A 55,332-nucleotide genomic window follows, 5' to 3' on the forward strand; every position below is an offset into this window, starting at 1 on the left:
GCACGGGCCGACGGGTTTTGTAGGCCGGGTAAGCGCAGCGCCACCCGGCATCGTTTAAAGCTGGGTTGCGCTGAAATAGTGCTCCGGCTTCGCGATACGATCCTGTGCCGCGACCACCTGCAGTTCATATTCCTGCATCTCTTTCGTCGCAATCATAATTTCGTACACCGCTGCCGTAACGTGCTCCAGCGCGTCCCTCACCGTTGCACCCTGAAGCAGTTTCACCAGCAGCAGCCCGCTGGTCACATCGCCCACGCCCACCGGCTGACGCGGGCCAAAATCCACCAGCGGACGGCTGATATGCCAGGCATCCTCTTTCGTCACCAGCAGCATCTCAAAGCGATCCTGGCTTAGCCCTGCGCGCGCGAGGTGTTTTACCAGCACAACCTCAGGCCCCTGCGCGATCAGCTCGCGTGACGCGCTTACGGCCTCTTCTACGCTGTTAACCGGATGCTCGCAGAGAATTTCCAGTTCGACCAGGTTTGGCGCAATGATATCGCTGGCGGGCAGCGCATGGCGAACGTGGAATTCTGCCACACCTGGCGCCACGATACAGCCTTTCTCCGGATGGCCCATAACGGGGTCGCAGAAGTATTTTGCCGACGGGTTGGCAGCCTTTACCTGACGCACGATGCCGAGGATATGTTCCCCCTGCTCCGCTGAACCAAGATAACCGCTCAATACGGCGTCACAGCGCTTGAGCTGGTCGATATCGGCAATGCCCTGCACAACCTCGGTGAGGTGCGAAGGCGGCATCACGCAGCCGGTCCATTTGCCATACTGCGTGTGGTTAGAGAACTGAACGGTATTGAGGGGCCAGACGTTGACGCCGAGGCGGCGCATCGGGAATTCCGCAGCGCTGTTGCCAGCATGTCCAAAAACAACGTGGGACTGAATGGCGAGGATGTTCTTCATTTTATGCTTACCAAACCCTGAAAAAACAAAAGGGGCGTGGTTTCCCACGCCCCTCGAGACTGTTAATTATTTCCAGCAGACAAGGCAGTAGTTTTTCTTACCGCGACGCAGCAGGGTGTAGCGGCCATACAGACGGTCGCCATCAACAAAGGTGTATTCCGGGTCAGCCTGCTTTTCACCGTTGATGGTGATCGCGTTTGAGGCGATGGTTTTACGCGCCTGACCGCGGGAAGGCTGCAGCTCAGAATCCACCAGCGCCTGCATCAGGTCAGCCCCTTTCTCCATCTCAACCATTGGCACGCCGTCCTGCGCCAGCTGTTCGAAGTCCGCTTCGCTCAGATCGCTCAGGGTACCGTTGAACAGGCTTGCAGTAATGCGTTTTGCCGCGGCCAGACCTTCTTCACCGTGAACCAGTTTGGTCACTTCATCTGCCAGCACGTACTGCGCGCGTGGCGCTTTACCGCTGTTCTTGTCTTCTTCTTCCAGCGCATTGATGTCTTCAATATCCATAAAGGTGAAGAACTTCAGGAAGCGATAAACATCGGCATCCGCCGTGTTGATCCAGAACTGGTAGAATTTGTACGGGCTGGTTTTCTTCGGATCGAGCCATACCGCGCCGCCTTCGGTTTTACCAAATTTGGTACCGTCAGCTTTGGTAATCAGCGGAACGGTCAGACCAAAGACCTGATTCTGGTGCAGGCGACGGGTCAGGTCGATACCGGAGGTGATATTACCCCACTGGTCAGAACCGCCAATCTGCAGGGAAACACCGTGCAGTTTGTTCAGGCAGGCAAAGTCATACCCCTGCAGCAGGTTGTAGGAGAACTCGGTAAAGGAGATACCCTGGTCGTCACGGTTCAGACGCTGCTTCACGGCCTCTTTGTTAATCATCTGGTTAACAGAGAAGTGCTTGCCGATGTCGCGCAGGAAGGTCAGCACGTTCATGCTGCCAAACCAGTCGTAGTTGTTCGCGGCAATCGCGGCGTTATCGCCACAGTTGAAGTCGAGGAACGGTGCAACCTGTTTGCGGATCTTATCGACCCACTCCTGCACGGTATCTTCGGTGTTCAGTTTACGCTCAGCGGCTTTAAAGCTTGGGTCACCAATCAGACCGGTCGCGCCGCCCACCAGGGCAACAGGCTTATGGCCCGCCATCTGGAAGCGTTTCAGGCATAACAATGGAACAAGATGCCCCAAATGCAAGCTGTCAGCGGTGGGATCGAAGCCGCAATAGAGCGCGATCGGGCCTTGCGCCAGTCGCTCTGCTAACGCTTCCTCGTCCGTCACCTGGGCCACGAGGCCCCGCTCTTGCAATTGTTTAATCAAGTTACTGCTTGCCATCAAATTCTCCATGTATAAACGACTGCACCTTTGCCGGTACACGACTTTTCGCCTGATGCGAAAGGACCATAGAATAAAGCGCAAGCGCGGTGTGCGCTAGCGCTTAAATCAACAAATTTCGGGGATTACGGCGCCAGTCTGTCGATTTTCCAGCCGCCATTCTCGCGCTGGTATAAAAAGCGGTCGTGCAGGCGATGTTCGCCCCCCTGCCAGAACTCGATTTGCTCAATCGGGATGCGGAAACCACCCCAGAAGCTCGGCAGCGGGATTTCACCCTGCTGGAACTTCTGCTTCAGCTCGAGGAATTTACTTTCCAGCACGCCGCGGGCGGAAATGCGGCTGGACTGTTTTGATACCCAGGCGCCAATCTGGCTGTCACGCGGACGACTGTGGAAATACTTCACCACTTCCAGCGTCGAGAGACGTTCCGCTTTGCCGGTCACCATGACCTGACGTTCCAGCATGTGCCACGGGAACAGCAGGCTGATACGCGGATTGTTTTCCAGATGGTGCGCTTTGCGGCTGCCAAGGTTGGTATAGAACACCAGCCCTTTCTCGTCATAATGCTTGAGCAATACGATACGCTGATACGGTTGACCGTTTTCATCTACCGTTGCGACAACCATCGCCGTTGGGTCGGCAAGTTTCGCTTCGCAGGCCTGTTTCAGCCAGCGTTCAAAAAGCACGAGGGGTTCAGCGGGAAGATCCTGGCGACGCAGGCCGCCTTTGGTGTATTCACGGCGCAGATGCGCAATTTGCTGCAGTTCGTCGTTATCTGACATGGCGTTAGCTGACATTGAGAGTGGGTGGCGCTATTGTGCGCCGCCCCTGTAAAAATCTCAACGCTTCGGATTTTCGAGCTGGCAATTGTTCAGCACAATACGGTCGCGTTTGTAGACCGTGGCGCTGTCGCCTTTCGACCAGAAGACATAGATACCGTCGGTGTAGCGTGCGCCCGAGGCCGAAATGCCCTGCTTCAGCGTCAACAATTTATTGTCGTAAACAAAACTGGCTTCCTGGCGCGGATTGTTCAGCTTCACGGTCAACGGTTTTTCGTCGCAGCGATACTCCAGGGTATCGGTCTGCATGCGCTCAACGAGCTGGTTGTAGACGCTGCATCCTGACAGCAGCAAAGGGGCGGCAATAAGAAGAAGTTTTTTCATGGGCATATTCCGAAGACTATCCTGGTCCTGGAGGGCATGGCTGCCCCCCTGTTTCGTTCCATTCTAACGACGACGCGCCGCGCTGAATTTCAGTTAACTCTGATTATGACGCGGATTTGCCGGGAAAATCGCCCCTAGCACGCTCGCCTCGCGCGCGCCGGTTACCGACGGTAAATTGCCCGGCAGCCCGGCAACGGTGCGCCAGGCAAGCCAGGCAAAGGCCAGCGCCTCCATATCATCCCCGCTGATGCCGGCCTCATCGGTCGTCGACACTTCGGTACCCGGCAGCAGCCCGGCAAGACGCGCCATCACCAGCGGGTTACGGCTTCCCCCGCCGCACACCAGCAGGCGTTCACATCCGCCGCTAAGCAGCACCTGTTCAGAAATCGACACGGCCGTAAGCTCGGCAAGCGTCGCCTGAACATCCTGCGGCGCGAGCGCCGGGAATGACGCCAGCTGGCGCTCAAGCCAGCCAAAGTTGAAGTATTCACGCCCCGTGCTTTTCGGTGCCGGTAAGGCAAAATAAGGATCGCTCAGCATGGACTGCAGCAGCGGGAGAATCACCTTACCCTCACTCGCCCACTCCGCATTTTTATCATACGGTTGCCCGCACTGACGCCAGATCCAGGCATCCATTAACATATTGCCCGGGCCGGTATCGTAGCCGCGGACCGGCTGCCCCGGAATAAGCATCGACAGATTGGCGATCCCACCAATGTTGAGCACCATACGCCGTTCTGAAGGGTGCGCCAGCAGCGCCTGATGAAACGCGGGCACCAGCGGTGCGCCCTGTCCGCCAAGAGCAATATCGCGACGACGGAAATCGCCGACCACCGTGACGCCCGTCTTCGCCACAATCTGGTTGTTATCGCCGATTTGCAGGGTGTGCGGGGCATCGCCGATGGGTTCATGCCAGACCGTTTGTCCGTGACACCCGATGGCCACCACATCCTGCGGACGAAGATGTTCTTTTTGCATCAAAGCCTGCACCGCATCCGCAAACAGCGCCCCCAGGCGGACATCCAGCTGTCCAAGCTGCGAAAGGGTCAGCTGCTGCCCCTGACAGATACTGAGAATATCCTCTTTCAGTGAAATGGGGATTGGCCAGGTCAGGCTCGCCTGCTGCGCCACCATGTTCTCATCAATGGCAGCCAGAACGACATCTACCCCATCCAGACTGGTGCCTGACATCACACCAATGTAGCGACCCGATTTCATGCGCTTTCCTTACGTTGCGTGGGCTAAGGATATCCACTCAACCATAAACGGCGTCGCTTTGCCATCCGGCAATAATATTTTTTAACAATGTCAGACGGGTAGCGTGGGCGGATCCTGTTTATGTCTCGTTAAGTCAAATTCAAGTACAATTTTCCTATTGTTAGTGCAAAGATATGAACGATGGCCCCTTATGCCATATAATTTAGCCATAACGGATGCCCCCCATCGGGCGTTTTTGGTGAACAGGAGATTCAAATGATTTTACGTGTACTGGGCGTTTCGCTGATTGGTTTAACTCTGGCTGGCTGTGTGAATGACAGTTCACTTTCTGGCGACGTGTATAGCGCTTCTGAAGCGAAACAGGTTCAGAACGTGACTTACGGTACCGTTGTTAACGCACGCCCTGTACAGATTCAGGGTGGTGATGAAAACAACGTGATGGGCGCCATCGGCGGTGCCGTTCTGGGTGGTTTCCTGGGTAATACCGTCGGCGGCGGTACGGGCCGTTCTCTGGCAACAGCCGCAGGCGCAGTGGCCGGTGGTGTAGCAGGCCAGGGTGTTCAGGGTGCGATGAACAAAACCCAGGGCGTCGAGTTGGAAATTCGTAAAGACGACGGCAGCACCATTATGGTTGTTCAGAAACAAGGCAGCACCCGCTTCTCCGCAGGTCAGCGCGTTGTGCTGGCAAGCAACGGAAGCCAGGTGACCGTTTCTCCACGTTAATTAAAAATGGATGTGGCCATTGGGCCACATCCATTTACAATATACATCACTTATACGAATATTTTTACAAAATATATTCACCCCACAAATATTTAATCTCATCGTATATTGTCTCCGCGCAAAGTATTTATTGCATTACTTGCTTAGACTCTTCGCAATTACCTCTTCATGATGTATTTCTCATTTTGTAAAAACTTATATGCTTGCGAATAGTCGTTGTCTAAAAGGTCGTTATATCTCGTTCTGTTTCGGTTGCCTTGTCGTCATCGGAATATTACAAGCTCTCTTTTCAAAAGTGGTTGAATGGGTTCCCTCCTTCTCGCCTCTTTTGTTCCCTACGCTCACCATTTTTTTGCTCGTGTTTCACCTGTTTATTGCCTGCTTTATGGCAATGAAATACTGGTGTGATAAGCGGCGGCTCTATCTGATTGCGATCGCCTTTGCCTTTGCCGGTTCGGCATTGTTGATGGTCGGAACGCTGTCCAGCTTTCCAGCATGGCTGAACCTCTATCAGTTCAACGTCGTGAACTACAACGATGCGATGATCTACTTTATGTTCCGCCACTTTTTAATGGCGGTGTTGTTCATCGTTGCGGCAGTACTCTATCCTACGCGCGATTACCCTTTTTCACGGTTGGCGCATATCTCAATTGTGAGCGGGGCGTTTCTCTTTACCGCCTGTGTTGTGGGACTGGCCTGGATATATTCCAGTCACTCGCCCTTGTTATCCATTGACCTGGTTGATAACGAAACCCGTCAGTTTATGGTGCTCTGGAGCCAATGCATAAATATTTCTTTAATTGTCTTCTGGGTGGTTTCATTAGTAACGCTGATGTTTGTCACGCGCGTGCGCAATTTATTCTGGGTAGGCGGAAATTTCCTGTGCGTTTGCTATATCGTCACGCTCGCCATGCTGTTAGTAGGCGGACATGCTGAAGATATATCGTGGTATCGCGCCCGGCTATTTGAAACCGTCGCTACGCTGATGATTATTTTTGTACTGCTCTACGACGTCTTCATGCTGTACCGTGATTCCCATTTAAAATATCAGCAGTCATATCAAAATTCGATTCGCGATCCGCTTACGCGCCTGTATAACCGCAGCTATTTTTATGAATCGTTAAACCAGGCGCTGGACATGGCGAAACCCAGCCGCCCAGTTTCGGTTATCGTCAGCGATCTCGACCGCTTCAAGCGTATCAACGATAACTATGGCCACCTTCAGGGAGACAAAGTCTTACAGTTTGTCGCCAATCTGCTGATGGATTCCGTACGCCCGCAGGACATCGCGGCTCGAATCGGCGGTGAGGAGTTTGTGCTGATGCTGGCCAACACCTCTTCAGATGCAGCCCACCAGGTGGCGGAACGTATTCGGTTGAAGCTAAGCAGCTTTGATAAAACCAGCAGCGGAGGGCAGCTACCTGAGCCGATTACCATCAGCATGGGAGTATTTACGGCGACGTCATCGACCGTGACCGCAGAAGCGTGCGTGGAGAGTGCCGACAAGGCGATGTATGAAGCGAAGGAGACAGGCCGTAATCGAGTGGTGGTCTTTAAGTAATAAAAGGCCTTGCTGCTGCAAGGCCTTGGTGTTGATCAGTCGCGAGACTGTAGCTCATGGATGTTTTGCTCAAGGCGAGCAATGAGGCTAATGAGCATTTCCAGCTCCGCCGGTGAAACGCCTGAAAGGATTTCACCGCGCGTTTTGGTAATCACAGCTTCCATTTCAGTAATGATAGGCGCCGCTTTCTCAGTGAGTTTTATCCGCTTGGCGCGACGATCGCTGGCGCAGGTTTGTCGGGAGATCAGCCCCTTCTCTTCCAGCTGGTCAAGCGTGCGCACCAGTGACGGTTGCTCAATGCCTATCGCTTTTGCCAGTTGAATTTGCGACTGGTCGGGCGGCAGCTGATGAATGTTGTGCAGCGTGACCCAATGCGTCTGCGTCAATTCCAGAGGTTTCAGGCGATGGTCAATCAGAGCACGCCAGACGCGTACCAACCTTGCCAGATCAGAACCTAATGGCGATTCCAATTTCATCTCCTTATAATTAGCTTGCTAAGTTATTATACTGATTTTAGAATAGTGTGCAGCATTTGTAATGGCAAAACAAATGCAATACTGCATTCATCTAACTCAAAAGTATGACTTACACTGAATTGTGATGCTTCTTCATACTCAGACAAGCCAACACGGCATTCTGTTCACTGCAAAGGATCTCTGCTCGTGACCTTTTTTCATCGCTCAGAGGGTTTACCCCTCCAGGACCTGATCTTCGGTGCGTCAGTCTACTTTCCCCCTCTGTTTAAGGCCGTGCTGGTGGGCTTTATTCTCTGGCTCATCGCGCATCGCCTGCTTCGCGACTGGATGTATTCCGGCGAAATCTGGCATCCCATGCTGATGGATCTTTCCCTGTTTGCCCTCTGTGTATGCCTGGGCCTTGCTGTTCTGATCGTGTGGTGACTATGCCCCTGAAAACGCTGAAGTACTTTTCCACCCTGTTTGTTCTGGTCCTTGCGCTGGTCGCCGGATGGTGGCTCTGGAATTATTACATGCAGTCGCCCTGGACGCGTGACGGTAAGATTCGCGCTGAGCAGGTCAGCATTACCCCGCAGGTATCGGGAAGCATTACGTCGCTGCTGGTTAAGGATAACCAGTACGTTAAAAAGGGAGAGGTTTTATTCCGAATCGACGACACGCCGTACCATATCGCGATTCTGAATGCCCAGGCGCAGCTGGCAAAAGCCCAGTCTGATCTGGCAAAGGCCAACAACGAGGCCAACCGCCGCCGTCACCTGTCGCAAAACTACATCTCCGCGGAAGATTTAGACACCGCCAACCTCAACGTTAAGGCGATGCAGGCGAGCGTCAACGTGGCTGAGGCGACGCTGAAGCAGGCGCAGTGGGAGCTGACCCAAACCGTGATTACCGCCCCTGTCGATGGATGGGTGACCAACCTTTCCGCCCGCGTGGGTAACTATGCCACCACGGGACAGCCCGTTTTCGCCCTGGTCGACAGCCACTCCTTCTACGTAGTGGGCTACTTCGAAGAGACCAAGCTTCGACATATTCGCGAGGGATCGCCAGCAGCGATTACGCTGTACAGCGGCTCGCAAAGGTTACAGGGTCACGTCTCCAGCATTGGTCGCGCCATTTACGATCAAAGCGTTGAAACAGATTCCGGCCTGGTGCCGGATATCAAGCCGAACGTCCCCTGGGTGCGTCTCGCTCAACGCGTGCCTGTTCGCGTGGAGTTTGACCATTTACCGCAGGGCATCACGCTGGTATCCGGCACCACCTGCACTGTCTCCATCGGAACCCCTTAATGAAGCTGCAGGCGCTCTCCTGGCAAAACTCGCCGTGGATGAAAGCGACGCGTCCTCAGTGGCGCTACGCGCTGCGTAACGGCATTGCCATGTGTCTGGCGCTGACCGTCGCCTATTACCTGAACCTGGATGAGCCGTACTGGGCGATGACCTCTGCCGCAGTGGTGAGTTTTCCCACCGTTGGTGGGGTGATCAGTAAAAGCCTTGGGCGTATCGCCGGCAGCCTGCTGGGTGCCACGGCGGCGTTAATTATCGCCGGCCACACGCTGAACGACCCATGGCTGTTCCTCCTGAGCATGGCGGCATGGCTGGGATGCTGTACCTGGGCCTGCGCCCATTTCACCAACAACGTGGCCTACGCTTTCCAGCTGGCGGGCTATACCGCCGCCATTATTGCCTTCCCGGTGGTGAATGTGCTCGATACCACCGAGCTGTGGGATATTGCACAGGCGCGCGTCTGCGAAGTGATTGTCGGGATCCTCTGCGGCGGATTTATGATGATGATCCTCCCCAGCACTTCCGACGGCACCGCACTCATCACCGCCCTTAAAACCATGCACACCCGGCTGCTTGAGCACGCGAGCCTGCTGTGGCAACCGGATACCAGCGATGAGATCCGTCTCGCCCATGAAAAGGTGATAGGACAGATCCTGACAATGAATCTGCTGCGTATTCAGGCGTTCTGGAGCCACTACCGCTTTCGCCGTCAGAACACCCTGCTTAACTATTTGCTGCACCAGCAGCTGCGCATGACCAGCGCCATCTCCAGCCTGCGCCGGATGCTGCTCAACTGGCCAACGCCGCCGGAAAACACGCGCGCGGTGATTGAAACGCTGCTCGCAACCCTTGCGCGCCCGGATGCAGACATCTACACGGTCGCGCGAATAATCGCCCCGCTCGCCCCGGTGGATGAATATGATTATCGCCATCGCGCCTTCTGGCAGCGTCTGAATTACTTTTGCCGACTCTACCTGCGCAGCAGCCGCTGGATTAACGCGGTAGAGAACGCCACGCCGGTCACGGAGTTCAACGTTCCCGGGAGCCCGGCTCTCGCCCGCCATACCGACTACCTGGAAGCGCTGTGGAGCGGTTTTCGCACCTTTTGCGCGCTGATGCTGGTGGGCGCGTGGAGTATCACCACGCAGTGGGAGTCCGGTACGGCGGCCCTGACGCTCGCCGCCATCAGCTGCGTGCTTTACTCCGTCGCGGCCTCGCCGTTTAACTCGCTGACGCTCCTGCTGCGCACCCTGGTGCTGCTGTCGCTGTTCAGTTTCGTGGTGAAGTTTGGCCTGATGGTGCAGATAAGCGATCTCTGGCAGTTCCTGCTGTTCCTCTTTCCGCTGTTGACCACCATGCAGCTACTCAAGCTGCAGATGCCGAAGCTGGCGGGCCTTTGGGGACAGCTGATTGTCTTTATGGGCTCGTTTATCTCCGTGACGAATCCACCGGTGTACGATTACGCCGATTTTCTCAATGACAACCTGGCAAAGATCCTCGGCGTGGGGCTGGCGTGGCTGGCCTTCGCGGTGCTGCGTCCCGGCTCCGATGCCCGCAAAAGCCGCAGGCATATCCGGGAGTTACGCCGGGGGTTTGTCGACCAGCTCAGCCGCAAACCGCATCTTCGTGAGAGTGAATATGAATCGCTGGTTTATCATCACGTCAGCCAGCTCAATAACAGCCAGGACGCGCTTTCCCGGCGCTGGCTGCTGCGCTGGGGCGTGGTGCTGCTGAACTGCTCGCACGTGGTCTGGCAGCTTCGCGGGTGGGAAACGCGTTCCGACCCGCTGTCGCAGGTGCGTGACGTTTGCATCTCCCTGCTGCGTGATGTCATGAGCGAACGCGGGGTCCAGCAGCGGCCGCTGGAAGCCACGCTGAATGAACTGCAGCGGATCTGCGATACGCTTGCACGACATCATCTCCCCGCCGCCCGCGATTTGGCCTCGATAATCTGGCGGCTGCACTGCTCGCTGTCGCAGCTGGAACAGGCACCACCGCCGGGTACGATTGGGGATCAGATCACGCCGCAGGCATAACGCGCCCCGCCGCCGCCAAGCGGTTTAGGCTGATCGGACATATTGTCGCCGCCGACGTGGATCATCAGCGCTTTGCCTTTCACCTCATCCAGCTTTTTCAGCCGCGGCGCGACAACGGGATCGGTGGCTTTACCGTCGTTATTGACCACCAGCACGGGCAGATCGCCCAGATGTCCCATGCCTTCGGGGCCCTCATGCTTGCCGGAGTGCTGCGGGTCAAGGTGACCGCCTGCCGCTTCCGCAGCCGACGGTTTCCCCTCTTTTAACGCGGGCTGACAGCTTCCTTTGGCGTGAACATGAAAACCATGCTCACCGGGCGGGAGTGCTTTGAGGTTGGGAGCGAACTCCAGTCCTTTATCGGTTTCCGTGATTTTCACTGTTCCGATGGACTGACCTACCCCCTGAGAGGTGACGAGATTCATTTCCACTTCGTCGCTGGCTGCCTGCGCCCCTGCGCAAACAACCAGCGCGACCATTGCCAGAGCAAAACGCTTCATATGACCTCCGCTGGTTATTTTTTGCCCCTTAAGTGTATACCAGGGGCAAAGATTTCACCGGAAAGTCATCTTCTGGCGGTTTATGGCACGTCGTAACCCAGCGCAGCCTTGCGGATGCGGAACCACTGCTGGCGGGTCATCTGCAGCTCTTCAGCCGCCAGTGCAGAACGCACGCGTTCAATTTTGCCAGAACCAATAATCGGCAGCGGTTTTGACGGCAGACGCAGGATCCAGGCGTAAACCACCTGTTCGATGCTCTCCGCGTTCAGCTCGCGGGCGATGGTGTCCAGCTCGTTACGCAGCGGCTGGAATTCATCATCATTGAACAGGCGTCCGCCTCCCAGGCATGACCAGGCCATCGGGCGAATGCGCAGCTGCTGCAGCTGGTCAAGCGTACCGTCCAGCAGCAGCGGCTGGTGTACCGGGGAGATCTCCACCTGGTTGGTGGCCAGGGTAAACGGCAGACGAGACTGAAGCAGCGCAAACTGCGCAGGGGTAAAGTTGGAAACGCCAAAGTGACGCACTTTGCCGCTCTGATGCAGGTTCAGGAAGGCTTCTGCCACCTCATCGGCATCCATGAGCGGATCCGGACGATGGATTAACAGCAGGTCGATACGGTCGGTCGCCAGGTTGACCAGCGACTGCTCAGCGCTCTTGATGATATGCGCGCTGTCGGTGATGTAATGCCCAAGGGCGTGTTCCGGTTTTGCCGTGGTGGCAATCCCGCACTTCGTGACGATCTCCATGCGGTCGCGGAGTGCGGGAATCAGCTTGAGCGCCTCGCCGAATGCGGCTTCACACTGATAGCCACCGTAAATATCCGCATGGTCGACCGTGGTAACGCCCAGATCGATATGCTCTTCAATAAAGCTCGCCAGCTGGAGGGGGGACATATTCCAGTCCATCAGGCGCCAGTAGCCCATCACAAAACGGGAGAATTCTGGCCCCTGGGGGGCAAGGGTAATTCGCTGAACCATAACATTTTCCTCAAGGACGTGATGTCATGAGTATACGCAATTACCGTGTTAAAAAAGTGAAGGTTGCTGGGGTTCTTCGGTCTCACCGGCTTTGTTTGCGCGTATTTTGCGCAGAAGACGCTGACGGCAGAGGCGTAACACCTCCTGCTTTTGCGTGTCGCTAAAGTTCTGCCAGTTAAATCGCTCGTCGCGGGTACGCATGCACCCGCGGCAATATCCGCGTTCATCCACCTGACAAATCCCCCGGCACGGGCTCTGGATGGGGAAAAACTCCAGCTGCTCTGCCACACTCACCTCCGGATAACCACTCTCACCTACAGTGAAGACGCTAAACGCGCCTCGTGCAAGGCCTATACCACAGATTTGTGGCATTAAGGTTTCACTAATCTTCCTTCTTTATACTCGGCCCATCATGACAATGACAGGTTTACCGATCGATGTGGTTAATCAAAAAGTTACAATGTAACGACATTAAATTTACTCTGGGCTGTGCACTCTTTTTTACGTTGATTAATGGGCTGTTTATCCAGCGCAGCTGGGCCATTATTGCCCCTGCGCACCTGCACGACATCCTCTTTGCCGCGTCCGTACCGCTGGTGCTGTTTTGCGGCTGGGTGATTGTCTTTAGCCTGCTGAATATCCCCTATATCCGTAAGCCGCTGCTGATCGTCTTAACGGTCGGATGCGCCGCGGCCACCTACTTTATGTACACCTACGGCGCGGTGATCGATCAGAACATGATTGTGAACGTGTTCGAAACCAACTCTCAGGAAGCGACAGCCCTGGTGACCCCGCAGATGATTCTGTGGATTGTTATCGCAGGCCTCGTTCCCTCCGTGGTGCTGGCGTTGACCCGCATTCGTACCGGGAAATGGTGGTATGCCCTGCTGACGCGCGTCGCCGCGGTGCTCGGTGCCCTGCTGGTGATTATCCTGATTGCGGCGCTGTTTTATAAAGATTACGCGTCGCTGTTTCGCAACAACAAAAGCATCGTCAAAATGGTGACCCCGGCCAACTATGTCAGCGCCGTGGTGAAGTACAGCAAAATGCGCTGGTTTGCCGGCGATCAAACGCTGGTGCGGATTGGCGAAGATGCCCATAAAGGACCGTTGATTTCCGGCCAGCAAAAGAAAACCGTTCTGGTGCTGGTCGTTGGGGAAGCCTCTCGCGCGGCGAACTACTCCCTGAATGGTTACGATCGTGAAACGAACCCGGAGCTGAAAAAGCAGGATGTGATTAACTTCCCGCAGGCCTCCTCTTGCGGCACCGAAACCGCCGTTTCCGTTCCGTGCATGTTCTCGGGCATGACGCGCAGCAAATACGATGCCGACCTGGCTCACCATCAGGAAGGCCTGCTCGATGTGCTCAAGCATGCGGGGATCAACCTGCTCTGGCGCGACAACGACGGCGGCTGTAAAGGCGCCTGCGATCGCGTGCCGCATACCGATATGACGCAGTGGAATCTGGATCAGTTCTGCAAAGACAAATCCTGTATTGATGATGTGAATTTCTACCGTCTGGACAACGTGCTGGATGGTCTGAAGCAGGACACGGTGCTGGTTATCCACCTGATGGGGAGCCACGGTCCGGCATACTATCGCCGTTACCCGGACAATTTCCGTAAATTTACCCCAACCTGCGACACCAATGAAATTCAGGATTGCGACCATCAGGCGCTGATGAATACCTATGACAACACCATCCTGTATACCGACAGCATGGTCAGCAAAACCATTGATGCGCTGAAAGCGCGCCAGGCAAGCATGAACACCGCCCTGATTTATCTCTCGGATCACGGCGAGTCACTGGGTGAAAGCGGCATTTATCTGCACGGTACGCCGTACATGCTGGCGCCGGAGCAGCAAACGCACATTCCGTTTATGTTCTGGCTGTCACCCGACTACGCGAAAAACTTTGGCATCAATGAACAGTGTTTACGCGACCACGCTGCAAAAAATGCGGTTTCCCAGGACAATTTGTTCTCGACCGTACTGGGTATGATGGACGTGAAATCAAACGTTTATCAACAGCAGCTGGATATTCTGAACGCATGTCGGCAATAAACTCGCTTGCATTAGACCGAACGGTCTATTAGAGTGCGGCCATGAGCAGAAATACTGAACACGATACCCGCGAACATCTCCTGGCAACCGGCGAGCGTCTTTGCATGCATCGCGGGTTTACCGGTATGGGGTTGAGCGAGTTATTAAAAACCGCTGAGGTACCGAAGGGGTCGTTTTATCACTACTTCCGGTCCAAAGAAGCCTTTGGCGTGGCAATGCTGGAGCGTCATTACGCGGGCTACCACCAGCGTCTGGCGACCCACTTTGCGTCGGGTGAAGGAAACTATCGGGATCGTGTTCTGAACTACTATCAGGAAACGCTGAACCAGTTCTGTCAGCAGGGCATTATCAGCGGATGCCTGACGGTCAAGCTGTCTGCCGAGGTGTGCGATCTTTCCGAAGATATGCGCTCGGCGATGGATAAGGGTGCCCGCGGCGTGATCGCCCTGCTGGCCCAGGCGCTGGAAAAAGGCCGCGACGAAAAAACGCTGGCCTTTACCGGCGACCCCTTAATGCAGTCTCAGGTGCTCTATTCCCTGTGGTTAGGGGCCAATCTGCAGGCAAAAATTTCGCGCAGTGCCTTGCCGCTGGAAAGCGCGCTGGCACATGTGCAAAACAGCATTACTGCGCCTGGCGTATAACGGGCGCTTTTTATTTACTTTATTACTAGTCGACTGGTCTACTCAGGAGTCTTTATGTCAGCTGAAAAACTGTTTACCCCATTGAAAGTGGGTGCCGTCACGGCGCCAAACCGCGTGTTCATGGCTCCGCTGACCCGTCTGCGCAGCATTGAGCCGGGTGACATCCCAACCCCGCTGATGGGCGAATACTACCGTCAACGCGCAAGCTCTGGCCTGATCATTACGGAAGCCACGCAGATCTCTGCTCAGGCGAAGGGTTACGCCGGTGCGCCGGGCCTCCATAGCCCGGAGCAGATCGCGGCATGGCAGAAAATCACCGCGGGCGTTCACGCTGAAGAGGGCCGCATTGCGGTTCAGCTGTGGCACACCGGTCGTATCTCTCACAGCAGCATCCAGCCTGGCGGTCAGGCACCGGTCTCCGCGTCGGCCCTGAGCGCCAATACCCGTACGTCCCTGCGCGATGAAAACGGTAACGCGATCCGCGTGGATACCTCTATGCCGCGCGCGCTGGAGCTGGACGAAATCCCGGGGATTGTTAACGACTTCCGTCAGGCCGTGGCCAACGCCCGTGAAGCCGGCTTTGACCTGATTGAGCTGCACTCCGCGCATGGCTATCTGCTGCACCAGTTCCTGTCACCGTCGTCAAACCATCGCACCGATCAGTACGGCGGCAGCGTCGAAAACCGCGCCCGCCTGGTGCTGGAAGTGGTGGATGCGGTATGCAAGGAGTGGAGCCCGGACCGTATCGGGATCCGCGTCTCCCCAATCGGGTCTTTCCAGAACGTCGACAACGGCCCGAACGAGGAAGCGGATGCGCTCTATCTGATTGAAGAGCTGGCCAAACGCGGTATTGCCTATCTGCACATGTCCGAGCCTGACTGGGCCGGCGGTAAGCCTTACACTGAAGCCTTCCGCCAGAAAGTGCGCGAGCGCTTCCACGGCGTGATCATCGGTGCAGGTGCTTATACGCCTGAGAAAGCCGAAGATCTGATCAATAAAGGGCTGATCGATGCCGTCGCGTTTGGCCGCGACTACATCGCCAACCCGGATCTGGTTGCTCGTCTGCAGAAAAAAGCGGCACTCAACCCGCAGCGTCCGGAAAGCTTCTACGGCGGCGGCGCGGAAGGCTACACCGACTACCCTTCTCTGTAATCTCGCCATTGTTCATTGATAGCGGCGACACTTCGCCGCTATACTAAAACATCGTTTCTGTTCAAAAAGCTTTTTTATTCCATTGGTTAATGAGGAAATTATGCGCCTACTTCACACCATGCTGCGCGTTGGCGACCTGCAACGTTCAATCGATTTCTACACTAACGTCCTGGGCATGAAGCTGCTGCGCACCAGCGAAAACCCGGAATACAAATACTCGCTGGCATTCGTGGGTTACGGCCCGGAAACGGATGAAGCGGTGATCGAGCTGACCTACAACTGGGGCGTTGACAGCTATGAGCTGGGCACGGCCTACGGCCATATCGCGCTGGAAGTGGATAACGCGGCCGACGCGTGCGAACGCATTCGCAAAAATGGCGGTAACGTCACGCGCGAAGCGGGCCCGGTAAAAGGCGGCACCACCGTGATTGCGTTTGTGGAAGATCCGGACGGTTACAAAATCGAGCTGATTGAAGCCAAAGACGCCGGTCGCGGTCTGGGCAACTGATCCCTCAGGGCGCAACGTGCGCCCGTAGTTTTACTGCATCACCCCGCAAAATTTGCCATAATGCGCTCTGCTTTTTCCCCATGTAAGAGACCCTGATGTCCGATAACGCTCAATTTAGCGGTCTGTGCGACCGTTTTCGTGGTTTTTATCCCGTTGTCATTGATGTAGAAACAGCCGGATTTAACGCTAAAACCGATGCGCTGCTCGAAATTGCCGCCATCACGCTGAAGATGGATGAACAGGGCTGGCTTACACCGGACACCACGCTGCATTTCCACGTTGAACCTTTCGAAGGGGCAAACTTACAGCCGGAAGCGCTGGCGTTTAACGGTATCGATCCGCATAACCCGTTGCGCGGTGCCGTCAGTGAATATGATGCGCTGCACGCCATTTTTAAAATGGTGCGCAAAGGCATGAAGGAGAGCAACTGCAGCCGCGCCATTATGGTGGCTCATAACGCCACCTTCGATCACAGCTTTACCATGGCCGCCGCCGAGCGGGCCGCGCTCAAGCGCAACCCCTTCCACCCGTTTGTGACCTTCGATACCGCCGCGCTGAGCGGCCTGGCGCTGGGACAAACGGTGTTATCAAAGGCCTGTATTACGGCTGGCATTCCGTTCGATGGCACGCAGGCGCACTCCGCGCTGTATGACACGGAGCGTACCGCAGAGCTGTTCTGTGAGATCGTCAACCGCTGGAAGCGTCTGGGCGGCTGGCCGCTGCCGATGGATGATGAGGCCGAGCGCCAATCGTAGGTCGGGTAAGCGCAGCGCCACCCGACAAAAAAAAAGCGACCCCATAGCAGGTCGCTTTTTTATTTCCGCAGAAAGTTACTCTGCGTCCGGCTCTTCCGTTTTGTACTTCGCCGCGGTTTCTTTGATCAGCTGCTGCAGTTCGCCGCGCTGATACATTTCAATCAGGATATCGCAGCCGCCAACCAGTTCACCGTCTACCCACAGCTGTGGGAAGGTCGGCCAGTTCGCGTACTTAGGCAGCTCAGCGCGGATGTCCGGGTTCTGCAGGATATCAACGTAAGCAAAACGCTCACCACAGGCAGACAGCGCCTGAACCGCTTGCGCGGAGAAGCCGCAGCTTGGCAGCTTTGGAGAACCTTTCATATACAGCAGAATCGGGTTTTCAGCGATCTGGCGCTGGATTTTTTCAATAGTGGTGCTCATGTCTTGCTTCCTTTAACTTCTGTTACGGCATTCGTCTGACATTGTAGCGGTTCAGACTGGCATCGGAAAATAACATTTTTGTCACGTATAGACATTCTACTCCGAGTGATGAAAAGTTGCATTGCAAATGGTGTTTACCCCTGCGTCAGTCAGGGTTTTGCTTAGGGAATGGGCAAATGTACGACAGAACGATGAATTTTTTTGCACTTGCTAACGAAACAGGATCGTAGATTGAAAAATGCTATTAACTTTCTGGCTTTTTATGGATTAGAATCGACGGGCTTTGTAAATCACACGCGGGTATTATTGATGACCTGCATTTATCAGGGGACTGCCCAGTGGCGCGGATAACTAAAATCTCGATCACGCTCTGTGCTTTACTGTTTACTTCACTCACCTTCACGCCAGTGGCAAACGCCTCTCAGCAGGCGCGGCATTCTGCTGTACAAAAAAACCATCTGGTGAAAGCCACAGAACGTAAGAAAAAAACCACCGCTAAGAACGACAAGAAAAAGACAACCACACAGACTAAAAAAACCGCTTCCAGCAAGACGAAAACCACCTCTTCCCGCACAGCCCACACCGCCAAAAGTAAAGCTTCGCAAACCGCCGCTAACCTCGTGACTGAAAAATGCATCGCGCGTAAAGGCCATAAGGCGAAATGCACCAAGGTCACCAAAATAGCGGAAGTGCATAAAGTGCGCGTCCAGAAAGCGCAAAAAACTGCAATGAACAAGCTGATGGGGCAGATTGGCAAACCTTATCACTGGGGCGGGACTTCGCCACGTACCGGTTTTGACTGCAGCGGCCTCGTCTATTACGCCTATAAAGATCTGGTCAAGTTCCGCATTCCGCGCACCGCCAACGAGATGTACCACCTGCGCGATGCTTCCCCGGTCAACCGTGGAGAGTTGGAGAACGGCGATCTGGTCTTCTTCCGCACGCAGGGCCGCGGGACGGCTGACCACGTTGGCGTCTATGTCGGCAACGGAAAATTCATCCAGTCACCGCGTAGCGGCCAGGATATTCAGATCACCTCGCTCAGTGAAGACTACTGGGTACGCCATTACGTCGGCGCGCGTCGCGTGATGACGCCGAAAACCATTCGCTAACCCCTACCCTGCCACACCCGTGGCAGGGTAAGTTCCTCTTTTGCATACCCTTTCAATTTGCTATCCTGTCCTTGTTGTCTGTGTGGTTATTGGCAACACAAAATACAATAAGGAGAGAAGCAATGTCGTTCGAATTACCTGCACTACCGTATGCAAAAGACGCCCTGGCCCCGCACATTTCTGCGGAAACCCTGGAATATCACTACGGCAAGCATCACCAGACGTACGTCACCAACCTCAACAACCTTATCAAGGGCACCGATTTTGAAGGCAAAACGCTGGAAGAAATCGTGCGCAGTTCTGAGGGTGGCGTATTCAACAACGCCGCTCAGGTGTGGAACCACACCTTCTACTGGCACTGCCTGGCGCCAAACGCCGGTGGCGAACCTGTCGGTGAACTGGCTACCGCCATCAACGCCGCCTTTGGCAGCTTCGCGGAATTCAAAGCGAAATTCACCGATGCCGCCATCAAGAACTTCGGTTCAGGCTGGACGTGGCTGGTCAAAGAGGCGGATGGCAAACTGGCTATCGTGTCTACCTCTAACGCAGGCACCCCGCTGACCACCAGCGCGAAGCCGCTGATGACCGTGGACGTATGGGAACACGCTTACTACATCGATTACCGTAACGCGCGCCCTAACTACCTGGAGCACTTCTGGGCACTGGTTAACTGGGACTTTGTGGCGAAGAACTTCACCGCGTAAGAGACACGCAGAAGGGTTCGCCCTTCTGCGTTTTTGGTTTATTCCGCAGCGCAGGCTGCTTCTGGCTGTTTACGACCCGACATCATCACCAGCAGCAGACCGAGCGCGGCAACAATCGCCCCCATCACCGGCACAAAACTGTACCCCAGCCCACCGGAAATCACGGCCCCACCGGCCGCCGCACCGAGCGCATTGCCCAGGTTGAAAGCACCAATATTGACCGAGGATGAGAGGCCCGGCGCTTCATGCGCGACGCGCATCACGCGCATCTGCAGCGGTGGCACCACCGCGAACGTTGCAGCCCCCCAGACGACCATTGCGATCGCGGCACCAAACTCGTTGCGCGCCAGCCACGGAATGGCGATCATGATAACAATCAGCAGGGTTAAGAAGCCCTTCAGCGTTCCGCTCACGGAACGGTCGGCAAATTTCCCGCCGAGATAGTTGCCAATCGAGAAGCCCACGCCAATCAGCACCAGCATCGCGGTAACGAAGAGTGGCGTTGCGTGGGTGATGTCATGCAGCACCGGTGAAATATAGGTATAGAGGGTAAACATCGCCCCTGCCCCCAGCACGGTGGTCAGCAGCGCGGAGAGCACCTGCGGGCGCATCAGCACCGCCAGCTCCTTACGCACTTCCGGACGTTCTCCGGCGCTGCCCTTTGGCAGGGAGAAGAACAAGGCCACCATCGCGACCACGCCCAGTCCAGCCGTCGCCAGGAAGGACATCCGCCAGCCAATGACCTCGCCCAGCCAGGTTGCCGCAGGAACGCCGCCGATGTTAGCGATGGTCAGGCCCATAAACATGGTGGCTACGGCGCTGGCCTGCTTGTGTTTCGGCACCACGCTTGCCGCCACAACCGACCCCAGCCCAAAGAACGCGCCGTGGTTAAGGCTGGTCAGAATACGCGAAAGCATCAACGTGGTGTAGTCCGGCGAAATGGCCGAAAGCACGTTGCCGAGGGTGAAAATCGCCATCAGGAAAATCAGCGCATTGCGGCGCGCGCGGTGTGAAAGGAGAAGCGTCATCAGCGGCGCCCCCACCATCACGCCAATGGCGTAGGCGCTGATTAACATGCCGGCCGCAGGGATCGAGACGTCCACGCCGCGGGCGATAACGGGCAGTAACCCCATCGGGGAAAATTCAGTGGTGCCAATCCCAAAAGCGCCAATCGCCAGGGCCAGCAGGGGAAAATTGATTTTCATGCGTCAACTCCGGATGCCGTGTCATGTGGTGACACAGAACAAAGAAGCGGAAAGCATGACATCAATCACAAAAAATGAGAAGTTTACAAAATGGCAAAAGATTTTTGCCTTAGGAGTAACAATCGAGGTGAGCGGGAGGGAGAAGGCTCTCCCTCCGCGTAAATCAGTGCAGCGCGGCCGTCAGACCCGCCGCGACAATCAGAGCCAGCACAACCACGGTGGTGAACAGCGAAAACTTCAGATCGGAACTCATCAATTTTTCTCCTTTTAATCCCCCCACGAAAAGTGAGCCTGCTCATTTTTGCATAATTTACGTCAAAAATCTTCCTAGATTTAGGCTGATAAACACTTTACCTCTTCCCCTTTTCATCAAGATAGGACAAAATTCCACGCTAAATTTATTAGCGTACCGGCCATTGACCCCCTCCTGACGTCCCGTGTCGTTTTCCCGGCGTGCCGCAATTCAAGATTGCGTGATAAGGGTGAGAGAAGGCAAACGTTTACCTTCAAGTTTTTCAGGAGTTTAGGATATGGTCTGGAGTGACATTTAATGGCAACAATTAAAGACGTAGCAAAACGCGCAAACGTTTCCACTACAACCGTATCACATGTAATTAACAAAACCCGCTTTGTGGCGGAAGAGACGCGCAACGCCGTCTGGGCAGCGATCAAAGAGCTGCACTATTCGCCAAGTGCGGTTGCGCGCAGCCTCAAGGTTAATCACACCAAATCCATTGGATTGCTGGCGACCAGCAGTGAAGCGGCCTATTTTGCCGAGATCATAGAAGCGGTAGAGAAGAACTGCTTCCAGAAAGGCTATACCCTGATTCTGGGCAACGCGTGGAACAGCATAGAAAAACAGCGCGCCTACCTGTCGATGATGGCGCAAAAGCGCGTCGATGGCCTGCTGGTCATGTGTTCCGAGTACCCGGAATCCGTGCTGTCGATGCTGGAAGAGTATCGCCATATCCCCATGGTGGTCATGGACTGGGGTGAAGCGCGCGCGGACTTCACCGACTCCGTTATCGACAACGCCTTCGAAGGCGGTTACATGGCGGGTCGTTACCTGATCGAACGCGGTCACCGCGAGATTGGCGTGATCCCCGGTCCGCTGGAGCGTAACACCGGCGCGGGCCGTCTGGCCGGTTTTATGAAAGCGATGGAAGAAGCGCTCATCACCGTGCCGGAAAACTGGATCGTGCAGGGCGACTTTGAGCCGGAATCAGGCTACCGCGCGATGCAGCAGATCGTTTCCCAGCAGCACCGCCCGACCGCCGTTTTCTGCGGCGGTGACATCATGGCCATGGGCGCGCTCTGCGCCGCCGATGAGCTGGGTTTGCGCGTACCGCAGGATATTTCCGTGATCGGGTATGACAACGTGCGTAACGCGCGCTTCTTCACCCCGGCGCTGACAACCATTCACCAGCCAAAAGATTCGCTGGGCGAAACGGCCTTCAATATGCTGCTGGACAGAATCGTCAACAAGCGCGAAGAGTCGCAGTCCATTGAAGTTCACCCGCGCCTGATTGAACGCCGTTCCGTTGCGGACGGTCCGTTCCGCGACTACCGTCGTTAATCCCTTGACGGGGCCAGCTACGCTGGCTCCCGTAACCATTCCCGGTTTAGGGTTTCGCTGTCCCCCAGATAATCCAGCAGCCAGGCCATGGCGGGCGAGACATCATTTTGTTGCCAGGTCAGGCAGCAGGCTGCGTCCGGGAACGGATTCTCCAGCGTCAGTTCAACCCATTCTCCGGTATCGATGCGTGGACGCGCAAAATGAGCGGGCACCATCGCGACGCACAGCCCGGCGCTGAGGCACGTCGCCGATGATTCCCAGTCAGGAGCCACCACCCGCCGCTGGTTATCCAGAAGCCAGGTGATACGCTTGGGCAATGAACGGGACGTATCCTCCAGCACCAGCGACGGCCAGTTGCGCAGCGTATCGTCGCTCAGCGGACCTTCCATCGCTGCCAGAGGATGATCGCTGGCCACCACGCATTTCCAGCTCAGCATCCCCATGTCGCGAAAGGCGTAACGTCCCCCGACCGGGATCGCCTGCGTCGCGCCAATCGCCATCTCCGCCCTGCCGTCCGCCAGCGCATCCCAGACGCCGTTGAACACCTCCTGCGAGACCCGTAGCTCGACGTCAGAGAAATGACGATAGAAATCCACGATCATCTGCCGGGTGCGTTCCGGCTTCACGATGTTATCTACCGCGATGGCGAGATGCCCCCGCCAGCCGTTGGCGATCTGCTGACACTGTTCGCGGGTGATCTGCATTTTTTTGATAACAGAACGCCCTTCTTTCAAAAACCATGCTCCGGCGGGCGTTAATTCCACGTCGCGATGCCGCCGTTCAAACAGCGGAACCGCCAGCCACTCCTCAAGCTGACGCACCGTGTAGCTGATGGCCGAAGGGACGCGGTGCAACTCCTGCGCTGCACCGCTAAAGCTGCCGTTACGCGCAACAGCATCGACCACTTCAAGAGAATAATCTGACCACATTTTCTGCCTGCAAAAAATTTGAATGCACACGCCAAATATTAGCGTTTCACAAGCCGCTTTGCACTCCCTACACTCTGCGCCAACGTACACCTGCCTCCTCAGGAGAATAAAAGAATGCAACCCAGGAAAGGATTTTTAGTCTGGCTCGGCGGCTTAAGCGTGCTGGGCTTTTTGGCCACCGACATGTACCTGCCCGCGTTTGCCGCGATGCAGGAAGACCTGCAAACCCCTGCCGCGGCCATCAGCGCCAGCCTGAGCCTGTTCCTTGCCGGTTTTGCTTTCGCCCAGCTGCTCTGGGGACCGCTCTCGGATCGCTTCGGTCGTAAACCGGTGCTGCTGCTGGGTCTGGCCATTTTTGCCGTGGGCTGCCTGGGGATGCTGTGGGTGCGCGATGCTACCTGGCTGCTGGTGCTGCGCTTCGTTCAGGCCGTGGGCGTCTGTGCTGCGGCGGTGACCTGGCAGGCGCTGGTGACCGACTCCTACCCGGCTAACCGCACAAACCGTATTTTCGCCACCATTATGCCGCTGGTGGGCCTCTCCCCTGCCCTGGCTCCGCTGCTGGGCAGCTGGATCCTCGCGCACTTTGACTGGCAGGCCATTTTTGCCACGCTGTTTGCCATCACGCTGGTGCTGATGCTGCCGGCGTTTGCCCTTAAGCCCGCGCATAAAAAAGAGGCGCATGCCGACGCGACGCCGATTACCTTCACCTCCCTGCTGAGCGCCAAAGCGTATCGCGGGAATGTCCTGATTTATGCCGCCTGTTCGGCCAGCTTCTTCGCGTGGCTCACCGGCTCGCCGTTTATTCTGCACGATATGGGCTACAGCCCGGCGGCCATCGGTCTGAGCTATGTTCCGCAGACCATCGCGTTCCTGGTGGGCGGGTACGGCTGCCGCGCGGCGCTGCAAAAATGGGAAGGTCAGCAGATGCTGCCATGGCTGCTGGTGCTGTATGCCCTGAGCGTTATCGGGACCTGGGCCGTCGGGTTTATTCCGGGCGCGGGCCTGGCTGAAATTTTGATCCCCTTCTGCGTGATGGCCGTGGCGAACGGGGCGATTTACCCTATCGTTGTGGCACAGGCGTTACGTCCGTTCCCGCAGGCGACAGGCCGCGCCGCCGCGCTGCAAAATACCCTGCAGCTGGGTCTGTGCTTCCTCGCAAGTCTGGTGGTCTCGGCGCTGATTGCCACGCCGCTGTTGACCACCACCAGCGTGATGCTGTTCACCGTAGCGCTGGCGGTATTGGGTTACCGCATGCAGGCGTCCGCGCAGCGCGAGCAGGATAACGGCGCGCAGGTGGAAACTTCGCATGCCTGATTGCGCCAGAAATCATGTTACATTTCAGTGATTAGGTTGCTAACAATTTTCTATTGAATCACCAAATTTTGAGGCCTATACTAAATTTGGTTCGATTAAATACGATAAATATTAAGTGTTAACGGGAGCCGGAGTGCTCCCGTTTTACCATGGAAGGCATTTCGGCAAGGGTTATCTCCCTTCCTCTGTTCTACGTCGGATACTAGCCTCGCGGTATTTACCGTGAGATTTCTCACAAACCAAAAAAAGCGTCTACGCTGTTTGAAGGTTCTGATCACATCAGGGTGATGGAGAAGCTATGAGTTCATCGTGTATAGAAGAAGTCAGCGTTCCGGACGACAACTGGTCCCGGATCGTCAGTGAACTGTTAGGTCGAGCAGGCATCACTATCAACGGATCTTCGCCATCCGATCCCCAGGTAAAACATCCCGACTTTTTTAAACGCGTGTTGCGGGAAGGATCGTTAGGCCTGGGAGAAAGTTATATGGACGGCTGGTGGGAGTGCGAACGTCTGGATATCTTTTTTGCCAGCGTGTTGCGCGCCGGTCTGGAAAATCAACTCCCCCGCAATCTGAAAGACACCCTGCGTGTCGCCTCTGCCCGACTGTTTAACTTGCAAAGTAAAAAACGCGCCTGGATCGTCGGCAAAGAACATTACGATCTCGGCAACGACCTGTTCAGCCGCATGCTGGACCCTTTCATGCAATATTCCTGCGCCTACTGGAAAGACGCGTCGACGCTTGAGGAAGCACAGCAGGCCAAGCTGCGCCTGATCAGCGAGAAGCTGCAGCTACAGCCCGGCATGCGCGTGCTGGATATCGGCTGCGGCTGGGGCGGGCTGGCGTATTTTATGGCGAAGCACTACGGCGTCAGCGTGGTCGGCGTGACGATCTCAGCGGAACAGCAAAAAATGGCGCGGGAGCGCTGTCAGGGTCTTGATGTGGATATCCGGCTGCAGGACTACCGTGACCTGAACGAGCAGTTCGACCGGATCGTTTCCGTCGGCATGTTCGAGCACGTGGGGCCAAAAAACTACGACACCTACTTTGAGGTGGTGGATCGTAATTTGAAACCGGACGGCCTCTTCCTGCTGCACACCATCGGCTCTAAGCGGACCGATAACAACGTTGACCCGTGGATCAATAAATACATCTTTCCGAATGGTTGTTTACCGTCCGTTCGCCAGATTGCCAATGCCAGTGAATCCCATTTCGTGATGGAAGACTGGCATAACTTTGGCGCGGACTACGACACCACCTTAATGGCGTGGCATGAACGTTTCCAGAAAGCCTGGCCCGAGATTGCGGACAACTATTCAGAACGATTTAAACGGATGTTTAGCTATTATCTGAATGCCTGCGCGGGGGCGTTTCGCGCACGGGATATTCAGCTCTGGCAGGTGGTATTCAGCCGGGGGATTGAACACGGACTGCGTGTCGCACGCTAAAAAAATAACCCCGGATAACCGGGGTTATTTTTTATTCATCTTCTGCGGTCTTTATTATTGCGGCTTCTTTTGCTGCAAGCACGCGCTCCACCGTATCAACCACGGCCTGGGTTTGCGGATCGATTTCGATATTCACGCGATGCCCCAATTTTTTCGCGCCCAGCGTGGTGCGCTGCAGCGTTTCAGGAATTAAATGCACGCAAAAACGCGTTGGCGTCACTTCTCCCACCGTCAGGCTAATCCCGTCAATGCCAATAAATCCTTTATAGAGGATGTATTTCATTAATGACGGGTCCTGCATTTTAAACCAGATTTGACGGTTATTTTCCGAGGTCACGATTTTCGCCACTTCGGCAGTGGTCATGATGTGCCCGGACATCAAATGGCCGCCAATCTCATCGCTGAACTTCGCCGCGCGCTCAACGTTGACGGTATCGCCTACCACCAGCTCGCCCAGGTTAGTGATCCGCAGCGTCTCTTTCATTAAATCAAAGCTAATCTGGTTGCCGTTAATTTCGGTCACGGTCAGGCAGCAGCCGTTATGGGCAATCGAGGCACCGGTTTCGACGCCCTCAAGCATATATTCCGGCAGCTCAACAACATGAGTACGGAAATTAGGTTTTTCATCAATGGACACCACTTTGGCAGTGCCCTGCACAATACCAGTAAACATGCTTACAACTCCTGTTTTTTCCGAACGGTGATGACACCGTTTAATCCCTCCACAATAACAGTTGGAAAAACAGGTTGCCAGCGGAGCGCATTTTCTGGCGATTTTTTCACTAGATAAATAGCTAAAGCCCGCTACAATAGCTGGCACCCCCCTGCATTTTCTTCTTGCTGCCCGTTTCGGCGGCTTTTTTAGTCTCTCAAATAACTACAAAATAAAGGTGTTCACGTGCAGAAGTACATGAATGAAGCGCGCCAGTTATTGGCACTGGCTATACCCGTGATCGTCGCGCAGGTGGCCCAGACCGCAATGGGATTTGTGGATACGGTAATGGCAGGTGGCTACAGCGCCACCGACATGGCGGCCGTGGCTATCGGCACGTCAATCTGGCTTCCGGCCATCCTCTTCGGTCACGGTCTGCTGCTCGCGCTCACGCCTGTTATCGCTCAGCTCAATGGCTCGGGGCGCCGCGAGCGCATTGCCCATCAGGTCCGCCAGGGTTTCTGGCTGGCCGGGTTTGTCTCTGTGCTGATCATGGTCGTGCTCTGGAACGCGGGCCATATCATTCGCGCTATGCATAACATTGACCCGGCCCTGGCGGACAAAGCCGTGGGCTATCTGCGCGCCCTGCTCTGGGGGGCGCCTGGATATCTCTTCTTCCAGGTGGCGCGTAACCAGTGTGAAGGTCTGGCGAAAACCAAGCCCGGCATGGTGATGGGCTTTATCGGGCTGCTGGTCAACATCCCGGTTAACTATGTCTTTATTTACGGTCATTTCGGGATGCCGGAGCTGGGCGGCGTCGGCTGCGGCGTGGCGACGGCCGCCGTTTACTGGGTCATGTTCTTCTCAATGCTTACCTTCGTGAAGCGCGCCCGCTCCATGCGTGATATTCGTAACGAGAACAGATTCAGCACGCCGGACTGGAACATCATGACGCGCCTGGTGCAGTTAGGGTTGCCGATTGCCCTTGCGCTGTTCTTTGAGGTGACCCTGTTTGCCGTGGTCGCCCTGCTGGTCTCCCCGCTGGGCATTGTGAACGTCGCCGGGCATCAGATTGCGCTCAACTTCAGCTCCCTGATGTTTGTCCTGCCGATGTCGCTGGCCGCAGCAGTGACGATTCGCGTGGGCTTCCGCCTGGGGCAAGGCTCGACGCTCGATGCGCAAACCGCCGCGCGCACCGGACTGGGCGTCGGCGTCTGCATGGCCATTTGCACGGCGTTTTTTACCGTGGCGCTGCGCGAGCAGATTGCCTTGCTCTACAACGACAATCCGGAAGTCGTCGCGCTGGCCTCGCACCTGATGCTGCTGGCCGCGATTTACCAGATTTCGGACTCCATCCAGGTGATTGGCAGCGGGGTGCTGCGCGGCTATAAAGACACGCGTTCCATTTTCTTTATCACCTTCATCGCCTACTGGGTGCTGGGTCTGCCGTGTGGGTATATTCTGGCCCTGACCGACCTGGTGGTTGACCGCATGGGACCGGCGGGGTTCTGGATGGGCTTTATCATCGGCCTGACGTCGGCGGCAATTATGATGATGTTGCGCATGCGCTTCCTGCAGCGCCAGCCATCAACGATCATTTTGCAACGCGCTGCACGTTAAATACGCAGTAGCCGCCCCCCGGCGGCTACTTTCTCTTCACTTTGCGCGGTAATACAGCAATCGCGTGAAATCAGAGAGAAAATTGCATTTTCCCTCTTGCCACCTCGGTGCTGTGCCGCTAATATTCGTCCCCGTTGTCACCGACAACACGTTGCGTTCATAGCTCAGTTGGTTAGAGCACCACCTTGACATGGTGGGGGTCGTTGGTTCGAGTCCAATTGAACGCACCATTCTGCGTCCGTAGCTCAGTTGGTTAGAGCACCACCTTGACATGGTGGGGGTCGGTGGTTCGAGTCCACTCGGACGCACCATTTCAGTCCTGAAATGGTGCAAATTCTCCTCAGTTACCCTGAATTTTCTTAATCCCTTATTTTCATCATTATTCTCCTGCTACGCTTTTCCTATGGAAAGAAACACAGGAAACGTGTTGATGAAGAAGATCGCGATTATCGGCTCTGGCCCCACGGGAATTTACACCTTTTATCATCTGCTTAATAACAATACCCCACTCTCCGTTTCCGTCTTTGAACAGGCCGATGAAGCTGGCGTGGGCATGCCCTATAACGATGACGATAATTCCCGGCTGATGCTGGCGAACATTGCGAGCATTGAAATCCCGCCCATTTTTATGACCTACCTCGACTGGCTTAAGGAGCAAAGCGACGACCATCTGGCGCGCTTTAAAGTTGATAAAGCCAGCCTGCACGATCGGCAGTTCCTGCCCAGGCTCCTGTTGGGAGAGTATTTTCGCGACAGCTTTCGTTCAATCGTAAAAGAGGCGAAAAAGCTGGGCTTCCAGGTTGAGGTCCATGAATCTGCGAAGGTCACCGACATCAACCCTTCGACAACCGGCGTGACGATTTCGGTCAATGACCGCACCTTAGCGGATAAATTCGACCTGGCGGTTATTGCCACCGGCCACGTCTGGCCAGAGGAGGATGAAGCCACGCGCACGTTCTTCCCAAGCCCGTGGTCCGGCCTGATGGACGCCCGCATTCCCCCTTGCCGCGTGGGCATTATGGGCACCTCATTGAGCGGTCTGGACGCGGCTATGGCGGTGGTGATGCAGCACGGCGAGTTTCGTGACGGTAAATTCATCCTCGACAGCGGCAGCGAAGGGTTACACATTACGCTGATGTCACGGACGGGCATTCTCCCGGAAGCCGATTTTTACTGCCCCATCCCTTATGAACCGCTGTCGGTATTGACCGAATTCGTAGTGGAAAGCGAGATAGCCAAAGGACCGGATGGCCTGCTTGACCGAGTCTTTGCCCTGATGGTGAAAGAGCTTGAACTCGCCGACCCGGCGTGGTGCGAGAAAATGTCTCTGCGTACGCTTAATGCGGACACCATTCGTGAGGCCTGGTTTGAGGATCGTAAGCGCCACGGGCCCTTTACCTGGGCGGAAGAGAATCTCAACGAGGTTGAACGCAATAAACGCGAACGGCGCACCGTGGCCTGGCGCTATACCGTCCTTCGACTGCATGAGGTGGTTCAGGAGATTGTGCCCCACCTCAACGAAGAGGACAGAAAACGCTTTAAGCAGGGCCTGGCTCGCGTGTTTATCGACAATTATGCTGCCATCCCGCCGCAGTCTATTCGCAGGCTGCTTGCGCTTCGCGAGGCCGGCATCATTAGCGTGGCGGCGCTCGGCGATGATTACACGCTTGATGCCGGCAGCAATCGGACAGTCATCACCACACAAGAGACCGTTTATCGTTTCGACGTCTTTATTGATGCGCGCGGGCAAAAGCCGCTTAAAACAAACGATCTGCCTTTCCCATCGCTGCGCAGACAGCTTGAGGAGACGGGCGATGAGATCCCCGACATCGGCGAGGATTACACGTTACAAGCGCCAGAAACGGTTCGTGGGCGCATCGCCTTCGGCGCAATACCGTGGCTGATGCACGATCGTCCCTTCGTTCAGGGGCTGGCAGAGTGTGCGGAGATTGCAGAAGCGATGGCGAAGGCGGCTGAAAAACCGGCCTCAGGTATACGGCGTCGGTTACCGTACATGGAGAACTGACAGGGCTTCCATGCCCTGCAACGCGAGATTATTCGAAGAACACTTCCGGGTTTTCAGACAGCGAGACGAAGCTTTTCGTCGCTTTATCCAGGGCGAGAATTTTGCCGCTTTCAATGTCGTATACCCAGCCGTGCAGGCGAAGCGAGTTATTACGCAGGCCCACCGCGACGGACGGGTGGGTCTTGATGTTGCTGAGCTGCGCAAAGACGTTTTCCTGCACCATCGCATTCACTTTATCGATCGGCTTATCCCAGCTTTTTTTCTCTACCACGGCTTTTGCCGCGTCGGAATAGCGCAGCCAGTGCGATACAGCAGGCATCGGCTCCAGGTTCGCGTTATCGGCAATCGCCTTCATCGCGCCGCAGTTGGAGTGGCCGCAGATCACGATGTCGGTCACGCCCAGCGCCACTACCGCGTACTCGATAGTTGCAGAGACGCCGCCTGGCTCCGGCCCGAACGGTGGAACAATGTTGCCAGCATTACGAATAACAAAGAGTTGTCCCGGCTCTTGCTGGGTGACCAGTTCAGGGACCAGACGGCTGTCGGAGCAGGAGATAAACAGCGCTTTGGGATTCTGGCTGGACGCTAAACTGCGAAAGAGCTCTTTACGTTGCGGGAAAATCTCTTTTTGAAAGCTGAGAAAACCTTCAATGATATGTTGCATAGCAATTTCTCTTTTATCTGTTTTCGTTTAGGCATGATCGAGATCACACTCGCAAAGTTTACCCACCGTGCTTCACTTGAGACAAGCAATATATTTCTGGCCCGACCGCTGCACGATGTCATCGGCGTTTGCCGGAATGTTCTGCCCTTCGAACGCGCCGTAAAGACGGGCGAACGATTTTCCCGCCAGGCGCCGGGTAACGTCCTCAACCGTACGGGCAGGCAGCGGAAGCATATTCGGGTAGCTCCACATGAACGACACGGCCTCTTTCCCTGGGGTCACCTGCAAAATATCTCCCGCCAGTAAAACGCCCTCGCCCTCCTGCCAGTGCAGTACCGTTCCGCCCGCAAAATGCCCGCCGAGACGCAGCAGCGTAACCGACGGGACTATCTCCAGCGCATCGCCATCCCAGAAATGAATCGCCGGGCTGTCGCGCATCACCCATTCGCTATCGCTCACGTGCAGATAGACCGGCGCGTCGAAAGCCGCGGCCCACTCCTGCATCGTGGTGTAATAGTGCGGATGAGAAATCGCAATCGCGCGAAGGCCGCCGAGTGCGGCGATCAGCGTTTGGGTTGCAGGATCAAGGTTGGCGATGCAGTCCCAGAGAATGTTACCGTGGGGGGTACGCAGGAGGAGTGCCCGCTGGTTAATGGCAAAAGCGGGTACCGTCTTGATACTGAATAAGTGCGGCTCCAGCTGCTGCCATTTGTTGGCGTGTGTTGCCGTTACCGTCGCGTAATCGATCCACGCCTGGCCGCTGGCCGGGACATACTGACGTTCATCCTCGCAAATGGCACATCTCTCCGGCGTTCCCTCATAAGAAGTACCGCAGGTTCTACAGAGTGTAATCATGAGCGCTCCTCAGTGATAAAGCACTGAGTATGGCAGGGATTATCCTTATGTGCTGCGAGGTACATTGCTGGCGTTTTTTACCCTATACTGTGCCAGTATCAAAAACCGAACAGAGCAGGTGCAAGATGGAAATTGATCTCGATAACTTAGTTTTTAACGGTCTGGATGAAGCGGAAGAGCGTAACGCAGAACGTCTGGACGATGCGGATAAAAAAGCGCAGGCGATTATTGCCGACGACGACTGCGGCGACGCCTGCAAGATCTGATAAAAAAGCACCGGAAAACCGGTGCTTTTTTCATTGCGGGGAAGATTACAGCTCAGGCGTCTTTTTAAACCCCGTTAGCATCAGAACCAGGCTTTCTGATGAAGACGCCGGTTCGAACTGGTAATGATTCCCCTGGCGGTCACCGCCGATATACCACGAGATTTCGGTTTTTCCTTCCGCCAGCGCCTTGCGCACGGCTTTGTCCACGTTCACCATCCGGTATTCACGAGAATGGTTCAGATAGAGCACTGCGTCGGAGCGATAGTTACAGGCCGGACGCGAGGCCCATCTTACGGTAGCAGGATCCCAGTCATTGCTGGCCGGATAGAAGAAAATCTGATCGGCACCGTTAGTTTCCACTTTGCCGCCATAAATCCGCACGCGGTATGTAAACTGCGAAGGATCCTGCCCGGCAGGCAGAGGGGGAATGTGGAACTTCACCAGCGACAGCGTTTCGCTGTTTTTCGTGCGTCCCCCGTTCTGCCAGTTATCCTGCACCAGTAAAACCTGCGGTTCGGGCTGGGAGAGGTCTGGCTCCAGGCTGCTGAGCCAGACGTTGGCCTTCGCTCTGGAATAACCATACGGGACGGTGGTGCCACAATCTAACCCGCGGTTCATGCACAGGTCCGTCATAAAGCGCGCGGCGTCTTCCGTCCAGCCGTTCATAAAATCTGCATGCGCCGTATACAGGCTACCCCACCGCTCTTCTCGCTCATCGCCGTGCATGATGGGGTCCATGGAGAGCTGCACTTTGCTGGTATCAAGCGAGCTAATCGTCGGGAGTACGTAAGCAATGTTCATGTTCACGGTGGGAATTTTCACCGGGAAGGTGGACGGGCACTGCCCCTTGACGTCGTAGGTGGCGTTAATCAGACCATGGGCAGGCTTCAGGTTCACTCCATCCCAGCAGTTAGGAAACTGAATGCCGATATTAAACTGCACGGCATCGTTCGCCTTGCGCAAGCCGCAGACCTCACCGGTTTTGGTGGTGTAACCCTTGCCGTTGGCACATAAAAAGGTGATATGTGGATTCGGCGCACTACCGTGATGGTCGCCCGCCAGCAGCGACAGCCCCGCCGGGAAAGGGTGTAGCGGCCAGGCGTCCACGTTCGATGCCTGATAATAGGTTTTTTGATACGCCGGTTTGACGACCGTGCCGTCAGGCAGGCGAAGCGAAGGTGCCCAGTAGGCAGAGCTGTCGGCTTTGTTATCGCAGGTGGTCTTTTCATCCCGGCGCAGGGATTCACGGCTGGAGTCAGCATCCGTTTGCACGTTGCCGAAGAAGTCGTGCAGCATGGCCTCGTTGGGCATGCCGTACATCATAATGGCGTCATCGCCAAGGGTATGGGAATAGCCGCAAACAACATGCGCCTGCGGTGCGGCGTGTGCCGCATGAATTGTGAAAAGTAGCGCAGGGACAGAAAGCGCGCGTGTTAACGTGGTCCGTTTCATCATTTTCTCCATGACTGAAAGGACACATTGGTAACAAAAGCGGGCTAATTAACCGAATGATTCAGAGCGTACTTTTCCGCCTTTTGAGGCTTTACAGACGTCACGCACACCTCATTCCAGTACGTTTCGCGCGTGCGGCGCAGTTCAGCGTGGCGTTTTATCATGGAACCACTCCGGGTCAATGTTGGCAACGTCTACGCCATACAGGCTGGCGACAGGCAGTATCGACTCAAGAACACGTTGCGCGCTGTTCTCCGCATTCGCTGGTCGGGTCGCAAAAAACCGCCGTAACGTGCTGATCCATTTTTTCATCGTTTTACCCTCTCTCGCCGTATCTGCCTTCAGTTAAGCACCCCACTCCCGTGCAGGGGAAATACCAAAATCCACTGTCGATGTGCAGGATCTGCAAATAGCGCCCCGTCCTTTTCACGCTTCATTAACACCTTGTTCACTAATGCTTTTTTGCTCATAGCAAAGAACGATTTCTTATTTGGCGATAGCTTTCCCTTATGGGAGCGTAACGGGGTAAAACAAAAACAACGGGATGGCGTATGACTATGGCAGCAAAAATGAAAGGGTTTAAAAAACGGACGCTGGTTCTGGGCGTAGTGGCAGCCTGGGGCCTGTTTTCAGCGCAGGCGCAGGCCGATCAGCTGGCGGATATCAAGGCAGCAGGGGTGGTGAAAGTCGCCACGTTTGATGCCAACCCGCCGTTTGGCTCGATTGATGCCAAAACGCATGAGATCGTGGGTTACGACGTGGACTTCGCCAAAGCGCTGGCAACATCGCTCGGCGTGAAGCTTGAGCTGGTTGCCACCAATCCGGCCGACCGCATTCCGCTGCTGCAGTCCGGCAAAGCCGACCTGATCGTGGCGGATATTACTATCACCCCAGAACGCGCACAGGTCATTGATTTCACGACGCCTTACTTCGTTACCGGCCAGCAGTTCCTCGTTCCGGCGAAATCTCCGGACAAGCTCGATGACTACAGCCGGGCGCGCATTGGCGCGGTCAAAGGCACGACGGGCGAGCAGGCGCTGCACCAGCGCTTCCCGCAGTCCCGCGTCCTCTCTTATGACGATATTCCGCTGGCGCTGACCGCGCTGCGCAACGGCAACGTACAGGCCATCACTCAGGATAGCACCATTCTGGCCGGTCTACTGGCGCAGGCGCCGGATAAAGCCAACTTCAAAATCCTGCCCGACCTGCTGAGCAAAGAAGAGATTGGCGTCGGGGTGAAAAAAGGTGAAACGGCGCTGCTGAAAGCCGTCAACGATGAGCTGGTCAATCTCGAGAAGAACGGCCAGGCGGCAAAAATCTACGACGTCTGGTTTGGTCCAGGCACCCCAGCCCCACAGCCTCGCGCCTTTAAAATAGAAGCTAAGTAATATGCTCTCAGGTTTATTTTCACACTCCGCGGCCGGTGCCGCGGATTTTTCACATCTGGAACAGGCCAGCGTCGAGTTTCGCCACGTGGACAAACGCTACGGTGACCATCAGGTTTTAAACGACATTAACCTCACTATTACGCCCGGTGAAGTGGTGGCCATCCTCGGCCCGTCGGGTTCCGGTAAATCCACCCTGATTCGTCTTATCAACCAGCTTGAACCCCTGAGCGGCGGAGAGATCCTGGTCGACAACAAGCCTACCGGCAGGCTCTCCGGTAGCGGGCTGCGCCAGCTGCGAAGCCGCGTGGGGTTTGTGTTTCAGCAGTTCAATCTTTATGCCCACCTCACCGCCAGCCAGAACATCACCCTGGCGCTTGAGCACGTCCACGGCTGGAAGCCGCTCCCCGCTCAGGAGCGCGCGCTGGCCCTGCTGGAGAAAGTCGGGATGCTGGAAAAAGCCCACCACTACCCGGCTGAGCTTTCCGGTGGACAGCAGCAGCGGGTGGCGATTGCCCGCGCCCTGGCCTCGTCACCGCAAATCATTCTCTTTGACGAGCCGACGTCGGCACTCGATCCCGAGATGATTGGTGAGGTGCTGTTTGTGATGAAAGCCCTCGCCCACAGCGGGATCACGATGATCGTGGTGACCCACGAGATGCAGTTTGCCCGGGAAATCGCCGACCGGATTGTCTTTATCGACGGCGGGCACATTCTGGAAACCGCGCCGCCGGCACAGTTTTTCAGCCAGCCAGCGCATCCGCGCGCGCAGCGCTTCCTGCAAAAGGTGCTGGACCCGCTGCATCAGGAGCATCTGTAATGCCCGCGCTCGACTGGCAGGGGGTGCTGACCGGACAGCCTCTGCAGTGGATACTTTCCGGATTTCTCACCACCTTGTGGGTAACGCTGGCGGGGATCGCACTGGCCAGCCTGCTCGCACTGCTCTTTATGCTCCTGCGCCTGTCCGGTGGACGCGTCGGGAAAGCGATCGTCAGCGGCTGGGTATCGCTGTTTCGCAATACCCCGCTGCTGGTGCAGCTGCTGTTCTGGTATTTTGCCGCCTGGAACGGCCTGCCGCAGGCGTTTCGCGACGCGGTCAACGCCGATCACAGCTGGTCCATTCTGCCCGGCGACGTCTGGTGGTTTACGCCCGAATTTTTATGTTCTGCCTGGGGGCTGGGCGTATTTACCTCGGCGTTTTTAATCGAAGAAGTGGAATCAGGCTTGCGGTCTGTGCCAGCCGGGCAACGGGAGGCGGCGCTCGCCCAGGGTTTCTCCACGTGGCGATTGTTTCGCTACATCCTGCTGCCGCAGGGGCTGGCTAACGCCTGGCAGCCCGTTGTGGGCCAGTATCTCAACCTGATGAAGCTCTCCTCGCTCGCCAGCGGGATTGGCTTCGCCGAACTCACCTACCAGGTCAGGCAGATCGAAAGCTATAACGCGCACGCGCTGGAGGCATTTACCCTCGGTACCGCACTCTATCTCCTGACCGGTCTGGTCATGGGAATGGTGCTGGTTCGCCTTGGGCCGCAGGCGAAACGTAAACGTCCGATCGTCGCTACCGCAGGGAGTGAAAAACATGATTGCCGGACTTAATGTCATCACCGATAACCTCGATTATCTGCTGTGGGGACGCGCGGCAGCCGGTGAACCGGGGGGCGTGTTGCTCTCGCTGATGATGGCGACTGGAGCAGCCGTTATCGCCCTGCCCGCGGGGATTGCGCTCGCGTGCCTGGCCTGGCGCTTTACCGGGCTCGTGCGCAAAGCCCTCTTTTTATGGGCAGAGCTGATTCGCGGGATCCCGCTCATCTTCGTGATTTTCTGGATGTGGTATCTCCTGCCGCTCATCACCGGGGGCGATCTGCCGGGAGCGCTGACCGTCACGCTGGCGCTGGCCTGGTTTACGGCGGCCACCGTGATGCACTCGGTGCTGGCCGGGCTGAGCGCGCTGCCGACCGGGCAGTTCGAAGCCGCGCTGTCACAGGGATTCAGCACGCAGCAAACCCTGTGGCGCGTGCTGCTGCCGCAGGCGCTGAGGAATATTCTGCCGTCGCTGGTGGGGATTTTTATCAGCCTGCTGAAGGATACGTCGCTGGCGTTTATCGTGAACGTCCCGGAGCTGACCACGGTGGCGGGACAGGTCAACAACCGGGTGCAAATCTACCCGGCGGCCATATTTATCTTTACGGGCGTGGTCTATTACCTGCTCTGCTGCTCGCTCGAGCAGCTTGCGAAACGCTGGCGCCTTACCCGGCCAGCGCTTTAACCACCGTTTCCATTGCCTCGGTTGTCAATGCACTGCGTTTCACGCGCTGGTTCGCCAGCGCGGTACGCAGTACCCCGGCAATGACAATATGCTTTGGCTCCTGCCCTAAATCACGCATCTCAAGCACCACCTTTCCGACCACCCGGCACATCTCCTGGTACAGCGCTTCATCTTTGGTCACGTTACCCATCGTCATCACTCCATTGCCTGTTAAACGTTGAGCTTAAATGATTCTCCTGCCGGATACAAAAAAGAAGCCCGGCGAGAGACTCGCCGGGCTTCATCTGTAAAATCAGTCAATTAGTTGTTTACTGGAATGACCGCGCCTTTGTACTTGGTGCGGATCCAGTCCTGAATCTCTTTCGAGTGCAGCACGTTCACCAGCGCGACGATATCTTTCTTCTTCTCGTCACCGCGATGCACGGTAATGATGTTAGCGTACGGGTTGTTTTCACCGCTCTCAACCGCAATCGGGTCATGAACAGGATCCAGACCCGCGTCAATCGCGTAGTTGGCGTTAATCACCACCGCGTCGCCTTCGTTATTGTTGTACATCTGCGGCAGCAGAGACGCTTCCACGTTAGGCGTAAACTTCAGTTTTTTCGGGTTTTCGACGATGTCGCTGATGCGCGCGGTCACTTTATCGATGCCCGGCTTCAGCTTGATCACGCCCTCTTTCTCGAAGATGGAGAGAATACGCCCCTCTTCAGAAACCGCATCACGCATGATGATTTTGCCGCCTTCCGGCAGGTCTTTCAGCGACTTGTATTTTTTGGAGTAGATGCCGATTGGTTCAATGTGGATCGCGCCCGCACTGACAAAATCGTAGTCCTTATCGCCCGCATGATCTTTCAGCACGCTGTTCAGGTAAGGAATGTGCTGGAAATAGTTCGCGTCGATGTCATGACCCGCCAGCGCGGTGTTCGGCAGAATGTAGTCCTGGAACGGTTTAATCTCCAGGTCGATACCCTGCTTTGCCAGAATCGGCTTTGCCTGCTCCAGAATTTCCGCATGCGGCGTGTTGGACGCGCCCACGGTCAGGGTGTCGGCCCAGGAGGCGAAGCTCAGGGCGCTCAGGGTTGCAGCGGCGATCAGTGTCAGTGTCTTTTTCATGATGTGGTTCCTGTGTGTTGTTGTTACCCTAAATAGTTCGAGTCACAGGAAGGCGGCAAGTGAGTGAATCCCCAGGAGCTTACATACAGTAAGTGACTGGGGTGAACGAATGCAGCCAACGCGCCTGAGGCTCGAAATATGACGGGTATTAGCGTTTATCTAACAGTGAAGTAATGACATCGCCGCAGAACTGGATAATGAAAACGATGATCAGAATGGTCACCGTTGCCACCAGCGTGACGTCACCATGGTTGCGCTGGAATCCTTCCAGATAAGCCAGATTTCCCAAACCACCGGCGCCAATCACCCCCGCCATCGCGCTGTAGCTCACCAGCGCAATCAGCGTCACCGTAATACCCGAGACCAGTGCGGGTGATGATTCCGGCAGTAAAACCCGAAACACGAGCGTGCTCAGTCGTGCGCCCATCGAGCGTGTGGCTTCGATGACGCCTTTATCCACTTCACGCAGGGCGATCTCCACCAGGCGTGCGTAGAACGGTGCGGCACCCACAATCAGGGCCGGCAGCGCCGCGTTGGCGCCAAGAATGGTGCCGACAACGGTCTTGGTGAACGGGATCAGCAGCACAATCAAAATGATGAACGGAATCGAGCGGAACACGTTCACCACAATCGAAATAACGCTATATACCGTGCGGTTGTGGAACAATCCGCCGCGCGCGGTTAAAAACAGCGCCAGACCCAGCACGATGCCCAGGACGAAAGTTGCCACGCCGGACAGCGCGGTCATGTACAGCGTCTCCAGCGTCGCCGCCCAGAGCTGATCCCACTTGAGATGCGGAAAGAGATTCTCAGCCATGTTTAATCACCTCGCCTTCAATATCGCTGTGCTGCAGGTCGGCGAGGATATTGTTCAGTTGTTCATCAGATGCCACGACGTGCACCCAGAGTTGACCAAACACGCCGTGAGCGGTTTGGGTCATTTTTCCGTGCAGGATGTTAAACGGCAGGCCGTAGCGCAGCGTCAGTTCGCCCACAATCGGTTTGTGCGTGCTGTGCCCGGTAAAGGTCAGCCTGATAACCGTGCCTTCCAGATCGTTTGCCAGTTCGGTATTGAACGTTTCTTCTTCAGCGTACTGGCTCACCTGACGGACAAACTGCTGCGTAATCGGCTGCTGCGGATGGGTAAAGACGCTCAGCACGTCGCCCTCTTCCACCACCTTACCGTTCTCCATCACCGCCACGCGGTCGCAGATTTTGCGCACCACGTGCATCTCGTGCGTGATCAGCACGATGGTCAGCCTGAAACGACGGTTAATATCCAGCAGCAGATCGAGGATCTGATCGGTGGTCTGCGGGTCAAGCGCGGAGGTGGCTTCATCGCAGAGCAGCACATCCGGGCGATTAGCCAGCGCACGCGCAATGCCCACGCGCTGCTTTTGCCCACCGCTCAGCTGTGACGGATAAGCATGCTCGCGACCTTTCAGGCCAACGAGTTCAATAAGCTCGGCCACGCGGGCCTTAATGTCGGCTTTCGGTACGCCGGCAATTTGCATCGAGAACGCAATATTCTCGCTGACCGTGCGCGACCACAGCAGGTTGAAGTGCTGAAACACCATGCTGATCTTGAGACGCGCCTGGCGCAGGGCTTCACCTTTTGCGGCAGAAATGTTCTGCCCGTTGATGGTTACGCTGCCGCTGCTCGGTTTTTCCAGACCATTCAGCAAGCGAATAAGCGTACTTTTACCTGCGCCGCTGTAACCGATGATCCCGTATATTTGTCCCTGTGCTATCGTCAAATTGACATTATCAACGGCCGTGAGCGCCACCTTTCCGTTGTCAAAAACCTTCGAAATATTGCTCAGTACAATCATTCTTATTCGTTATCCGTGCCGCCCGCGGCGGTTTAGCAGTATGGATGTCCAAACGATAGTAAACAGGCGTTATCAGCTTTTAAATGAACAAAAAAGAATGTGTTATAACTTTGGGGAATAAATAGCGGATTTACCGGGTGGGAAGCATTTAGATGAATTTCAGCAATGATTATCTGCCTGATGTATATCTGCTGGCTGACACCCTGCAAAAACGCTCATTTTTGCAGCATTTTATGCGGATATAGCCATCCTCACATCCAGACAACTTTACGTCTTGCTGTCCTGACATCCAAAAACATCATTTTTATTCCTTTTTGTTCTAAAAAGCAGTGAATGGTTCTTTCTTGAGAAAATTTCACCGCCCTATCATCCCGTCATGACATCCAGAAAGGAAAACATCATGACGATTTATCACTCCGTCACCGAACTGATTGGTCGTACCCCGCTGATCCAGCTGCATAAGCTTGATACCGGTCCCTGCTCGCTCTTTCTGAAGCTGGAAAACCAAAATCCGGGCGGGTCGATTAAGGATCGCGTTGCGCTGTCGATGATTAACGAAGCGGAACGTACCGGCCAGCTGCAGCCTGGCGGCACGATAATTGAAGCCACGGCGGGCAATACCGGTCTCGGCCTGGCCCTGATTGCCGCCCAGAAAGGCTACTCGCTAATCCTGGTGGTGCCGGACAAAATGAGCCGCGAGAAGATTTTCCACCTGCGCGCGCTGGGTGCCCAGGTGGTGCTGACCCGCTCCGACGTCAACAAAGGCCATCCTGCCTATTACCAGGATTACGCCCAGCGTCTGGCGAACGAACTGCCGGGCGCGTTTTACATCGACCAGTTCAACAACGAAGCCAACCCGCTGGCGCACCGCACCACCACGGCGCCTGAGCTGTATGAACAGCTTGACGGCAGGATCGACGCCATCGTCGTGGGTGTCGGCTCAGGCGGCACGCTGGGCGGCCTGCAGGCGTGGTTCGCCGAGCACTCTCCGCACACGGAATTTGTCCTGGCTGACCCGGCCGGAGCCGTTCTCGCCGACCAGGTGGAAACCGGACGCTACCACGACGCGGGCTCCTGGCTGGTTGAGGGAATTGGCGAAGACTTTATTCCTCCGCTGGCCCACATTGAAGGGGTGAATCGCGCCTGGCGCATCACCGACCGCGAAGCGTTCACCACCGCGCGCGAGCTGCTGAAAACGGAGGGCATTCTGGCGGGCTCCTCCAGCGGCACGCTGCTGGCGGCCGCGCTGAAGTATTGCCAGGCGCAGAGCACACCGAAGCGCGTGGTGACCTTCGCCTGCGACAGCGGCAATAAATATCTCTCGAAGATGTTCAACGACGACTGGATGCGACAGCAGGGGCTGATCACGCGTCCTCAGGCCGGCGATCTCTCCGACTACATCGCCCTGCGCCACGACGAAGGTGCCACCGTCACCGCGGCCCCGGACGACACGCTTTCCACCGTCCTGGCGCGCATGCGTCTGTATGACATCTCCCAGCTGCCGGTGCTGGAGGACGGCAAGGTGGTGGGCATTATCGACGAGTGGGATCTCCTGCGGCATATCGGCGGCGACGGCGATCGCTTCGCGCTGCCGGTGACGGCAGCCATGACGCGTCAGGTCGAGTTCCTTGACAAGCACGCGCCGGAAAGCGCCCTGCACGCCATCTTCGACCGCGGCCTTGTGGCCGTCATTAATGACAACGACCATTTTCTCGGTCTGATTACGCGCAGCGACGTTCTGACCGCCTGGCGCAACCGTCTACAGCAATAAAGGAATCAATGATGAAAAATCTGGCCACCCTCAGCGTCCACAGCGGCGAATTTAACGACCAGCACGGCGCCGTCATGCCGCCGATTTACGCCACCTCGACGTTTGCGCAACCCGCGCCCGGGGAGCATACCGGCTACGAGTACTCCCGCAGCGGCAACCCTACCCGCCATGCGCTGGAAACGGCGATTGCCGAACTGGAAGGCGGCACGCGCGGCTACGCTTTTGCCTCCGGTCTGGCGGCCATCTCCACGGTGCTCGAACTGCTGGATAAAGACAGCCATATTGTCGCCATTGATGACGTTTACGGCGGGACGTACCGCCTGATTGAAAACGTGCGCAAGCGCAGCACCGGGCTGCAGGTCAGCTGGGTCAAACCGGACGACCTGGCCGGGCTCGAGGCCGCCATTCGCCCGGAAACGCGTATGGTCTGGGTCGAAACGCCAACCAACCCGCTGCTGAAGCTGGCCGATCTGGCGGCCATCGCGGCGATCGCCCGTCGTCATAACGTCATCAGCGTGGCGGATAACACCTTCGCGTCGCCGGTGATCCACCGTCCGCTGGAGTCCGGGTTCGATATCGTGGTGCACTCGGCCACTAAATACCTTAACGGCCACTCTGACGTCGTCGCCGGGCTGGCGGTGGTGGGCGATAACAAGGCGCTGGCGGACAAGCTCGGCTATCTGCAGAACGCGGTGGGCGGCGTTCTGGATCCGTTCAGCAGCTTCCTGACGCTGCGCGGTATTCGCACGCTCGCGCTGAGGGTCGAAAAGCACAGCACCAACGCGCTGGCGATTGCGCAATGGCTGGAGCAGCATCCGCTGGTCGAAAACGTGTACTATCCAGGACTGGAATCGCATCCGCAGTACCAGCTTGCCCGCACGCAGATGGCGCTGCCCGGTGGCATGATTTCCGTCGTGGTAAAAGGCGATGCGCAACGCGCCACCGAGGTGATTCGCAACCTGAAGTTGTTCACCCTTGCGGAAAGCCTGGGCGGCGTGGAAAGTCTGGTGAGCCAGCCTTACAGCATGACCCACGCCTCAATTCCGCTTGAGCAACGTCTGGCGAACGGCATTGTGCCGCAGCTGATCCGCCTGTCGGTGGGGATTGAAGATCCAAAAGACCTGATTGCCGACCTCAGCCAGGCGCTGCAAAAATAAGCAAAGTGCGGCAGGTCCCTCACCTGCCGCGATAAGTTGTCATCATGGCTTAACGCCTTGATAACAATATTATGTGAAACAGCACAGATTATTTCTGAAACACCGTTTCCATTTTCCTTTTATCTTAAAATCAGCGTATAATGCGCGCCTAATCCCTGGTGAATGGTTTCAGCGCTTGGAATACAAAAAACAACGTACAACTTCTCCTCTCCTTCGTTGGGCTGTCACTCAGGCACACTTTCTTCTGCACGCTCATTTGATGTCTCCTATCCTTAGTGCGTGTCATATACTCTTTTGCAACACAGGTTTGACTCCGCGGCGGTGCGCCCCCGGAGCGAGATTTCCATATCCTTCCCAACTTAAAGACTAAGACTGTCATGAAAAAGACGAAAATTGTTTGTACTATCGGCCCGAAAACCGAATCTGAAGAGATGCTGAGCAAAATGCTGGATGCCGGCATGAACGTGATGCGTCTGAACTTCTCCCACGGCGACTACGCAGAACACGGCCAGCGCATCCAGAACTTGCGCAACGTGATGAGCAAGACCGGTAAAAAAGCGGCCATCCTGCTGGATACCAAAGGTCCAGAAATCCGTACCATCAAGCTGGAAGGCGGTAACGACGTCTCTCTGAAAGCGGGCCAGACCTTCACCTTCACCACCGACAAATCCGTTATCGGCAACAGCGAAATCGTTGCAGTGACCTACGAAGGCTTCACCAGCGATCTGTCCGTTGGTAACACCGTGCTGGTCGACGATGGCCTGATCGGTATGGAAGTCACCGCTATCGAAGGCAACAAAGTTATCTGTAAAGTGCTGAACAACGGCGACCTGGGCGAAAACAAAGGCGTTAACCTGCCGGGCGTCTCCATCGCGCTGCCAGCCCTGGCTGAAAAAGACAAACAGGACCTGATCTTCGGCTGCGAGCAAGGCGTTGACTTCGTCGCGGCCTCCTTCATCCGTAAGCGTTCCGACGTGGTTGAAATCCGTGAGCACCTGAAAGCACACGGCGGCGAGAAGATCCAGATCATCTCCAAAATCGAAAACCAGGAAGGCCTGAACAACTTCGACGAAATCCTCGAAGCGTCTGACGGCATCATGGTTGCACGTGGTGATCTGGGCGTTGAAATCCCGGTTGAAGAAGTGATCTTCGCGCAGAAGATGATGATCGAGAAGTGTGTGCGCGCGCGTAAAGTGGTTATCACCGCCACGCAGATGCTGGACTCCATGATCAAAAACCCACGCCCAACCCGCGCTGAAGCAGGCGACGTAGCAAACGCCATTCTCGACGGTACTGACGCAGTTATGCTGTCCGGTGAATCCGCGAAAGGTAAATACCCGCTGGAAGCGGTCGGCATCATGGCGACCATCTGTGAACGTACTGACCGCGTGATGACCAGCCGTCTGGACTTCAACAACGACAGCCGCAAGCTGCGTATCACCGAAGCAGTATGCCGCGGTGCGGTAGAAACTGCTGAGAAACTGGAAGCACCACTGATTGTGGTTGCTACTCAGGGCGGTAAATCTGCGCGCGCCGTGCGTAAATACTTCCCGGATGCGACCATCCTGGCCCTGACCACCAACGAAACCACTGCTCGTCAGCTGGTGCTGAGCAAAGGCGTCGTTGCGCACCTGGTTAAAGAGATCGCCTCTACTGACGATTTCTACATTCAGGGTAAAGCACTGGCTCTGGAAAGCGGTCTGGCACAGAAAGGCGACGTTGTGGTAATGGTTTCTGGCGCCCTGGTACCAAGCGGCACCACCAATACCGCATCTGTTCACGTGCTGTAATAATTCCCGAACGAATTAATTTGGATAAAAAGCGCCCATTGGGCGCTTTTTTTATTCCCGGCATTAGCCAAACGCATTCAAAATGCAAATCGGGTTTTTCTATTTAATTGCGAATTATCTAAGATGAATCCGATGATAAATGCCTTTTTTTCCTTAGATTTTTGCCCGAAACCGGCTGATTCGGTGCTTCTTTGAGCGAACGATCAAAAATAGGTGTATTCCCATCAAAAAAATATTCTCAACCCAAAAAACTTTGTGTAATACTTGTAACGCTACATGGAGATTAACTCAATCTAGAGGGTATTAATAATGAATCGTACTAAACTGGTACTGGGCGCGGTAATCCTGGGTTCTACTCTGCTGGCTGGTTGCTCCAGCAACGCTAAAATCGATCAGCTGTCTTCTGACGTTCAGACTCTGAACGCTAAAGTTGACCAGCTGAGCAACGACGTGAACGCAATGCGTTCCGACGTTCAGGCTGCTAAAGACGACGCAGCTCGCGCTAACCAGCGTCTGGACAACCAGGCTACTAAATACCGTAAGTAATAGTACCTGTTAATAAAATGGCGCACATTGTGCGCCATTTTTTTTGCCTGCGTCAAACGCCTACTGCGTCACCCTCTCCCCTTCATCTTCCGCCACCGCAGCAGACATCCGGCTGTTCTGCACCGACAACACGCTATTGCTGGCTGACGGGCCGCTACCGGACGACACGATAACCGGGATCCCGGCACGACGTGACAGCGCTTTATCAATCAGCGCCTTATCGCTTCCTGCCTGAGAAACAAAGGCCGCAAAGTCGGCAGAATGGGTAATGGGCGAGACCTGCGGATTTTCCCCTTCTACCTCCGCCAGCGGACGGTGGACCTCAATATAGCGTTTACCATCCGGCTCCACGGAGAACTTCACGGGTTCATTGATAATCTGCACCCGCGTGCCCACCCGCACCTGTTCGAACAGCGCCTTAATGTCCGGGGCGTTCATCCGCATACAGCCAGAGCTGACACGCAGGCCAACGCTGTCCGGCGCGCTGGTGCCATGAATGAGATATTCCCCATTCCCCACGCCTAAACGCAGTGCGAAGCGTCCTAGCGGGTTATTTGGCCCGGCAGGGACCACCGGAGGCAGTTTAATGCCCTGCTCCAGAGAACGTGCTCGTATGCCCGGCGTGGGTGTCCAGGTGGGATTCGGGATCTTCTGGCTCACCCGCGTGGTCGTTACCGGCGTTTCCAGCCCCAGCTGACCAATGCCCAGAGGATAAACCTGAACAATATTTTGCCCCGGCGGGAAGTAGTAGAGCCGAAGCTCAGCAAGATTCACCACAATCCCCTCGCGGGGCGTATCCGGCAACAGCATTTGCGACGGAATGGTTATCACGGTTCCTGGCGCAGGGTTTACCGGCGCAATGGTATTGTTGGTTTCCAGGAGCACCTGCGCCGCCGTATTAAACCGGCGGGCGATGGTCTGCAGCTTATTATCCCCTTCCTGTATCGTGTAGGTTTGATTTTGCCCAATCAGACGACTGCCTGCGGGCGGCAACGGATAGTCCATCGCGCGGGCCGAATGAAGGGCGCCGAGCGAACTGAGGAGTAATAGAGTAATGAGAGACGCGCGCTTCATGCTGAGATTCCTTATTCACTGACAGAACGCCAGAAAGCTGAAAAACCAGCGAGGCGGGAATCACCTCGCGAAACAGAATGAATGCTGTTCTGTAAGTCTAGCTAAGGATTGCAGCTTTGGCGCGAATGGCGCGAATCATCGCTTCCAGTCCCTGTGAACGGGACGGGGTGAGGTGTTGGGTTAAGGCCATTTTTTCAAACCACGGACGAACATCGAACGCGACGATATCCTGCGCCGACATCTGCTGGTAAAGGCTAAAGACGACCGCAATAAGCCCTTTTACAATGGCGGCATCGCTGTCGCCGCGCAATTCGATCGTGCCGTCATCCGACTGCGCCATCACAATCCACACCTGGCTCTGGCAGCCCTGAATACTGTTCTCCGGGCTGTGCGCCTCTTCACCGAGCGGCGGCAAACGCTGTCCCAGCTCGATGATATAGAGATACTTCTCTTCCCAGTTTGCGCAACGCGAGAAGTTGCGCAGTAATTTATCTTTGTCCGGCAGCTCTGCCATCTTTCGCCTCTCCTTTAGCCCAGCAGCTGATGAATGCGCTTCAGCCCCGCCACCAGCCTGTCGACCTCTTCCGTCGTGTTGTACATCACCAGCGATGCGCGGCACATTGCCGGTACCTGGTAAAACGCCATCAGCGGCATGGCGCAGTGGTGCCCGGTGCGGACCGCCACGCCGTAGTTATCGAGGAAACTGCCCACGTCATAGGCGTGGTGTTTCCCAAGATTAAACGCGATTACCCCTTGCCGATCGGCAGGCCCGTAGAGGGTTAAATCCGGCACGCTGGCAAGCTCTGCAAGCGCGTAGTGCATCAGCAGCTGTTCATACTCCTGAATGGCATCAAGACCGATGGCAGAGACGTAAGAGACCGCCGCCCCGAGCCCGATAATGCCCCCGGTGTTGGGCGTGCCCGCCTCAAAACGCCACGGGGCGCGCGCGTAGGTTGTGCCTTCCGTCAGGCTAACGGTGGCGATCATCGACCCGCCCCCTTCCCACGGCGGCATCGCCTGCAGGATCTCTTCTTTCACATACAGCACGCCAATCCCGGTCGGCCCGTAGAGCTTGTGGCCTGAAAAGACGTAGAAATCACAGTCCAGCGCCTGGACGTCAACCGCGTGGTGCATCACCGCCTGCGCGCCGTCAATCAGGACCTTTGCGCCCGCCTGATGGGCCTTCTCGACGATCTCTGCCACCGGGTTTTCTGTCCCCAACACGTTGGAGACCTGGGTAACCGCCACCAGCCGCGTGCGGTCGTCCAGCAAGAGGTCAAGCTGCTCAAGCTGAAGCGTCCCGTCAGCGTTTAGCGGGATCACCCGCAGCTGCGCCCCTACGCGCTCGCAGAGCATCTGCCACGGCACGATATTGGCGTGGTGCTCCATCTGGGTGATGATGATGTTATCCCCCGCGTGGACCTGCGCGTTGCCCCAGCTGTTAGCGACAAGGTTGATCCCTTCGGTGGTCCCGCGAACAAAGACCAGTTCTTCCGGCGAGCGGGCGTTAAGAAAAGCGGCAAGCTGCGTGCGCACGTTTTCCATCCGCTGGGTCGCCTCGGCGCTCAGGGTATGGATACCGCGATGCACGGCGGCATAGCCGTGGCGATAAAACTCGGCTTCGGCATCCACCACCTGATTCGGCTTCTGCGCGCTGGCCGCGCTGTCCAGATAGGCCAGCGGCAGACCGTTTACTTCACGGGTCAGAACCGGGAAATCTGCCCGTACTTTTTCGACGGGAAAACTCATGCTTCGCCTCCAGGCAGGCGCTGACCGATCCGATCCAGCACCTGCAGTTTTAACTGACCATCGTGCAGCGCTTCCGTCAGTTCGGCGGCAAACGCGAAGATAATCATTTTCTGCGCCGCCTGCTGGTCGATGCCGCGCGAGCACAGGTAGAACATCTGCTCGTCGTCGATTCGCCCGACCGTCGCACCGTGGCTGCATTTCACGTCGTCGGCGTAGATCTCCAGCTGCGGCTTGGTGTCCACCTCTGCCAGGCGACCTAACAGCAGATTGTTGTTGGTCATCTGCCCGTCGGTTTTAATGGCGTGCTGCGCCACGTTAATCAGGCCGTTAAACACCGCACGCCCTTTATCACTCACGATGGTTTTATGCAGCTGGCGGCTGTTGCAGTAGCCTTTGTTGTGCTCCAGCCACGTGCGCGTGTCACACACTTCTGATTTAACCGGCATCGCCAGGCTGTTGATGCGCAGCGTGGTGTTTTCACCGTTAAGCTGCGTGCTGGTGTTGTGGCGCAGCACCGCCCCGCCGAGCAGGAAGCTGTGGCTGTACGCGGCGGCATCCTGTCCCAGGACAATGTCGTTATGGGCAAAGTGGTGGCTCTGCGCATTCTCAAACGCCAGCTTGATGTGGTGTAGCTGGGCATTCGCCGCCACGTTCATCGTCAGTCGCGACCCGGTAAAGTGACGTGTCTCATTGAGGCTGACGTAGTGTTCGATGACCGTGGCCTCCGCCCCCTCCGCCAGCTCAAGATGGTGGCGATAGTGCGCGGTATTGATTTCGGCGCCGTCCAGACCCTGAGTGATGTGCATCAGCAGCAGCGGTTTGGCCGGGCGCTGGTTACGCTTCACGCCGATATGCGTCACGCTGCGGGCCAGGCTTTCGGTCAGGTGGAGAAATACTTCCGGCTGAACCGGGGCGCTCAGGCGCTGGCGGTCGTCGTTTATCTCAATCTCAAAGCCGCTCTCCTGGAGCGTGTCGCTCAGCTCAGGGCGGAACTGACCGTCGACAAACACCAGGCGCACGGCATCCACGCCCACTGCCAGCGCGTCACGCTGTGCAGGCGTGAGATCCGCCAGGCGGGTCACAAACTCGGCGTTCAGCAAGCCATCGAGCGGGGTGTATTTCCAGTTTTCATGCTTGCGCGTCGGCAGGCCGAGACGCAGCATCTGCTGCAGATGCTGCTGCGCCTGCTCGGAGCGCGTATTACCCTGCGCCTCAAACAGCCGGTGCCACTGCTGGAGCGCATTACTGCTGTTCGGTAAGCCAGCCATAACCCTGCTCCTCCAGTTGTTTAACCAGCGTGAAATCACCGGATTTCACAATGCGCCCCTGGTAAAGCACGTGGACGTAATCCGGCTTGATGTAGTCCAGAATGCGCTGGTAGTGGGTGACGATAATAAACGAGCGCTTGCCGTCGCGCAGGGCGTTCACCCCGTCGGCGACAATCTTCAGGGCGTCGATATCCAGACCGGAGTCGGTCTCATCCAGAATGCACAGCTCGGGCTCCAGCACCGCCATCTGCAGAATGTCGTTACGCTTTTTCTCGCCGCCGGAAAAACCGACGTTCACCGAGCGGGTGAGCAAATCTTCCGGCATTTTCAGCAGCTTGATTTTCTCTTCCATTAAATCCTGGAAGTCGAAGCGGTCGAGCGCCTCCAGCCCCCGGTATTTCCGCACCGCGTTGAGCGCGGTTTGCAGGAAGAACTGGTTGCTGACTCCGGGGATTTCTACCGGATACTGGAAGGCCATAAAGATGCCCTCGCCCGCGCGGTCTTCCGGCGACATCTCCAGCAGATCTTTGCCGTTAAATTCGACCGAGCCGTGGGTCACCTCATAATCTTCGCGTCCTGCCAGCGTCGCAGAAAGCGTACTTTTCCCGGAACCGTTCGGCCCCATGATGGCGTGGACTTCGCCCGGCTTGACGTCAAAATTGAGGCCACGCAGGATGGCTTTATCTTCTACGCTGACCTGTAAATCTTTAATGCTTAACATGTGCTTTCCTTAACCGACGCTGTGTTCAAGACTAATGGCGAGGAGTTTCTGGGCTTCAACGGCAAATTCCAGCGGCAGTTCAGAGAACACGTCCTTACAGAAGCCGTTGACGATCATCGAGATGGCATCCTCTTCGCTGATCCCGCGCTGCAGGCAGTAGAAGAGCTGATCTTCCCCAATCCGTGACGTGGTCGCCTCGTGCTCCAGCTGGGCCGTGTTATTACGGCATTCGACGTATGGGAAGGTATGCGCCCCGCAGTCAGCGCCAATCAGCATCGAGTCACACTGGGTGAAGTTTCGCGCATTGGTCGCCGTCGGCATGATTTTCACCAGCCCGCGATAGCTGTTCTGACTGTGTCCGGCGGAAATCCCTTTCGAGATGATGGTCGATCTGGTGTTTTTACCAATGTGGATCATCTTGGTGCCGGTATCGGCCTGCTGATGGCCGCTGGTGAGCGCCACCGAGTAGAACTCGCCGATGGAGTTATCCCCGCGCAGGATGCAGCTCGGGTATTTCCAGGTGATGGCCGAACCGGTTTCGGACTGGGTCCACGACATCTTGCTGTTTTCGCCTTCGCACAGCGCACGCTTGGTCACGAAGTTCAGGATGCCGCCGGTATTGCCGTCGCCCGGGAACCAGTTTTGCACCGTCGAGTATTTCACCTCGGCGTCTTTATGGATGATGACCTCCACCACCGCCGCGTGCAGCTGATAGCTGTCGCGGACCGGGGCGGAACACCCTTCGATATAGCTGACGTAGCTGCCTTCATCCGCGACCAGAATGGTACGTTCGAACTGGCCGGTTTTTTCGGCATTAATGCGGAAATAGGTGGAAAGCTCCATCGGACAGCGCACGCCTTTCGGCACGTAAATAAAGGTGCCGTCCGAGGCCACCGCCGCGTTAAGCGCCGCAAAGAAGTTGTCGTTAGAGGGCACCACGGTTCCGATGTACTTTTTCACCAGTTCAGGATGATCGTGAATCGCTTCGCCGAAGGAGCAGAAAATGATCCCCTGCTCTGCCAGCTTCTCGCGGTAGGTGGTGGCCACCGAGACCGAGTCAAAGATAGCGTCCACCGCCACCTCTTTCCCTTCGCGCACCGGTACGCCCAGCTGGTTAAACGCCTCTTCTACCTCTTTGCTCAGGAAACTGTTCTCCGCGCCGGTTTGCTGCACCGCGCCGGGCTGCGAGGCGCAGGTGTCATCGCAGCTGCCGCAGGAGGGCGCGGAGTAGTAGCTGTAGTCCTGATAGTTCAGCTTGTCATAATGCGCTTTCAGCCAGTGCGGCTCTTCCATCTCCAGCCAGGCGCGGTAGGCGCTCAGGCGAAACTCCAGCATCCACTCGGGCTCGTTACGTTTCGCCGAGATCGCCCGCACGACATCTTCATTGATGCCTTTTGCCAGCTCATCGGTCTGCAGCTGCGTGAAGAACCCCTCTTTATAGTTGAGGTGCCCGCCGCTCCAGGTATTTACTTCACTCGTTGCTTCAGTATTACGAGACATAGTTCCGCCTATACCCCAAAGCTTTCGCCGCAGCCGCATTCGTTCTGGGCTTTTGGGTTATGAAATTTGAATAACTGGTTTAAGCCTTCGCGGACGTAGTCCACTTCGGTGCCATCGATAAAGGGCATGGCCTGCAGCGCGACGTACAATTTTGCGCCGTCGGTCTCGAACACCAGGTCATCTTTCTCGGGTTCGGTGACGGTATCAAGCACGTAACCGAAACCTGCGCAGCCGGTCTGTTTGACACCTAAACGCACGCCAAGGATCTCGGGCTTTTTCGCCACCAGCTCGTGAATATGTGCCGCCGCCGCTGGCGTGAGCGTTAACCCGCGCCAGGCGAAATCGGCAGGATTAAAGGTTTCTGAATGCAGTTCCATAGGTCCACCTCATCTGATAAGCCATCAGGGCATAACACCATGTTAGTGATAACGATTATCACTTCAACCCTCTGTCAGCAGGGGCATTCGGCTAAACCGCCCTTTTTGCCTACTTTTATTAAGCATAGACCCTGTGGCAGGATGCAGGCAGGATGGATTTAATTGTTCAATGCATTGATTAATAATGCATTTCGTTGTGGCATTCGGGCAGGAGAGGAGAAACGTAAAATATGTATTGGAAATGCCTATTTTTGAGATAGCTTTTGCATGGAAAGTGACAAAAATAAAAAAAGGCCCTCAAGGCCTCTTACACTTAATGATGAAATGAGACAGCAAACCCCTGTTCACGCCAGTGGTCGAGCTGTTCCTGCTGTCGAGGCGTTGGCGATTTCCCCGTCCAGACGAAGATTTTTTGTCCCGGGAACAGTTCAGGACGCGGCGAATCAATCGGTTCTGCCAGGACGTCAATGTGCCAGCCCTTCTGCGCTAAGCGCGCGGCTTCGAGCCACAGATGGGTGCGGTCATCGCACTCCCAGCCGATCAGGAGCGCGTCTTTACCGGCCTTCTTACGGGACTCCGCCAGGCTTGCAATCGCGAATTCAATCAGGACTCCGTCTAACAGGCTCGCCATGTGACGCACGGTATTTTGGTCCTGGTTCATCCGCTGACGGACGGGAGAAATGATATTGTCAATCAGGGAATCTATCGGGTGATCGCGGCGGAACTCGCCAATTTTGGCGCGCAGCTTTGCCGGGCTGGCGTAGCGCAGAACGGTCATCATCTCTTCCTGGAACGAGACCCAGTTGCCCTGAGTCAACACTTCCTTGTTTTCCAGCAAGGCTTTTACTTTCCCGACCGAAACGCCGCTCTTCATCAGGCGTTTGATCTCTTCTATACGCAGGATATCTTCATCGTCAAACTGACGATGGCCCCCTTCGCTGCGCTGCGGCTTCAACAATCCATAACGGCGCTGCCAGGCACGCAGCGTAACGGGGTTGATACCGCATCGTTCGGCCACTTCGCCGATACTGTAATAGGCCATTAACTCCCTCACGCTCAGAACTTCCATACCTAACTGCACCAACCTTATCAGATTGTACAAACCATTTGTATAACTAAGACCGCATTTTGAACGGGTGAATGGCTTACCACCCCATCCACCTGTTAATACATTGTTGTATAAAATTTACCGTTCGTACAGTAACGACTGCCAGATTGTGTACAGCTTTATCACAATTCGAACTTTTTCTCCGGCCAGGCAATGGCTGGAATACCGCCGTGCCGGGGGCTGGCAAAAAGATGCCCCTGGAACTGGGAAATTCCCGCAGATTCCAGCCACATCCACTCTTCAGCCTTCTCTACCCCCACCGCGCAGAACTGGATTTCAAGCGAGGAACAGCATTTGATGATCGCCTGAATGATGGCCTGTCGGGGGCCACTTTTATGCACGTTCGCGACCAGATCGCGATTAATCTTAATTCTGTCAGGCTGGAAGTGGGCCAGCAGCTGCAGCCCGGCAAAACCGGCACCAAAGTGATCGATCGTCACGCTGATACCCGCGCTTTTTAACTGCCTGACCGAATCCGTGAATTCATCAAAACGGGAAATGGCTTCGCTCTCGGTGAACTCCACCACGATTTGCTCAGGTACAAAACCGTTTGCTTCAATCGCGGTGAGCAGAAAATCCACGGCGTTGGGAATGTTAACCAGCGTCATAGGCAGCAGGTTCAGGGATAACGTCTGGTCCTGTAACCCCAGCGCGCTGGCCATAGACAGAGCCACCTGCTTGCTCTGCAAATCAGAGGTGTACACTTCCTCCTGCGGAAGGCTGGCGAAATAGGCCCCCGGCGAGTCGCCGGACGGGGTGCGGAGAAGCGCCTCCCAGGAGACAACCTGCTGCATAAACGGATCGACTATCGGCTGGAACGCGAAGCTGCAATCCGCCCCTTTCGCGACCACCTCAGGCTGTGCGGACAAACGCGTCTCTTCGCGTACGAAATCCCATGTATCCGCAGGCGGCAGTTCAAAATAGTTCGCTTTTTCCGTGGCCTCGACAAAGGTGCGGAAAAACTGCAGAGGGCGATCGTTATAGGCCAGCTGGTAGCGTGTCGTCCCCTTATTAAGTATCTGCTGCAGCACCTCGTCCCGGTCGAAGTGGCGCAAATCAAAAAGCTCCATACCCACGTTGCCAAAACGCCGGACAGGGCCGTGATCGCGCATTAACTCGACCACGTTATGGTGGCGCGGGTCGTTGCAGATCTGCTCATAGATAGCCGACACGTGCTCCACCGGCCCTTCCAGCAGTTGAAAAAAATGTGTGCCGTTAAACAGCAGGATCCCCGTGACATTGGATTGCCGATTTTTACGATTTGCAGCAGCGACCATTGCTTCCAGCGCTTTCACTGGAACGTCCTCGCAGATATGACTGCGGTAAATGATGGTTGTGAGCATGCTATTCCTGGGGGGTTAGGGTTTTGGCCACAAAAGACGTGGGGAATGTTTATTTATAGCACATTAATTGCCTGACAAATAATTTACATCTCAACCATTTACGGCAGTTAATGAGACCGTTTGACTCGGCTGTACAACTTACCAGCACATGCGCTTTTTGTACAATATATCCTGCACTCTACCCCCATCACAACGCCAACCCAACGCAATGAAAAATAAATGATTTATAAGATATATCGAAAAAAATCTAAAAATCTGTACATTTTAGATGTACAGATTTGGAAATTGTGTATACCTTAAATGTAACGTTACTGATTACAAAATTTTACAGGAGCGAAACATGCAGCAGAAAGGTTACGTCGCAGATTCCGCAGCAGCAATCGCACAGTACTTCGAAAAAGCCGCGCTTCCGACCCAACAGGAAACGCTGGGCCAGGTGGTTGTTGAAATTCTCAGCGACGGGCGAAACCTTAATCGCAAATCGCTTTGTACAAAATTGCTCAGCCGCCTCGAAAAGGCCGATGGGCCGGAAGAGGAAGAGCATTACCACATGCTGCTTGGTCTGCTCTTCGAACGGTAAGGATATGAATCGCAGTAACGCAGACCGACTGATAGACCAGCTTATCGGTGAAGCCGTTCTCTCTCTTCTGAAAGAGCGGGGGCCGGTGACAACAGAAGGCTTGCTACAGCGTCTGCGGGTCATGAAAGAACATGAAAAGGATCCCCAGCGGCGGGAGACACTTGCGATGGTGATTGCCGAGATCGGCTCAAACAGCAT

60 protein-coding genes and 2 tRNA genes (1 of these 62 only partly in view) are annotated in these 55,332 nt (G+C 55.8%); 31 read left to right on the forward strand and 31 right to left on the reverse strand.

The genetic code is table 11. The annotated features are described in order from the left end of the window. Positions 1–54 precede the first annotated feature (54 nt). The 5 genes from pdxY to anmK form a co-directional block, all read right to left on the reverse strand. A complete protein-coding gene (pdxY, locus tag ACVCAM_RS09545) occupies positions 55–915 on the reverse strand; it encodes a pyridoxal kinase PdxY (RefSeq protein ID WP_044596742.1) in 861 nt (286 codons plus the stop codon). A gap of 66 nt (positions 916–981) precedes the next feature. After that, on the reverse strand, positions 982–2,256 hold the full coding sequence (gene tyrS, locus ACVCAM_RS09550; protein ID WP_008500574.1) for a tyrosine--tRNA ligase: 1,275 nt from the start codon (positions 2,254–2,256) through the stop codon (positions 982–984). A gap of 125 nt (positions 2,257–2,381) precedes the next feature. Then, on the reverse strand, positions 2,382–3,038 hold the full coding sequence (gene pdxH / locus ACVCAM_RS09555) for a pyridoxamine 5'-phosphate oxidase (RefSeq protein ID WP_008500575.1): 657 nt from the start codon (positions 3,036–3,038) through the stop codon (positions 2,382–2,384). Positions 3,039–3,095: 57 nt separating this feature from the next. Next, positions 3,096–3,425 (reverse strand): C-type lysozyme inhibitor, encoded by a 330-nt coding sequence (gene mliC, locus ACVCAM_RS09560; protein WP_085930290.1) that lies wholly within the window; start codon positions 3,423–3,425, stop codon positions 3,096–3,098. A gap of 87 nt (positions 3,426–3,512) precedes the next feature. After that, positions 3,513–4,637, reverse strand: coding sequence for an anhydro-N-acetylmuramic acid kinase (gene anmK / locus ACVCAM_RS09565; protein ID WP_023343975.1), 1,125 nt, complete (start codon positions 4,635–4,637; stop codon positions 3,513–3,515). A gap of 255 nt (positions 4,638–4,892) precedes the next feature. Here anmK and slyB point away from each other — a divergent pair, with 255 nt between their 5' ends. Both slyB and ACVCAM_RS09575 read left to right on the forward strand, forming a co-directional pair. Then, positions 4,893–5,360, forward strand: a complete 468-nt coding sequence (gene slyB / locus ACVCAM_RS09570; protein ID WP_008500578.1) for an outer membrane lipoprotein SlyB — start codon at positions 4,893–4,895, stop codon at positions 5,358–5,360. Positions 5,361–5,559: 199 nt separating this feature from the next. Then, entirely contained in the window at positions 5,560–6,921 is a 1,362-nt protein-coding gene (locus ACVCAM_RS09575; protein WP_025911574.1) for a sensor domain-containing diguanylate cyclase, read from the forward strand. A 35-nt stretch (positions 6,922–6,956) separates the two neighbouring features. On the opposite strand, the gene slyA is transcribed toward ACVCAM_RS09575, so the two are convergent. Next, on the reverse strand, positions 6,957–7,397 hold the full coding sequence (gene slyA / locus ACVCAM_RS09580) for a transcriptional regulator SlyA (RefSeq protein WP_021241135.1): 441 nt from the start codon (positions 7,395–7,397) through the stop codon (positions 6,957–6,959). Positions 7,398–7,583: 186 nt separating this feature from the next. Here slyA and ACVCAM_RS09585 point away from each other — a divergent pair, with 186 nt between their 5' ends. From ACVCAM_RS09585 to ACVCAM_RS09595, 3 genes are read left to right on the forward strand one after another with little or no spacing between them, the layout of a single operon-like run. Continuing rightward, the gene (locus tag ACVCAM_RS09585; RefSeq protein WP_008500581.1) at positions 7,584–7,820 is read left to right on the forward strand and encodes a DUF1656 domain-containing protein; all 237 of its coding nucleotides are present in this window, start codon (positions 7,584–7,586) and stop codon (positions 7,818–7,820) included. A 2-nt stretch (positions 7,821–7,822) separates the two neighbouring features. Beyond that, positions 7,823–8,683 carry an efflux RND transporter periplasmic adaptor subunit gene (locus tag ACVCAM_RS09590; RefSeq protein ID WP_023292627.1) on the forward strand — a complete coding sequence of 287 codons (861 nt, stop codon included), beginning with the start codon at positions 7,823–7,825 and terminating at the stop codon, positions 8,681–8,683. Beyond that, on the forward strand, positions 8,683–10,716 hold the full coding sequence (locus ACVCAM_RS09595; protein WP_023292628.1) for an FUSC family protein: 2,034 nt from the start codon (positions 8,683–8,685) through the stop codon (positions 10,714–10,716). The genes ACVCAM_RS09590 and ACVCAM_RS09595 overlap by 1 nt, the downstream gene beginning before the upstream one ends. Here ACVCAM_RS09595 and sodC read toward each other — a convergent pair. From sodC to ACVCAM_RS09610, 3 genes are all read right to left on the reverse strand, one after another. Beyond that, on the reverse strand, positions 10,695–11,213 hold the full coding sequence (sodC, locus tag ACVCAM_RS09600) for a superoxide dismutase [Cu-Zn] SodC (RefSeq protein WP_008500584.1): 519 nt from the start codon (positions 11,211–11,213) through the stop codon (positions 10,695–10,697). The two genes, ACVCAM_RS09595 and sodC, sit on opposite strands and share 22 nt — an antisense overlap. 80 nt (positions 11,214–11,293) lie before the next feature. Beyond that, positions 11,294–12,190, reverse strand: a complete 897-nt coding sequence (locus tag ACVCAM_RS09605) for an aldo/keto reductase (RefSeq protein WP_333073247.1) — start codon at positions 12,188–12,190, stop codon at positions 11,294–11,296. 48 nt (positions 12,191–12,238) lie between these two features. Beyond that, entirely contained in the window at positions 12,239–12,478 is a 240-nt protein-coding gene (locus tag ACVCAM_RS09610; protein ID WP_008500587.1) for a DUF1289 domain-containing protein, read from the reverse strand. 149 nt (positions 12,479–12,627) lie between these two features. Here ACVCAM_RS09610 and eptA point away from each other — a divergent pair, with 149 nt between their 5' ends. From eptA to rnt, 5 genes are all read left to right on the forward strand, one after another. After that, a complete protein-coding gene (eptA, locus tag ACVCAM_RS09615; RefSeq protein WP_407223277.1) occupies positions 12,628–14,253 on the forward strand; it encodes a phosphoethanolamine transferase EptA in 1,626 nt (541 codons plus the stop codon). A gap of 41 nt (positions 14,254–14,294) precedes the next feature. Then, entirely contained in the window at positions 14,295–14,894 is a 600-nt protein-coding gene (locus ACVCAM_RS09620) for a TetR/AcrR family transcriptional regulator (protein ID WP_070532611.1), read from the forward strand. Positions 14,895–14,948: 54 nt separating this feature from the next. Continuing rightward, positions 14,949–16,046: an alkene reductase gene (nemA, locus tag ACVCAM_RS09625; RefSeq protein ID WP_039023853.1), complete on the forward strand. Its 1,098-nt coding sequence runs from the start codon at positions 14,949–14,951 to the stop codon at positions 16,044–16,046. Between the two features lie 100 nt (positions 16,047–16,146). Continuing rightward, on the forward strand, positions 16,147–16,554 hold the full coding sequence (gloA, locus tag ACVCAM_RS09630) for a lactoylglutathione lyase (protein ID WP_008500591.1): 408 nt from the start codon (positions 16,147–16,149) through the stop codon (positions 16,552–16,554). 95 nt (positions 16,555–16,649) lie between these two features. Beyond that, positions 16,650–17,309 (forward strand): ribonuclease T, encoded by a 660-nt coding sequence (gene rnt, locus ACVCAM_RS09635; protein WP_008500592.1) that lies wholly within the window; start codon positions 16,650–16,652, stop codon positions 17,307–17,309. A gap of 75 nt (positions 17,310–17,384) precedes the next feature. Here the strand turns inward: rnt and grxD are convergent, their stop codons facing one another. Continuing rightward, a complete protein-coding gene (gene grxD / locus ACVCAM_RS09640) occupies positions 17,385–17,732 on the reverse strand; it encodes a monothiol glutaredoxin 4 (protein ID WP_003832760.1) in 348 nt (115 codons plus the stop codon). Between the two features lie 338 nt (positions 17,733–18,070). Here grxD and ACVCAM_RS09645 point away from each other — a divergent pair, with 338 nt between their 5' ends. Beyond that, a complete protein-coding gene (locus ACVCAM_RS09645) occupies positions 18,071–18,844 on the forward strand; it encodes a C40 family peptidase (RefSeq protein WP_023343969.1) in 774 nt (257 codons plus the stop codon). A gap of 122 nt (positions 18,845–18,966) precedes the next feature. After that, positions 18,967–19,548 (forward strand): superoxide dismutase [Fe], encoded by a 582-nt coding sequence (gene sodB / locus ACVCAM_RS09650; RefSeq protein ID WP_063436416.1) that lies wholly within the window; start codon positions 18,967–18,969, stop codon positions 19,546–19,548. Between the two features lie 38 nt (positions 19,549–19,586). Here sodB and ACVCAM_RS09655 read toward each other — a convergent pair whose 3' ends face one another. Together ACVCAM_RS09655 and cydH are read right to left on the reverse strand one after the other, a co-directional pair. Beyond that, positions 19,587–20,753, reverse strand: a complete 1,167-nt coding sequence (locus ACVCAM_RS09655; protein WP_063618002.1) for an MFS transporter — start codon at positions 20,751–20,753, stop codon at positions 19,587–19,589. A gap of 163 nt (positions 20,754–20,916) precedes the next feature. Further along, positions 20,917–21,006 (reverse strand): cytochrome bd-I oxidase subunit CydH, encoded by a 90-nt coding sequence (gene cydH, locus ACVCAM_RS09660; RefSeq protein WP_008500596.1) that lies wholly within the window; start codon positions 21,004–21,006, stop codon positions 20,917–20,919. Between the two features lie 297 nt (positions 21,007–21,303). On the opposite strand from cydH, the gene purR reads away from it, so the two are divergent. After that, positions 21,304–22,329, forward strand: a complete 1,026-nt coding sequence (purR, locus tag ACVCAM_RS09665) for an HTH-type transcriptional repressor PurR (RefSeq protein WP_014883552.1) — start codon at positions 21,304–21,306, stop codon at positions 22,327–22,329. Between the two features lie 17 nt (positions 22,330–22,346). Here purR and punR read toward each other — a convergent pair whose 3' ends face one another. Further along, the gene (gene punR / locus ACVCAM_RS09670) at positions 22,347–23,258 is read right to left on the reverse strand and encodes a DNA-binding transcriptional activator PunR (RefSeq protein WP_008500598.1); all 912 of its coding nucleotides are present in this window, start codon (positions 23,256–23,258) and stop codon (positions 22,347–22,349) included. 114 nt (positions 23,259–23,372) lie between these two features. On the opposite strand from punR, the gene punC reads away from it, so the two are divergent. Both punC and cfa read left to right on the forward strand, forming a co-directional pair. Next, on the forward strand, positions 23,373–24,572 hold the full coding sequence (punC, locus tag ACVCAM_RS09675; protein ID WP_063618003.1) for a purine nucleoside transporter PunC: 1,200 nt from the start codon (positions 23,373–23,375) through the stop codon (positions 24,570–24,572). A 298-nt stretch (positions 24,573–24,870) separates the two neighbouring features. Beyond that, positions 24,871–26,019, forward strand: a complete 1,149-nt coding sequence (gene cfa / locus ACVCAM_RS09680) for a cyclopropane fatty acyl phospholipid synthase (protein ID WP_008500601.1) — start codon at positions 24,871–24,873, stop codon at positions 26,017–26,019. Between the two features lie 31 nt (positions 26,020–26,050). Here the strand turns inward: cfa and ACVCAM_RS09685 are convergent, their stop codons facing one another. Next, complete coding sequence (locus ACVCAM_RS09685) at positions 26,051–26,692, reverse strand: riboflavin synthase subunit alpha (RefSeq protein WP_407223276.1); 642 nt, start codon at positions 26,690–26,692, stop codon at positions 26,051–26,053. Between the two features lie 225 nt (positions 26,693–26,917). Here ACVCAM_RS09685 and mdtK point away from each other — a divergent pair, with 225 nt between their 5' ends. The 4 genes from mdtK (at position 26,918) to ACVCAM_RS09705 (ending at position 30,317) form a co-directional block, all read left to right on the forward strand. Beyond that, positions 26,918–28,291 carry an MdtK family multidrug efflux MATE transporter gene (mdtK, locus tag ACVCAM_RS09690; protein ID WP_063618005.1) on the forward strand — a complete coding sequence of 458 codons (1,374 nt, stop codon included), beginning with the start codon at positions 26,918–26,920 and terminating at the stop codon, positions 28,289–28,291. A gap of 153 nt (positions 28,292–28,444) precedes the next feature. After that, positions 28,445–28,521 (forward strand) — tRNA-Val (locus ACVCAM_RS09695). Between the two features lie 4 nt (positions 28,522–28,525). Continuing rightward, positions 28,526–28,602 (forward strand) — tRNA-Val (locus ACVCAM_RS09700). Between the two features lie 119 nt (positions 28,603–28,721). Continuing rightward, positions 28,722–30,317 (forward strand): FAD-NAD(P)-binding protein, encoded by a 1,596-nt coding sequence (locus ACVCAM_RS09705; RefSeq protein ID WP_407223275.1) that lies wholly within the window; start codon positions 28,722–28,724, stop codon positions 30,315–30,317. 28 nt (positions 30,318–30,345) lie between these two features. Here ACVCAM_RS09705 and ACVCAM_RS09710 read toward each other — a convergent pair whose 3' ends face one another. Together ACVCAM_RS09710 and ACVCAM_RS09715 are read right to left on the reverse strand one after the other, a co-directional pair. Beyond that, positions 30,346–30,981 carry a carbonic anhydrase gene (locus ACVCAM_RS09710; RefSeq protein WP_008500605.1) on the reverse strand — a complete coding sequence of 212 codons (636 nt, stop codon included), beginning with the start codon at positions 30,979–30,981 and terminating at the stop codon, positions 30,346–30,348. Positions 30,982–31,053: 72 nt separating this feature from the next. Then, on the reverse strand, positions 31,054–31,836 hold the full coding sequence (locus tag ACVCAM_RS09715) for an MBL fold metallo-hydrolase (RefSeq protein ID WP_069598169.1): 783 nt from the start codon (positions 31,834–31,836) through the stop codon (positions 31,054–31,056). A gap of 125 nt (positions 31,837–31,961) precedes the next feature. Between ACVCAM_RS09715 and ACVCAM_RS09720 the strand changes: the two genes are divergently transcribed. Further along, positions 31,962–32,102 carry a hypothetical protein gene (locus ACVCAM_RS09720; RefSeq protein ID WP_008500607.1) on the forward strand — a complete coding sequence of 47 codons (141 nt, stop codon included), beginning with the start codon at positions 31,962–31,964 and terminating at the stop codon, positions 32,100–32,102. A 45-nt stretch (positions 32,103–32,147) separates the two neighbouring features. Here the strand turns inward: ACVCAM_RS09720 and ACVCAM_RS09725 are convergent, their stop codons facing one another. Then, complete coding sequence (locus ACVCAM_RS09725; RefSeq protein WP_021241120.1) at positions 32,148–33,554, reverse strand: DUF1996 domain-containing protein; 1,407 nt, start codon at positions 33,552–33,554, stop codon at positions 32,148–32,150. A 144-nt stretch (positions 33,555–33,698) separates the two neighbouring features. Then, positions 33,699–33,866, reverse strand: coding sequence for a hypothetical protein (locus ACVCAM_RS09730; protein ID WP_008500610.1), 168 nt, complete (start codon positions 33,864–33,866; stop codon positions 33,699–33,701). Between the two features lie 245 nt (positions 33,867–34,111). Between ACVCAM_RS09730 and ACVCAM_RS09735 the strand changes: the two genes are divergently transcribed. Genes ACVCAM_RS09735 through ACVCAM_RS09750 form a run of 4 tightly spaced genes read left to right on the forward strand, consistent with a single transcriptional unit; the run spans position 34,112 to position 37,205 of the window. Then, positions 34,112–34,942, forward strand: coding sequence for an ABC transporter substrate-binding protein (locus ACVCAM_RS09735; RefSeq protein WP_447093587.1), 831 nt, complete (start codon positions 34,112–34,114; stop codon positions 34,940–34,942). A gap of 1 nt (position 34,943) precedes the next feature. Next, positions 34,944–35,759 (forward strand): amino acid ABC transporter ATP-binding protein, encoded by an 816-nt coding sequence (locus tag ACVCAM_RS09740; RefSeq protein WP_021241118.1) that lies wholly within the window; start codon positions 34,944–34,946, stop codon positions 35,757–35,759. Further along, a complete protein-coding gene (locus ACVCAM_RS09745) occupies positions 35,759–36,535 on the forward strand; it encodes an amino acid ABC transporter permease (protein ID WP_333071307.1) in 777 nt (258 codons plus the stop codon). The genes ACVCAM_RS09740 and ACVCAM_RS09745 overlap by 1 nt, the downstream gene beginning before the upstream one ends. Further along, positions 36,519–37,205: an amino acid ABC transporter permease gene (locus ACVCAM_RS09750; protein WP_008500614.1), complete on the forward strand. Its 687-nt coding sequence runs from the start codon at positions 36,519–36,521 to the stop codon at positions 37,203–37,205. The genes ACVCAM_RS09745 and ACVCAM_RS09750 overlap by 17 nt, the downstream gene beginning before the upstream one ends. Here ACVCAM_RS09750 and fumD read toward each other — a convergent pair. From fumD to ACVCAM_RS09770, 4 genes are all read right to left on the reverse strand, one after another. Further along, positions 37,186–37,395: a fumarate hydratase FumD gene (fumD, locus tag ACVCAM_RS09755; protein ID WP_023343959.1), complete on the reverse strand. Its 210-nt coding sequence runs from the start codon at positions 37,393–37,395 to the stop codon at positions 37,186–37,188. The genes ACVCAM_RS09750 and fumD overlap by 20 nt on opposite strands. A gap of 110 nt (positions 37,396–37,505) precedes the next feature. Next, the gene (locus tag ACVCAM_RS09760) at positions 37,506–38,318 is read right to left on the reverse strand and encodes a MetQ/NlpA family ABC transporter substrate-binding protein (RefSeq protein WP_008500616.1); all 813 of its coding nucleotides are present in this window, start codon (positions 38,316–38,318) and stop codon (positions 37,506–37,508) included. A gap of 148 nt (positions 38,319–38,466) precedes the next feature. Next, positions 38,467–39,135 (reverse strand): methionine ABC transporter permease, encoded by a 669-nt coding sequence (locus ACVCAM_RS09765; RefSeq protein ID WP_008500617.1) that lies wholly within the window; start codon positions 39,133–39,135, stop codon positions 38,467–38,469. Next, positions 39,128–40,150: a methionine ABC transporter ATP-binding protein gene (locus tag ACVCAM_RS09770; protein ID WP_021241114.1), complete on the reverse strand. Its 1,023-nt coding sequence runs from the start codon at positions 40,148–40,150 to the stop codon at positions 39,128–39,130. The genes ACVCAM_RS09765 and ACVCAM_RS09770 overlap by 8 nt, the downstream gene beginning before the upstream one ends. 400 nt (positions 40,151–40,550) lie before the next feature. Here ACVCAM_RS09770 and ACVCAM_RS09775 point away from each other — a divergent pair, with 400 nt between their 5' ends. From ACVCAM_RS09775 to lpp, 5 genes are all read left to right on the forward strand, one after another. After that, complete coding sequence (locus ACVCAM_RS09775; RefSeq protein WP_447093579.1) at positions 40,551–41,921, forward strand: pyridoxal-phosphate dependent enzyme; 1,371 nt, start codon at positions 40,551–40,553, stop codon at positions 41,919–41,921. Between the two features lie 11 nt (positions 41,922–41,932). After that, positions 41,933–43,078, forward strand: coding sequence for a trans-sulfuration enzyme family protein (locus ACVCAM_RS09780; RefSeq protein WP_021241113.1), 1,146 nt, complete (start codon positions 41,933–41,935; stop codon positions 43,076–43,078). Positions 43,079–43,151: 73 nt separating this feature from the next. Then, positions 43,152–43,448, forward strand: coding sequence for a protein YnhH (gene ynhH, locus ACVCAM_RS09785; RefSeq protein WP_418251755.1), 297 nt, complete (start codon positions 43,152–43,154; stop codon positions 43,446–43,448). Between the two features lie 7 nt (positions 43,449–43,455). Further along, positions 43,456–44,868, forward strand: a complete 1,413-nt coding sequence (gene pykF, locus ACVCAM_RS09790; RefSeq protein WP_008500621.1) for a pyruvate kinase PykF — start codon at positions 43,456–43,458, stop codon at positions 44,866–44,868. Positions 44,869–45,177: 309 nt separating this feature from the next. Then, a complete protein-coding gene (lpp, locus tag ACVCAM_RS09795; RefSeq protein WP_001082307.1) occupies positions 45,178–45,414 on the forward strand; it encodes a murein lipoprotein Lpp in 237 nt (78 codons plus the stop codon). Positions 45,415–45,474: 60 nt separating this feature from the next. Here the strand turns inward: lpp and ldtE are convergent, their stop codons facing one another. From ldtE to ACVCAM_RS09840, 9 genes are all read right to left on the reverse strand, one after another. Then, the gene (gene ldtE / locus ACVCAM_RS09800; protein WP_222664635.1) at positions 45,475–46,488 is read right to left on the reverse strand and encodes a L,D-transpeptidase LdtE; all 1,014 of its coding nucleotides are present in this window, start codon (positions 46,486–46,488) and stop codon (positions 45,475–45,477) included. Positions 46,489–46,585: 97 nt separating this feature from the next. After that, positions 46,586–47,002, reverse strand: coding sequence for a cysteine desulfuration protein SufE (gene sufE, locus ACVCAM_RS09805; protein WP_008500626.1), 417 nt, complete (start codon positions 47,000–47,002; stop codon positions 46,586–46,588). Between the two features lie 14 nt (positions 47,003–47,016). Then, positions 47,017–48,237 carry a cysteine desulfurase SufS gene (gene sufS, locus ACVCAM_RS09810; protein ID WP_023292649.1) on the reverse strand — a complete coding sequence of 407 codons (1,221 nt, stop codon included), beginning with the start codon at positions 48,235–48,237 and terminating at the stop codon, positions 47,017–47,019. Beyond that, positions 48,234–49,505, reverse strand: coding sequence for a Fe-S cluster assembly protein SufD (gene sufD / locus ACVCAM_RS09815; RefSeq protein ID WP_407223274.1), 1,272 nt, complete (start codon positions 49,503–49,505; stop codon positions 48,234–48,236). The genes sufS and sufD overlap by 4 nt, the downstream gene beginning before the upstream one ends. Next, positions 49,480–50,226: a Fe-S cluster assembly ATPase SufC gene (gene sufC, locus ACVCAM_RS09820; protein ID WP_008500629.1), complete on the reverse strand. Its 747-nt coding sequence runs from the start codon at positions 50,224–50,226 to the stop codon at positions 49,480–49,482. The genes sufD and sufC overlap by 26 nt, the downstream gene beginning before the upstream one ends. 9 nt (positions 50,227–50,235) lie before the next feature. After that, positions 50,236–51,726 carry a Fe-S cluster assembly protein SufB gene (gene sufB / locus ACVCAM_RS09825; RefSeq protein WP_008500630.1) on the reverse strand — a complete coding sequence of 497 codons (1,491 nt, stop codon included), beginning with the start codon at positions 51,724–51,726 and terminating at the stop codon, positions 50,236–50,238. An 8-nt stretch (positions 51,727–51,734) separates the two neighbouring features. Then, positions 51,735–52,103, reverse strand: coding sequence for a Fe-S cluster assembly scaffold SufA (gene sufA / locus ACVCAM_RS09830; RefSeq protein WP_008500631.1), 369 nt, complete (start codon positions 52,101–52,103; stop codon positions 51,735–51,737). Positions 52,104–52,416: 313 nt separating this feature from the next. Next, positions 52,417–53,145, reverse strand: a complete 729-nt coding sequence (locus ACVCAM_RS09835; RefSeq protein ID WP_008500632.1) for a MerR family transcriptional regulator — start codon at positions 53,143–53,145, stop codon at positions 52,417–52,419. A 188-nt stretch (positions 53,146–53,333) separates the two neighbouring features. Then, on the reverse strand, positions 53,334–54,554 hold the full coding sequence (locus ACVCAM_RS09840; protein ID WP_025911631.1) for a diguanylate phosphodiesterase: 1,221 nt from the start codon (positions 54,552–54,554) through the stop codon (positions 53,334–53,336). Positions 54,555–54,894: 340 nt separating this feature from the next. On the opposite strand from ACVCAM_RS09840, the gene ycgZ reads away from it, so the two are divergent. Beyond that, the gene (gene ycgZ, locus ACVCAM_RS09845) at positions 54,895–55,134 is read left to right on the forward strand and encodes a regulatory protein YcgZ (protein ID WP_008500634.1); all 240 of its coding nucleotides are present in this window, start codon (positions 54,895–54,897) and stop codon (positions 55,132–55,134) included. Positions 55,135–55,138: 4 nt separating this feature from the next. Next, positions 55,139–55,332 carry the 5' portion of a hypothetical protein gene (locus tag ACVCAM_RS09850; RefSeq protein WP_021241105.1) on the forward strand. The gene runs 127 nt beyond the window's last position, so the window shows 194 of its 321 coding nt (coding positions 1–194); the start codon lies at positions 55,139–55,141; its stop codon lies off the right edge, out of view.

Source organism: Enterobacter sp. CFEC122, assembly GCF_052983755.1.

Bases quoted from the DNA above. Each gene is read 5' to 3' on its own strand.
- tyrS (WP_008500574.1), bottom strand. From the start codon at position 2,256: ATGGCAAGCAGTAACTTGATTAAACAATTGCAAGAGCGGGGCCTCGTG.
- ACVCAM_RS09750 (WP_008500614.1), top strand. From the start codon at position 36,519: ATGATTGCCGGACTTAATGTCATCACCGATAACCTCGATTATCTGCTG.
- ACVCAM_RS09710 (WP_008500605.1), bottom strand. From the start codon at position 30,981: ATGCAACATATCATTGAAGGTTTTCTCAGCTTTCAAAAAGAGATTTTC.
- ACVCAM_RS09620 (WP_070532611.1), top strand. From the start codon at position 14,295: ATGAGCAGAAATACTGAACACGATACCCGCGAACATCTCCTGGCAACC.
- ACVCAM_RS09760 (WP_008500616.1), bottom strand. From the start codon at position 38,318: ATGAAAAAGACACTGACACTGATCGCCGCTGCAACCCTGAGCGCCCTG.
- slyB (WP_008500578.1), top strand. From the start codon at position 4,893: ATGATTTTACGTGTACTGGGCGTTTCGCTGATTGGTTTAACTCTGGCT.
- ACVCAM_RS09730 (WP_008500610.1), bottom strand. From the start codon at position 33,866: ATGAAAAAATGGATCAGCACGTTACGGCGGTTTTTTGCGACCCGACCA.
- ACVCAM_RS09740 (WP_021241118.1), top strand. From the start codon at position 34,944: ATGCTCTCAGGTTTATTTTCACACTCCGCGGCCGGTGCCGCGGATTTT.
- ACVCAM_RS09605 (WP_333073247.1), bottom strand. From the start codon at position 12,190: ATGGTTCAGCGAATTACCCTTGCCCCCCAGGGGCCAGAATTCTCCCGT.
- lpp (WP_001082307.1), top strand. From the start codon at position 45,178: ATGAATCGTACTAAACTGGTACTGGGCGCGGTAATCCTGGGTTCTACT.
- sufB (WP_008500630.1), bottom strand. From the start codon at position 51,726: ATGTCTCGTAATACTGAAGCAACGAGTGAAGTAAATACCTGGAGCGGC.
- sufC (WP_008500629.1), bottom strand. From the start codon at position 50,226: ATGTTAAGCATTAAAGATTTACAGGTCAGCGTAGAAGATAAAGCCATC.
- sufA (WP_008500631.1), bottom strand. From the start codon at position 52,103: ATGGAACTGCATTCAGAAACCTTTAATCCTGCCGATTTCGCCTGGCGC.
- pdxH (WP_008500575.1), bottom strand. From the start codon at position 3,038: ATGTCAGATAACGACGAACTGCAGCAAATTGCGCATCTGCGCCGTGAA.
- ldtE (WP_222664635.1), bottom strand. From the start codon at position 46,488: ATGAAGCGCGCGTCTCTCATTACTCTATTACTCCTCAGTTCGCTCGGC.
- gloA (WP_008500591.1), top strand. From the start codon at position 16,147: ATGCGCCTACTTCACACCATGCTGCGCGTTGGCGACCTGCAACGTTCA.
- ACVCAM_RS09840 (WP_025911631.1), bottom strand. From the start codon at position 54,554: ATGCTCACAACCATCATTTACCGCAGTCATATCTGCGAGGACGTTCCA.
- ACVCAM_RS09575 (WP_025911574.1), top strand. From the start codon at position 5,560: ATGCTTGCGAATAGTCGTTGTCTAAAAGGTCGTTATATCTCGTTCTGT.
- ACVCAM_RS09655 (WP_063618002.1), bottom strand. From the start codon at position 20,753: ATGAAAATCAATTTTCCCCTGCTGGCCCTGGCGATTGGCGCTTTTGGG.
- mliC (WP_085930290.1), bottom strand. From the start codon at position 3,425: ATGCCCATGAAAAAACTTCTTCTTATTGCCGCCCCTTTGCTGCTGTCA.
- sodC (WP_008500584.1), bottom strand. From the start codon at position 11,213: ATGAAGCGTTTTGCTCTGGCAATGGTCGCGCTGGTTGTTTGCGCAGGG.
- punR (WP_008500598.1), bottom strand. From the start codon at position 23,258: ATGTGGTCAGATTATTCTCTTGAAGTGGTCGATGCTGTTGCGCGTAAC.
- anmK (WP_023343975.1), bottom strand. From the start codon at position 4,637: ATGAAATCGGGTCGCTACATTGGTGTGATGTCAGGCACCAGTCTGGAT.
- ACVCAM_RS09725 (WP_021241120.1), bottom strand. From the start codon at position 33,554: ATGAAACGGACCACGTTAACACGCGCGCTTTCTGTCCCTGCGCTACTT.
- ACVCAM_RS09745 (WP_333071307.1), top strand. From the start codon at position 35,759: ATGCCCGCGCTCGACTGGCAGGGGGTGCTGACCGGACAGCCTCTGCAG.
- sufS (WP_023292649.1), bottom strand. From the start codon at position 48,237: ATGAGTTTTCCCGTCGAAAAAGTACGGGCAGATTTCCCGGTTCTGACC.
- ACVCAM_RS09835 (WP_008500632.1), bottom strand. From the start codon at position 53,145: ATGGCCTATTACAGTATCGGCGAAGTGGCCGAACGATGCGGTATCAAC.
- ACVCAM_RS09720 (WP_008500607.1), top strand. From the start codon at position 31,962: ATGGAAATTGATCTCGATAACTTAGTTTTTAACGGTCTGGATGAAGCG.
- sufD (WP_407223274.1), bottom strand. From the start codon at position 49,505: ATGGCTGGCTTACCGAACAGCAGTAATGCGCTCCAGCAGTGGCACCGG.
- nemA (WP_039023853.1), top strand. From the start codon at position 14,949: ATGTCAGCTGAAAAACTGTTTACCCCATTGAAAGTGGGTGCCGTCACG.
- punC (WP_063618003.1), top strand. From the start codon at position 23,373: ATGCAACCCAGGAAAGGATTTTTAGTCTGGCTCGGCGGCTTAAGCGTG.
- ACVCAM_RS09590 (WP_023292627.1), top strand. From the start codon at position 7,823: ATGCCCCTGAAAACGCTGAAGTACTTTTCCACCCTGTTTGTTCTGGTC.
- eptA (WP_407223277.1), top strand. From the start codon at position 12,628: ATGTGGTTAATCAAAAAGTTACAATGTAACGACATTAAATTTACTCTG.
- fumD (WP_023343959.1), bottom strand. From the start codon at position 37,395: ATGGGTAACGTGACCAAAGATGAAGCGCTGTACCAGGAGATGTGCCGG.
- pykF (WP_008500621.1), top strand. From the start codon at position 43,456: ATGAAAAAGACGAAAATTGTTTGTACTATCGGCCCGAAAACCGAATCT.
- pdxY (WP_044596742.1), bottom strand. From the start codon at position 915: ATGAAGAACATCCTCGCCATTCAGTCCCACGTTGTTTTTGGACATGCT.
- ycgZ (WP_008500634.1), top strand. From the start codon at position 54,895: ATGCAGCAGAAAGGTTACGTCGCAGATTCCGCAGCAGCAATCGCACAG.
- purR (WP_014883552.1), top strand. From the start codon at position 21,304: ATGGCAACAATTAAAGACGTAGCAAAACGCGCAAACGTTTCCACTACA.
- grxD (WP_003832760.1), bottom strand. From the start codon at position 17,732: ATGAGCACCACTATTGAAAAAATCCAGCGCCAGATCGCTGAAAACCCG.
- ACVCAM_RS09715 (WP_069598169.1), bottom strand. From the start codon at position 31,836: ATGATTACACTCTGTAGAACCTGCGGTACTTCTTATGAGGGAACGCCG.
- slyA (WP_021241135.1), bottom strand. From the start codon at position 7,397: ATGAAATTGGAATCGCCATTAGGTTCTGATCTGGCAAGGTTGGTACGC.
- ACVCAM_RS09735 (WP_447093587.1), top strand. From the start codon at position 34,112: ATGGCAGCAAAAATGAAAGGGTTTAAAAAACGGACGCTGGTTCTGGGC.
- cydH (WP_008500596.1), bottom strand. From the start codon at position 21,006: ATGAGTTCCGATCTGAAGTTTTCGCTGTTCACCACCGTGGTTGTGCTG.
- rnt (WP_008500592.1), top strand. From the start codon at position 16,650: ATGTCCGATAACGCTCAATTTAGCGGTCTGTGCGACCGTTTTCGTGGT.
- ACVCAM_RS09685 (WP_407223276.1), bottom strand. From the start codon at position 26,692: ATGTTTACTGGTATTGTGCAGGGCACTGCCAAAGTGGTGTCCATTGAT.
- cfa (WP_008500601.1), top strand. From the start codon at position 24,871: ATGAGTTCATCGTGTATAGAAGAAGTCAGCGTTCCGGACGACAACTGG.
- ACVCAM_RS09595 (WP_023292628.1), top strand. From the start codon at position 8,683: ATGAAGCTGCAGGCGCTCTCCTGGCAAAACTCGCCGTGGATGAAAGCG.
- sufE (WP_008500626.1), bottom strand. From the start codon at position 47,002: ATGGCAGAGCTGCCGGACAAAGATAAATTACTGCGCAACTTCTCGCGT.
- ACVCAM_RS09775 (WP_447093579.1), top strand. From the start codon at position 40,551: ATGACGATTTATCACTCCGTCACCGAACTGATTGGTCGTACCCCGCTG.
- ACVCAM_RS09705 (WP_407223275.1), top strand. From the start codon at position 28,722: ATGAAGAAGATCGCGATTATCGGCTCTGGCCCCACGGGAATTTACACC.
- sodB (WP_063436416.1), top strand. From the start codon at position 18,967: ATGTCGTTCGAATTACCTGCACTACCGTATGCAAAAGACGCCCTGGCC.
- ACVCAM_RS09770 (WP_021241114.1), bottom strand. From the start codon at position 40,150: ATGATTGTACTGAGCAATATTTCGAAGGTTTTTGACAACGGAAAGGTG.
- ACVCAM_RS09765 (WP_008500617.1), bottom strand. From the start codon at position 39,135: ATGGCTGAGAATCTCTTTCCGCATCTCAAGTGGGATCAGCTCTGGGCG.
- ACVCAM_RS09780 (WP_021241113.1), top strand. From the start codon at position 41,933: ATGAAAAATCTGGCCACCCTCAGCGTCCACAGCGGCGAATTTAACGAC.